Consider the following 54,372-nt stretch of genomic DNA (forward strand, 5'->3'; position numbering starts at 1 on the left):
AGCCAAGCGGGCTGATTGTACGTGGTTAGAATGACGGAAATGCGCATTTCGGCGCTCGGAGTCGGCAAATAAAATAAACAACCCGGATCGGCGCAGTTTCTTAAACTTACTGTGCGGCAAATGGTAGCAATACGGCCAGGCGAACTCCACAGCGCCTTTGCAAGAATGCATCAGAAAAACAGGACGAAAACGAAATTAACGGGGGACAGCGTCCACTTGAATTTCGTTGACCAATGTTTCATTAGTCAAATATTTCATTGCCGCATGCTGGGCCTTCTGTTTGCAATAAAAATTTGCGCAATGGCCGCGAAGCACCAAAGTATCGCCGGTGGTTTCCACCTGCAATTCGTGAATTGCCCCACTAGTTTGGCGACGGATGCTGCGTTTAATGCGAACGATACGCCGGCGCTGCTCATCGACCGCTGTGGCTGACACGATTTTAGCTACCGGCTCCGCGGAAGCAGCCTGCGGCGAGTTTTGTATCATGATCGTTCCTCCTACCTATTCGCGCACCCTTGCGCTTCAGGCAGCCTTGCTCCCAGAGAAACGTCCCTGTGTCTTGTGCGGAAGACCGCGTGCCAGACAAGATACGCAATTCCCGCTGTCCCGGTTTAACAAAGTGACACCGCGTTCCAACACGCCGAGGTAGGCAAATGAACTTCATCTGACAACTACGACGGTTCAAGTCACTGTAAAGCCGTCGCGCAGCGGGTGTCAACCCCGCTTGCATCGCCATTAAGAATATACAAATAAACCGTTTAATATTTTGCAAACATAGCGACCATTGCCCATTCAACATCTGCGACATGCATGCACATTCGCCATTGACAAAATTCGTATACGGTTCACTTAATCTTCCCGGACTTCCGTAGATGGGCAATCACTTCGTCGGCCAGCGTTTCGGCATCTTTTTTGCTAGCATCCAACCGAAGCTCAGGTTGTTGTGGCGCTTCGTAAGGGTCGTCGATGCCCGTGAAGCCCTTCAACTCGCCAGCCCGGGCTTTTTTATATAACCCTTTGGGATCGCGCTTTTCGCACACTTCGATGGGCGCATCGACAAATACATCAATGAAGTCTCCCGGCTTCAGCCGGGCCCGCACAGCATCGCGATCGCGCCGGTAGGGGCTAATAAAGGCTGTGAGCGCGATAATTCCCGCCGAACAAAACAGTTCCGCTACTGCGCCAATGCGACGAATATTTTCCTCTCGATCTTGTGCTGAAAATCCCAGCCCAAATCGCTTGCTGAACTCTTCTCCATGCCGCTCCTTTAGCAAAGCAGGCGAGGCATTCAGCCCGTGCCGTACGTTATCGCCATCCAATACGAAGCTTCGGTAGCCCATCGAGTGCAATTTGTGATCGACCAAATTGCTGATCGTGCTTTTGCCGCAAGCGCTTAGGCCTGTGAACCATACCACGCATCCTTGATGTTTGTTTAGCGCTTCGCGTTCCTCACGACCCACACTGTGTTCGTGCCAATGAACATGAACTTTTTCTTCGGACATGGCTGCGATAGCTCCTAGGGGCGATATAATTAGACATGCTCGCGAGAGTTGGATCATATCGGACGATGGAGAATGAGAAAAGGGGTTGGGCATCGAACGCATTCGAGTACAACAATGTTCGATTTTGCTGCCAAATTTCCGCTGGGGTTAACTTATCACGATTTTCTTAGCCGTCACGGCACCGAAGAGCAGCGTAGGCGTTGGGCCGCGGTGTTCGATAGGGTGCAATTGACGCCCGCTCAGCGCGAGGTTTTCGCCGGCTTCGTAAGGCCGATGAAAGTGCTGTGTGTGGTTGGCGTCTGGTGCGGCGATTGCGTGAACCAATGTCCTATTTTTCAGCGCTTTGCCGAAGCGGCGCCGCCGCTGGCCATTCGTTATTTCGATCGCGATGTCCACGCCGATTTACAATCGATGCTGCGCATCTGCGGTGGGAATCGGGTGCCGATGGTAGTATTTCTGAGTGAAGACGACGAATTTCTAGGTCTCTACGGCGATCGCACGCTAGCTAAGTACCAGCACATGGCCGTGGATCAACTCGGGCCGGCATGTCCCACGGGGATTGTGCCGCCGCACCAAGCTTTGCTAGATGCCGTGACGCAAGAGTGGTTGAACGAATTTGAGCGGACGCAACTTATGTTGCGTTTGTCGGCACGATTGCGGCAAAAGCACGGTGATTAATTGCGTTGAAAAATTCAGAGAAGATATATCGCCGACCACTGTGCTAGCACGGCCACCAACTGGGATGGTGTTCGGCGCTCTCCTTCGCTATCCTCGTCGCCCCATATCTCTTGGCGGCGTAAATAATGCGCCGATTCGTTACCGCCATCGTCAAGGAGGACGATTGTGGAATCACTCAAGCCAATCATGTTGTGCATCGTATTAGGAGGCGTGGGCTACGGCGTTTATGTGGCCCTCAATCATGCGCCGCCGCCAGAGCCGTCGCCGGCCGATTCTCCCTGGAATAAACCAGCCGACAACGGCTTGGGTAGCATGCACCAAAGCGAAGCAAATTCCATTGTTGGCGCCGGATCGCTGCCAACTGCGCCGACGGCAAACGCTTGGCAAAACCAAGCGCCGGCGAGCGGCAATGGCGCAACCGCCATGCAGCCCATCGCTGGGCCTCCCCCTGGTGCCACGACTTCCGCCAGCCCGCTCTCGCCGCTGGCGACCGCGCCGCTTTTAACTGTGCCTGCCGCCACCACACCACCACAAAGTGCAGTGCTCGCTCCGATCGCTGGTCCGCCGCCAGGCGCTAATGGCAATTCGTCCCCTGGCGCCGTACCGGCAGATCAGCCGCCTGGCATGGGTTCGTCTATCAGCAATGCATCGAATCCCGCCCTATCAAGCGCCGTCAACGTTTCGGCTTCCGACGCCGCAAACCAAACGCCGGGCTCAAACATCCCATCGCTAACTGCCCCCAGTAATGATGCCCAAACACATCACGATTACGATGCCTCCAAACGCACCGTCCTCACGTATTTGAATCACGGTCAACTGGTCGATGCTCTGCGCGAGCTTTCTCGCTGGTACGATCACCCCATCGTGCCGCCGGAAGATCAACCGCATGTCGTCGAATTGCTCAGCCAACTGGCGGGCACGGTAATCTATTCGCGCGATGCCTGGCTCGCACCACCTTACGAAGTGCGTGCCGGAGACACGTTGGAATCAATCGCCCAACAATACCAAGTGCCATGGCAGTTGCTGGCAAAGATTAACAGTCTGCAAGATTCCAGCAGTGTCATGCCCGGACAAAAACTCAAAGTGGTCCGCGGTCCGTTCCAAGCTCAATTGAACACGCAGCAGGGTTGGCTGGCCTTGTTTGTCGATGGCCTGTATGCCGGCCGATATCGAGTAGAAGTGTCCGGGCCGCTGACCAAGCCTAACGGCGATTATCCGGTGGCCAAATTCGCCGCTGGCCAGCTCGGGGCTAGCCCCAGCGGAGCGCCCTTCATCAGCCTGGGTGGCGATTTGCATCTGCGCGTGCCGGAAGATGCCTTGCCGCCGGGCGTCAGCGCAATTCGCATCAGTCGGCAAGATATGAACGATGTGTTCGACATACTTTCGGACCGTTCGCAAGTAACCATCCGCCGCTAAGCGCGGAAATGGCAGTTTCCTGATTTCTGAATGCAGATTGCCGAGTGGGGACTCCGCAACTTCTACTGCATTCGCTACGATAATGCGTAGCTTGGTCTCTTTTGTCGCGCACTCCAGTCTGAAATCTGTATATTTCACCGTTGATTTCTCCTTTCCGCTTTCTGCCTACTGCCTACCGCCTTCTGCACATCATGTACGACCGCCAGGCACTGATGGAACTGGTCCGCAACCGCGCGCTTCGGTTTGGCGACTTCACGCTCGCGTCAGGCAAAAAGGCAAAATACTATCTCGATGGCAAGCAGGTCACGCTTAGCTCTCGCGGCGCGCTACTCGTGGCCGAAGGGTTGCTCGATTTACTCATCGCGCAAGGCCCGCTTCCCACAGCGGTCGGAGGTATGGCGATTGGAGCCGATCCAATCACCGCCGCCATCATTACGGTGGCTGGCCTGCGAAACATTTCGCTCGCCGGCATTTTGGTGCGAAAGGAACCGAAGGGGCATGGCACTAACAAATATGTGGAAGGACCGGTCCAACCTGGTGACACGGTGGCAATTGTTGAAGATGTAGTCACCACTGGCGGTTCGTCGCTGGCGGCCATCGATCGTGTGGAGCAATTCGGCCTGAAGGTAACGTGCGTTGCCGCCATCATCGATCGCTTGGAAGGCGGGGCTAAAGCCTTTACCAGCCGTGGCATTCCGTTTTCAAGTTTGCTGACGATCCGGGACTTCGGCCTCGAGCCGCCGATGGAGTGAACAGTTCGACAATTTTTTCATCCGTAATCAGGATTCCCATTACTGTCATGACCCACTCCCAATCGCTTTCTGGCAAAAAGTTTCTGCTGTTCGTGGAAGACCTGTACGAAGATTTGGAGCTGTGGTATCCCAAGCTGCGGCTAGTGGAAGCCGGCGCGAAGACCACCGTGGCCGGAACGAAGGCCGGTCAAAAGTATGAGGGCAAAAATGGCTACCCATGCGTCGCCGATGCAGCCATTGCCGAAGTGCGGGCGGCAGATTTCGACGGCCTGATTGTGCCCGGCGGATTCATGCCCGACAAACTGCGGCGCGATCCCAAAGTGTTGCAGTTGGTGCGCGACTTTGCCGCGGCGAGCAAACTGGTGGCGGCAATTTGTCACGGCGGCTGGATTCCCATTTCGGCCGGCGTGTACCGTGGCGTGAGAGTGACCGGTTCGCTAGGCATTAAGGACGATTTGGTCAACGCCGGCGCCGTGTGGGAAGATGCGGCGGTGGTTGTCGATCGGCATTTCGTCTCCAGCCGCAAACCGGACGACTTACCCGACTTTTGCCGTGGCATTTTGCAGGTCATGTGCGGCGGAAAGTGAACCGCAGCGATGCTTAGTGTTATTCCCTTGCGTTGATTCGTCTATTTACGGCTGATTCCCAGCGCAGTGAAATTGCCGGTGCTGCTCGAATCGCCACTGCGCAGGGGGCGAATGGAAAGTTCATCCACCCACGCTTCACCTAGGCCGGTGAGTGCAAAGGTCACGGTGAGGTTGTCGGCGTGGCCGGCCGCGCGGTACATCACAAATTCGCGCCAGCCATCAGTCTGCATGATGCGCTGTGCCAGCGCTTCGCCGCCGAACGAATCGAGAATCATTAGCCCATCGACACTGCCGACGACAGGCCCACGCACGCGCACCTGTCCTCGAATGCATACAATGTCGCCGGCAGAAACGTGGACCGGAGCACTGGTAATCCACAGCGGCGGTGATTCCACCAGCATCGCGGCTACGGCTGCCGGCTTTTCCGGCTTCGCGGTTTGCACGCTGAGGTGCAAGCTGTGCAAACCGGCAAATGGAGCCAGCGGCGACAACTCCACGTCGGTGCGCAAATCGGCACGCGCATGTTGAAAGTGTTTCCAACCCGCCTGCAACATGGTCTGAAGATCTTCGAAATCGCCCCCACGCAGCAAATTTTCCCCAGGAGGTAATTGTGCAATCGAAGCGGCGAAGTTGATTTGCTCTGGCAGCGTGTTAAAGCTAACCGCCAGCGGACTGGATACGGGCGATTGCAACGGCTTCACACTTCGTTCCCAAATGTCACGCTGCCAATGCTCTAACGGGTAGGCCGCATTGCGGGCCGTTAAGTACGCCTGCGCGTATTGTCCCGCAGAAAGCAAGGCATCGGCCTGTTGCAAGCCGGTAGCGGCAGTGGCCAGCGGTGTTGTGGCGGCGGGAAGTTCCGGGTGGTTCCCTAAACGCTGATTGACTGCGGCCGTTTGTTCTAGCAAATAGGCGGTTAAACGACGCTGCAATTGGGCCGCGCGCGGAGCAAGTTCAGTCGTGCGACGCTGCATATTCGTGACAATGGTCGGATCGGCGGTAACAAGCACCACCGAGGTCAGCAAAAAATCTTCCAGCGCAATCGACGTGCCGCCGGAAACAATGCTTTTCCGCAGCGGCCGCAAGCCGGCGATCGTGAGTTCATAGGCGCGATAATCTTCCGGCACTCCAGGCACCACCAGCGTGGCGGCGCCGGACTTGGAAGGAGTAACGGCGTCGGGAAACAACGGATCGCGATTCGCTGACCGCAGGTACGTTTGGTCATGGGAAGAATCGGTCATGCCGTTGCCGGCCGCTTCACGCTCCAGCAGCGTACGAGGACTTTTCAAATTTGGATTGCCACCGAGATTTTTCGGTTTGATGCCGGCTAAGCCCGAGCCGCCGGTGCCCGAGGGCGTGCTGGCCGCAGGACCCAAAATCGTTCCCGTAGTATCAGGCGCTGGCACAAACTGCGAATGGTTGGGCACGCGCATGGTGACCACGAGTCTTGTGTTTTCGTAGTTTAAAACAATGGAACTGATGTTCGGATCGCTGGACGTGGCAAACGTAACATAACTGCCGGCTGCGCCCCACGGTTCGATCAAGTCCAGCTCCAGATTCAACAGCGCCAGTTCCGTGGCGCGCAATCGCGTGGCATTATCGGCGGCATCAAGTCGCGAGTTGGAAGCAAACTCAATGCCGCGGGCACCGGAGCAAAACGCTTGATATGCCAACAGACGCAGCGCGCCAGGCTCGACCATTGGCTCTTGCACCGGCGGCAGGCGCGATTGGCCAAGAAATGCCGCCGCTTGATCGATCGCCGCCGGCTGTACTTCGGTTTGTATGACCGCCCAGAGCGGCGTGCCGGGCCGGGCTAACCGTGGCCGCTGGCCAAGCCAAGTGGCGTAATCCTTCAATTCCAAGCTCGTGCCCAGGGGAAAACAGGTTTCAGCTAGCACGTCGGCCTGGCGACTATAAGCCAGCGCGTCTTCTTCTGGATTGCACACCAGCGGACGCCTTAATACATGATCGGCCAAACGTAGTTGCTTGGAAAGTGCTGCTGTGGCCGTCAGTTCGCGGGCCGCTAATCCGCTCCCCAAATGCCACGCCATCACTGGTGCGAAAGCGGCCGTGATGGGCGCCAGTGCATCGGCGCTGGCGGTGGATTGCGGATTTGTGTTCTGTGGATCGACAATTCCTTGTGAATTGGCAATCGGCGGTGGGCCAATCAAACGAATCCCGGTGCGCGTCGCTTCCGTCAGCATGCCGTCGGTTAGGGGCCCCATGCTGCGAACAACTGTGAAGCCTTCCTGCGCGAGCCATTCCAGCGGCTCGCCTTGCGATTGGATAATTCGCGGAAAAATCGGCTTCCCATCAACCATGAATAGCGAACCATTGATGATCACTTGGCGCGCGGTGGATGAATTGGGAACGTTGGGTGTGCTCGGCGCAGCAGCCGCGTTCAAAGGCGCCGCGGAGTCAACGGGCAACGCTTGCGCAAGTGGCGAAGGTGTGGGAATGTTGACTACTGCATTTGTATTCAGTGCTGGGCCGGCGTTGTTGGCTCCAATTTGCGTACTGGCTGTAGGCGCAGAATTCGCAAACGGCACAACGCCATTCACTGCCAGGTCGTCAATGTTAACCATCGTTTGGCCAGGGCCGCCGTATACGTTGAGCAACAGTTGATCGATGTATGCTTCGCGGGCATCCACTTGCGGACCTAGTTGCGCGCGCAGAGCGCGCACTTCACGGCTGAGTAACTGCGGCGTGTCACTGACGGAAAGTTGCTGCCAAAGGCCAACGGTCGAGTAACTGCTGCCCGCCAGTAGGGCCGTTACCGGCTGGCCGCTGCGTGGGTCGGGCGTGTGGGGTAAAACAACTCGGGCAAAAAACTGAACGCCCGGGCGATTGGCTTTAATCCACACACTAGGCATTAGCTCGGCGACCACTCGCGCCGGTTGTAGATCGTGCACGAAATATACATATGTGCCGGCGCCAGCATTAATCTGGAGCAGCTCGGATCTTTGGCCGCTGTGCGGATCGGAATTGATCCGAGCGTGATTTTCCAAGCGATACTGCACATCGGCATCGCTGGGGCGCCAGGTAATTTCGGCGCTTTCAAAATTATCGCCGATCGGCGCAGCCTGCGTTGTCTTAATTGCCGCTGCCAGCATGCAGCCGGCCAGAAATATGCCGCCAACCTGCTTGTGGGGCAGTGAGCAAATCAAGTTGCTAAATCTGCGGCGACCCATTGCACATCCGTGCGCAATCGCGGATTGAAGCAAAATTACAACGTACAAAATACGCGCCTTCTTGGCGCAACATGGCCTTGTATCACGATTTACGATTCGCATCCAGATTGTCTGGGGTGTTTGGTAAACCAGGGCAGGATGATTGCTACTGGATTTAAAAAGCTGTAACTTGTTTTTTAGCAGTAGTTTAACGCGAAGCGTGTTTGACGATCCGCAGCCTGGCACACCGTCTGCTTTAAAGCTGAATCAACCACCTAGGAGACCATCGCCCATGAGCCAGACGACACGCATTGTGAAAAGCACCTCCGACGAACTTCCCGCCGACCTTGTGGAGTTGGTGTCGGCGGTTTCGCAGTTGCCGGAGGAGCATCGCCAATTGCTTGTGCCCACGTTAAATCGTGTTGTGGAAAGCACAAAGCGCCGCCGTCGCATTTTGACGTTGGTACAAGATGCCCTGGGACAATTGCGGCTCGATATGAAGTATTTAATGTTCGATTTGGAAGCCACCCGCAGGGAACGGGACGATTACCGCCGCCAAGTCGAAGAAGCCCAAGAAGATACTTAATCTCTCTCGGCTTTGGCGCTACTTCTTTTGCCCCGGCTGGCAGCCGAAATGCAAGATTTTTGGTCTGCCCTATGACTCTTGCGGTCGGCAATTGGGTAACGCATGATCGCAGGGGAAATTTCCAACTCTAGGCGGCCATGCGACTTATGTCCGGGCATTTTTCGCCGGATTTCGGCCAGATTGTTGCGGCCTTTGACGCTCCAGGATAGGATAAAAGGTCGATAGCCGTCGGATGTTGCCGCCGCACTCAGTTTTTGTTGCCGGTGGTTTTTCGTGCGTCGGCTTTCGGAAACGTGGCATCGTGAATAAGAGAAGGGAAATGCCAATCCGCCGTCCAAGCATGGATGTGCGGGAAGGCACGCTCGGCTCGCGATTCGAATGCGGGATTTGCGGAACAGTTGTTCGCCGTGCTACCTAACGGCCAGCAGCCATTAGATTTGGCCGCAGCTCCAGTCGATCTGCGCGACGCGCGCTTGCGCCTTCACACGCCGCTACACGATTTCCATTGAAGGTTGGCAGGCGAAAATTTCCATTCGGCACATGGCAAATCGTTTTGTCGGTGCCGGCATCGTCTGTGACAACCATTCATGGAGAGGCGCCGACTATTCCCAGCGCTCCAAGGATTATTCGTTGACTTGCTGAAGGCTAGCCGAGTTCGCCATGCCTGAGTGGACCGCGGAACAAATTGGACAAGCGGCATTCGATCGCGATTTGATCGACGAGCACGAATTGCGCACCGTGCTAGCCGAGTCAGGCAGCTTAGAATGCGATCCAGAGCAAATTAAGCAATCGTTGGTGCGCCGCGAGCTGGTCACTAACTACCAACTCGAAAAGCTTCTCCGCGGCGATCGCAGCGGTTTCTTTTACGGCAAATACAAGGTCCTGTATCAAATCGGCAGCGGCACCTTCGCCCGGGTGTTTCGCGCGGTGCATCGCGAAACCGGCGAAGTACGTGCGGTGAAAGTATTGCGGGCCCGGCACTTCGCCATTCCCGAAATGCGCGAGCAGTTTTTGCGTGAAGGCGAAATGGGTTGCACGCTGCGGCATCCCAATATTGTGCCCATTTACGAAGCGGCCGCGACCGCCGGCGCCTGCTACATTGTCATGGAGTTTATCGAGGGACGGAATTTGCGAGAACATTTGCGGGTCCGCTCGCACTTGAAGCCCGAGGAGGCCATTCGGCTGACCGTCGACATTTGCCGTGGGCTCGATTACGCCTTCCAGCGCGGCATTTCGCACAAGGATTTGAAATCCTCCAACGTGCTGATCTCCAGCTTGGGACAAGCCAAACTGTTGGATTTCGGGTTGGCCGGGGCCGATCCCAATTCCAGCGATACCGAATTGGCCAAGTTGGAAAATCCACGCACCATTGATTATGCGGCCCTGGAACGTTGCACCAATGTGCGCAAAGACGACATGCGCAGCGACATCTTTTTCCTGGGCTGTATTTTGTACAACATGCTGTCGGGCAAGCCGGCGCTGGAAGAAACGCAGGATCGTTTGGCCCGGCTCAGCCGGAACCGGTTCGAGGCCATGGCGCCCATCGCCAAATTAATGCCCGAATTGCCTGGAGAAATTGTCGCCATTGTAAACAAGTCGGCGCAATTCTATCCTGACCAGCGCTATCAAACTCCGGCGGAAATGCTGCAAGATTTGTTGCGGGTGAGCCACCGCCGCGCCGCGGGCGCCAACGGCAAGGCACACGATGCCTCTGGCGGCTCGGGCAAGCAGCGTACGCTGATGATTGTCGAACCGAACTTCCAGGCGCAAGAATCGCTGCGAAATCATTTCAAGCAAAAAGGATTTCGTGTGCTCGTCACCGCTGATCCTTTGCGGCCGTCAAGCTTGTTTACCGACAACCACCAGCCGGCCGATTGCGTAATTTTCAGCACTTCGAACCTGGGAGAAGAAGCGCTGGAGGCGTTCAACCATTTTGGCGAGAAAGAAACGACCAAAACCGTGCCCGCCATTTTGTTGCTGGGGCCCAGGCATCAGGACATGGCGGCCCAAGCGCAAACGGCAGATCACCGGGCCACGGTGACCACACCGATCAAAATGAAGCACTTGCTGCGATTGTTCGACGAAATGATGCCGGCGGCTAAAGAGGCGCAAACTTAAGCCGGCGGCGTTTTTCTACCGCCATCGCCGGCACGCTGCCCGGGTTGCCGCCGCTTGCTGGTTATAAATTGACTCCCAGCCGGCGCATCATCATTTTCAAATCTTCCCAGGCGTCACTTTTGGCCGCCGGGTTCCGCAGCAAATAGGCCGGGTGATACGTGCAGACCACCGGAATGCCCTGGTAGTCGTGAAAGCTGCCCCGTAATTTGCCGATGGGTCGCTCTGTATTCAGCAGGGCGCGCGAGGCCACGGCTCCCAGGCAGCAAATGATTTCCGGCCGCACAATATCGAGCTGTCGCTCGAAGTAACCGCGACAATTCGCCACTTCGTCGGGCAGGGGATTGCGATTGTCGGGCGGACGGCATTTTAACACGTTCAGGATGTATACTTCTTCGCGCTGCAGTTTACAGGCAGTAATCATTTTGTTCAGCAACTGTCCGCCGCGGCCAACGAATGGCTCGCCCAAGCGATCTTCGTCGGCTCCCGGGGCTTCACCGAAAAAGCATATGCGGGCCGCATTATTGCCTACGCCAAATACCGTTTGCGTGCGATTAGCCACCAGCATTGGGCAGCGCGTGCAGGCAGCTACTTCGCGCTGAATGATTTCCAGCGCTGACGCCCGTTCCTGAGGCGGCAGCAGTTTGCGCTCCGCAGTCGGAGCATCAAAGAGCGATCGCTCCTCCGTCGGGGAAGCGATGGATTTTGCTGCGGAGGCCGCTGCTGATGAATTGGCCATTTTTTCTCCCTCTTCTTTGGGAAGATTTTCCATCCGAACTCCCTCTCCCTTTGGGAGAGGGCCGGGTCGTTCGGGACTCACTGTGACGAGCTGAGGATGCAGGGGAATTGGTAATTCAACCGACATTGGTACGCCGGCTACGGCGCCCGCCCGTTTCGCCTTCGGCAAATGCGTAATGCCGGCGCGCTGGAGACTTTCCAACCGCTGCGTTACGATACGGGCTGCCTTGGTTCGCAAATCGTCGGACATTTTGTTCACGGTTCTTTCAAGTTTGAGTTACGTAGCGTAAGTATATGCAGCAACTGCTAATTAGAAATGGGCTGTTCAAAACTTGATTCGCGTGTTCACACCCCATGGCGTTTGATCCGCTCGATTGGCTAGATGTTGAATTGAAGGCGCTGGATGCACAGCATTTGCGCCGCAGGCTGGTCGTGCGCGCCGGCACACAAAAAGCGATCGTTTCCCTCAACGGGCGCGAATTCATTAATTTCGGCGCGAACGATTATTTGGGCCTGGCCAGCGATCCACGGTTAATGGAAGCCGCTCAGCGCGCAGCCCAAAACGAGGGTTGGGGTGCGGGAGCCAGCCCGTTGGTTACAGGCCGCTGTGCCGCGCATGCCGAATTGGAGCAACGTCTGGCTGAATTTGAAGGTACCGAAGCGGCGCTGACGTTCACTTCGGGTTTTGCCGCAAACTGCGGAACCGTGGCCGCCGTAGTGGGCGCCCGCGATGCCATTTACGCTGACGCCAAAAATCACGCCAGTTTGATCGATGGCTGCCGATTATCTCGGGCCGAAGTGCACATTTATCGCCATGGCGATGTCGAACATTTAGCGGAGCTGTTGCGCAATTCGTCGCACTACCGTCGGCGGATGATTGTGACCGATTCACTGTTCAGCATGGATGGCGATTTTGCGCCGCTGGCGCAGTTGGCCGAACTCGCCGAAAAATATCAGGCCATGCTGATGGTTGACGAAGCGCACGCCACCGGTGTTTTCGGCGCGCACGGTCGGGGCGTGGCCGAACAATTGGGCGTGGAAGATGGTGTTCACATTCGCCTGGGCACGCTGAGCAAAGCGCTTGGTTCGGCCGGCGGATTTGTGGCCGGACGGCGAAGTTTGATCGAGTGGCTGGTGAATCGCGCCCGCTCGTACGTTTTCTCCACCGCTTTCCCGCCAGCGGTGGCCGCCGCCGCCACGGCCGCACTGCAAATTGTGCACGACGGACCTCAGCGGCGAAAGGAATTACTTGCCCGCGCCGCTGCGCTTCGCCAAAAACTAACCGCCCAAGGCTGGAACATTGGCTGCTCACAATCGCAAATCATTCCTATTTATATTGGTGAGCCCGATCGCACCATGCAGCTAGCGCAAGCATTGCGCGACCACAGGTTGCTGGTCCCCGGCATCCGTCCGCCATCGGTTCCCGTTGGGGAATCTCTGTTAAGAATTAGTTTGAGTTGGTCGCACACCGCGACCATGCTGGACCAGCTATTGGCCGCGCTAGCCAATTGCTGGGCGGCGGCGCGAGGCGTATAATCACCGGTTCGGTTTTTTGTGGCTGGCTTTGGTGTTAACAGGTTGCGCTGTTTGCCCTTGCCCCAACCCTCTCCCACAAGGGGAGAGGGAGTATCTGATGTTTTTGTGGCACAAGGAGATTCAACGTGGCAATTCGTGTGGGAATTAACGGTTTTGGACGCATCGGGCGGTTGGTGTTTCGGATTATGGCGGCTCGCAGCAGCGAGTTTGAAGTACACGCCATTAACGATTTGACCGACACCAAAACCTTGGCCACGCTGCTCAAGTACGACAGCACCCATCGCTGCTTCAACGGCACCGTGCAACACGATGACAATGCCATTGTGGTAAACGACCGCCGTATTGAAGTGCTCAAAGAGCGCGATCCGTCCAAATTGCCCTGGGGCAAGCTGGGCGTCGACGTGGTAGTGGAAAGCACCGGCATTTTCACCGCCCGGGCCGACGCGGCCAAAGGCAAAGCGGGGTATGACACGCACCTGGCGGCAGGCGCCAAAAAAGTAGTGCTTAGCGCGCCCGCCAAAGACAAGCCCGACTTAACCTGCGTAATTGGCGTAAATCATGTAGAACTTTCGCCGAGCGTCAAAATTGTTTCCAACGCCAGTTGCACGACGAACTGTCTGGCCCCGATGGCCAAAGTGCTGCACGACAAGTTCGGCATCGAAAAAGGCTTGATGACGACCGTTCACAGCTACACCAACGACCAGCGATTGTTGGACTTGCCGCATGATAATTTGTACCGTGCTCGGGCGGCAGCCGTGAACATTGTGCCGACCACCACCGGCGCGGCCAAAGCGGTGGGCGAAGTCATTCCGTCGCTCAAAGGCAAGCTGACCGGCATCGCCTTGCGCGTGCCCACTGCCGATGGCAGCGTGACCGACCTGACGGCGCTGATGAAAAAGAACGTAACCAAGCAGGAAATCAACGCAGCCATGAAGGAAGCCGCCGACATGCCGCTGGAAAAAGGCGGACTGCAGGGAATTTTGGAATACACCGAAGACCCGATCGTATCCAGCGACATTATCGGCAATCCGCACAGTTCCATTTTTGCCGCTGATTTAACCGAAGTGATCGACGGCAACTTGATCAAAGTCATCAGTTGGTACGACAACGAATGGGGCTATTCCAACCGCACTGCCGACTTGATCGCCCGGCTGGGAAAAATGCTATAAGTAATTTAGCTGACCGTTCGCCGCAACGACGAGAGAAACCGTCTTCGATGGGCACTTTTTTTGTTTCCAGTGTTGTTGAAAATCACGTGCATCGGAAGCGCGCGGCGAAAGTCGAGAAATTATTGGTCGATACAGGCAGCGAACATACTTGGGTCAGCGCGGAGGTTCTCCAGTCCATCGGAGTTAAGCCGGAGAAAAAGGACGTGCCCTTCACGATGGCCAACGGCCAGACCATTACGCGCAGCATTGGATTTGCCATTGTGCGAGTGGGCGAGTTTTTCACCATCGACGAAGTTGTGTTCGGCCAAAAAGGCGATTTGAACTTACTCGGCGCGAGAACCTTGGAAGGGATGAATGTTTCGGTCGATTCGCAGCGCAAAAAGCTGGTTGCAGCCGGGCCGATTCCAGCCGCCTAATTTCTGATTTGATCCCGCGCCTGGGAAAGATGCTCTAAAGCAGGTTACGCCAAGGCGCCTTACCGATACGGCGACCAGACGGGGCGGCGTGAAGCGTCGAGCAGCGGCTGTTTTTCCGGCTGATTTGTCGGCGGCTGATTTGTTGATGGTAGTGATTGGCTTGCTAAGGCGGGACCGGCCGCGCTGTCGTTGGCCTCGTAAACGCTGCCGTGACTGTCGGAGCCAGGCGTAGCGGCATGCAGTGCTTTGGCCGCATCGGCGAAGGCGTCGGCCAGAGTGACAGAGCGCGCCGCCGAGGATGCGCTGATTTTTTTCCAATCTCGCGGACTGCTTTCCGCGTTGCCGGTTTGCACATCGATGGGCAAATTCGCTTCCAGGCGTCGGCCTTCAAACGAAGTGAACCGGACAAACACGCGCAAATCGCTATGTTCCGGCGGATTGGGCCACGGCAATTCGAACTGCAGTGAGCCGCCATCATGATTGCGGCGCACGTGCTGTGGAATATCGTCAGCCTCAAAGTTCCAACGACCCACTCGAGCGGCAGGACCTTCCAATGCCGGATCAACCACCACAATCGACACATCGCCCGGGGCCAGCACCCGCTTGCCGTGCGAATCGCGCTGGAAAATGACGACGTTCAAATATCCGCCGCCGGCTTCGCCCGTGCTGTTTACTTCGCCGGTTAAACCTTCGTTCAGCTCGATGCTATCGACTTCGACATCGGGATTCAGCCGTTCCACCGAGCGCGGACTACGATTTTCCGGCGCGGGATGTGCCGACGATTTTTCTGCCGGGCCGGACGACGTGTAGACAGCCTGCACAACCTCGGAAATGGCCAGTTCCGATTCCGGTGATAAGCCACCGTCCAAATGATGAGGGGGCGAATTGGAGGCCCCGGGAGTGAACGGCTTGCCGGGCTGTACCTCGGGCAAGCCTTGTGGGGCAGGAGGGAGCTGTGGCGACTCATTGCCCCGTCCGCTGTTGGACGGCGAAAACGCCGGAGGCGGCCCCAAATCGGGCCCATTGGTGCCACGGTCGCGTAAAATTTCGGTCTGCCGGTTCAACGACCCCGTTCGGGCGTTGGCTTCGTCCAGCTCACGCTGCTTATCTTCCAGCTGCCAACGCAAGCGGTAAATGCAATCTTCCTCCAATCGCATCTCACGCTCCCAGATTTGCTGATTCGTCCGATTTTTATAATTGGAGAAGCAACCGCTGGCGCACGGCAACAATGCCAGCACCGCCAGGCAAAGGAAGCACAGCCAATGATTCTGCGAAAGGCCCGTTTTCATGGATCGCCTCATGCGAATGAACGGACACCGCCCGATTCCTTCGGACGGAGATCGAATAGTTTAGCCCGCGAACGCGGAATTTGGGAAATGGCCAATGACCAAGCCTCAATGACCAACGCCGTGTTTTCTGGTCATTGGTGCTTGGTCATTCGTCATTCAGTTTTCAAGCCGGTGGTTTCACTTCCATGTGCTCAATGACGTGATCGATGAGTTTGTATTCCAGCGCTTCCTGAGCCGACATGAAACGGTCGCGATCGGTATCTTGCTCGATTTTTTCCAGTGGATGGCCGGTGTGCTTCAGCAAAATGGCATTCAGCCGCCTTTTCACGTTCTTGAATTCTTTGGCGTGAATCATAATTTCTTCCGCCGTGCCTTCGGCTCCCGCCAGCGGCTGGTGAATCATCACGCGGGCATTGGGCAATGCCCGGCGTTTTCCTTTCGCTCCGGCGGTAAGCAATACCGCTCCCATGGACGCCGCCTGACCGATGCAATACGTGGCCACGTCGCACGTGACGAACTGCATCGTGTCATAAATGGCCAGCCCCGCCGACACGCTGCCGCCGGGCGAATTGATGTACAAGTGAATGTCGGCCTTGGGTTCTTCCGATTGCAAAAACAGCAACTGGGCAACAACGATGTTGCCGATTTCGTCGTTGATGGCCGTGCCCAGGAAAATAATGCGGTCCTTGAGCAGGCGACTGTAAATATCCATCGCCCGCTCTTCGCGGCCCGTTTTTTCGATGACGAAAGGAATTAAAGTCATTTCGCGTCATCCTCGTCGGTTTGCACGGGCGGTTTGGTCAGCACTTCGTCGACTAGGCCATATTCCTTAGCTTCGGGTGCGGTTAGGTAACGATCGCGATCGGTATCTTTGGCGATGCGCTCGATCGGCTGGCCGGTGTGCTTGGCCAAAATGCCATTGAGTGCTTCGCGAGTTTTGAGAATTTCGTCCGCCTGAATTTCAATATCCGAAACTTGACCGCCGACCTGGCCGTAAGGCTGGTGGATCATCACTTTGGCGTGCGCCAGTGCATAGCGTTTGCCTTTGCTGCCGCCGGCCAACAACACAGCCCCGCCGCTGGCTGCCAAGCCCACGCAATAAGTGGCCACGGGACACGACAGAATTTGCATGGTGTCGTAAACGGCCATGGTGGCGGTGACGCTTCCGCCCGGTGAGTTGATGTAAAAGTGAATATCTTTGCGGCGATTTTCGCTCTGCAAGTACAGCAACTTCATGACGACTTCGCTGGCGTTGCCATCGAAGATTTCGCCTTGCAGCAAAATAATGCGGTTTTCCAGCAGCAAATCGCCCAGCGTGAGCATGCGCTGCCGCTGATAGTCGCGGTAGTTAAGCTGCGGGCTGACGGCCGACAGAAATTGATTCGGCACTAACGGGTTAAATTCCATGCGTTCATCCTTGCTGGCACAATTACATTCACGAACCACATCATTCCCACCGCAATTCTAGGTTACTCGGGCCGTTTGTTTTGGCCGAATAATATCAATCCGCGGGAATTTTATACACGCTCCTTCGGTTCGTGTAGAGGCTCCGCCTCGCCGGCATGTTTGGCTTCCGGAATATCTTCCTCGGTTTCCTCGCCGCCGGCGGCTTCATCAATGGCTTCCGTTTCCAACGATTCTGGCTTATACGGCACATCCTTGAATTTTGCGTGCTTGAGCACCATTTCGATGGTTTTGCGCTCGATGATTTGGTTGCGCAAAATGTCCATCAGGCCCCGTTTTTCCAATTGGGCCCGCACCCGGCGAACGCTTTCGCCGCTTTGGGCGGCAATCAGACGAATTTCGTTTTCGTAATCTTGCGGCTGATCTTCGATTTTTTCTTCTTCCGCAATCCGTTCCAAGATGAAGTGCTCTTTCAGGGCCCGCGCCGTCGATACCATGCTATTTTGGCGCAGTTCGTTTTCGTGGGCGCGAATTTGGTCGTCGTTAAAGCCGCTGCGGCGCAGTTCCAACACGGCCCGTTCCAACTCACGCCGACCTTGCCGCTTAAGCAATTCCGGCGGCAACTCCCAATTGGCGCTGGCAACCAGGGCCTGCGTAATTTGCTGCCGGGCTCGTTGTTGCTGATGGTAATCCAACTGACGCTGCAAATCCTCGCGAACCGCTTTGCGCAGTTCGTCTTCTGATTTGAAGTTGCCCATTTCTTCCAGAAACGCCGGCGTAAGCTCCGGCAGTTCCAGCTTTTTTACATCCAATACTTCAAACACGGCGGAAATAGTTTTGCCGCGAAGCGCCTCGTTCTGGACGTTGTCGGACAGCTTGACTTGGGCTGTTTTGGTGTCGCCCGCCTTCGCGCCGGTCATCAGCTTGTCGAACTTTTCGACTTTCCCGTCGCGGAAACTGAGCGTGGGCCGAATACACAAGCTTTGCTCTTCAGATTTGGAAATTACGTTATCGCCGTCCTGGAACGTGATGTTCACCTGCACGTAATCGCCTGCCTTGGCGGCGGCGGCGTGCGGCACCAACCGGCCACGCTGCGTGAGCATGCGTTGCAGTTGGTTATCAACATCTTTATCGGTGAACTCGCGCGTAGGTCGTTCGACATCAAGCCCTTTCCATTGCGGCAGGTCGAAATCGGGCCGCACTTCAATGTTGAACTCGAAGGTCATGGGCCCTTCGTCGGGCACTTCAACGGCGGCTAAATTGACATCGGGCTCGCTAATAGCGGCCAGCTTTTGGTCGTCGCTGAGTTGCGACATGCTGTCCATCAGCAAATTGCTTTTTACCTGGTCCTTCACTTCCTTGCGAAAGCGATGCTCCACCAGCTTTCGCGGCGCGCGGCCTGCACGGAAGCCGGGTACTTGCGCCTCCGGCATTAACTCGCCAAACGCTTCGTCAAAATAGCGCTCCACGTCTTCGTGCGGAATTTTAACCGTCACGTGCCGCTGGCAGGCGCTAGGAGCGTCGATTTTCACTTCCAGATTCAGCCGCGGGCGCTCCGGCGCTTCCGGTGCTGCAGAATCTTGTGTTTCTATATCCGCCATGATTAATGGTGCGCAGAAAAACGTGCGCGAATTGTTGGTATAGGTGGTGTGCTGCTCAGCGAGGTGTGTTCAAGATTTACGTGTGGTCACCAGGAGCGGGCGATGAGATTCGAACTCACGACAACCACGTTGGCAACGTGGTGCTCTACCAACTGAGCTACGCCCGCAAATGCCGCCTGGAAAATGCCGACGGAAATGTTTCCGCCACTCCAGCTAGCAGTGGCCGAATGGCACAAAAACCACGGGATTATAGGACCGTCCAGAGTCGTGGCAAGGGCAATCGGCACGCGTTGTTAAATTAGGACGGGGAGGGTATTTCCGTCAAGCCCCCGGAAGCAAAATTGGCGGCCGATCCGAATGCGATTTGGCGATACTGGTATCTCCTTTTTGTTCGTTGCCTCTGGGTGTTTCGGACGGTTGCAGCAGCTATTCCCCCACCGTATAGTAGTTTTGAGAAGAGAAGCCGGTCCGATCATCATCTGAACGTGCTGCAAAGGTCATGTAGCATTGCTATCACGGAAGCAGTCGTCCGAGGGGCCCATGCAAGCAAAACTTGTTGTGGTTGAGCCAGACATTCAACCCGGTGAATACGATGTCACCTTGCCGCTAACCATTGGCCGGGGGCGTGAAGCGAAACTGAAATTAGTTCACGCCCTGGTCAGCCGGCAGCACTGTGAATTATTTTTCGACCATGGTCATTTGATGGTTCGCGATTTGGGTTCGCTAAACGGCACGTTCGTTGGCGGACGCCGAATTGAAACTGCGCCGCTGTTATCGGGCGAATTGCTGACCATCGGCTCGGTCATTTTGCGCGTCCACTATGGAGAGCAATTAGAAGCGTTGCCGGGCGCGGCGGCGTCTTTTTGCGATGGCCAAGTGATGGTGGCGGCCGTCGACACCATTTCGCTGGAAGACACTTCCCAGGCCGCGCGCCTGATCGACGATGACGACGATTTCGGCGATTCGTTCGACGCCGGTGATGGCGGCGGCACGGGCTTGTTCGATCCGCGAAACGACTGAACGCAAACAGGCCGCCGGCTAGGAAGCCATGCTGTTATTCAAGAAGAAATTTCTCGACGCCATTCGCCAGGGACGGAAAACGCAAACCGTCCGCCTGTGGAAATGGCGCAAAATGAAACCGGGCCAACGCAGTTACATTCCCGGGGCGGGTTATATCCAGATCGGCGACGTCGATGAAGTCGCTTTGCCCGCACTCACTGAGGAAGATGCCCGTTTGGACGGTTTTAGTTCCGCCGCGGCCCTGCGACAGGAAATCGAACAGCTTTACCCCCACCAATTAGCCGCCGGCTACCGGGCCTTTCGCATCCGCTTCATGCTGCTGCCTCAGGAAGTGCAGCAGCAAATGCGGCTGGAAAAGAAAAAGTCGAAGTCCGTCAAGATCACTCCTTCATCTGCGCCTTGACTCGCGCATGAGGAATATTGGGACTTTCCGGGTTCACCGTGATCGATTGCCGACTGGGCGAGACGACTAAGTCCAGGTCTTCCATCGGAACGGCGCCAAGCAGCACTTCGTCACCCAGGACCAAAGCGCCAACAAAACAGGTACGGTTTTCAAAGGCCACGCGCACGGGTCCCACATAGGGCACCTTTTCTTTCCGCCCGTCCGCAAAACCAACCTCCCGTTCCGATTCTGTATCCAGCGCAAGCTGCACCGCCAAATGCCGTGGAATGCACAGCATTAAAGCGCCGGTGTCGGCCAATGCTTTGGTACGGATTGGCTTCAACTCGGGCTGTCGCGGATTGCTCAGCTGGATTTCGGCAAAGACGTGTCTCATGCTTCTATTCATTATCTTTGTAAAAATAGCCGTTCTCAAAGCGTACTCGTCTACAAATGTACCAAGGTTTCATTTTTCCATGGGCCGGACAGAGCGATGTTTGGCTGAAGTATTGCTCCGATGATGCGCACTCACAAGCGGAAATTTTTCCGGACTGCTTAACGATTCAACAGCCAAATCAACATCCAATTCAGGCCAGTAGAGATGGTGCGGGTTGGGAAGTTCGACATTCGTTAACCGGCCAATGGTAGCATCGCGAAACCAAGGAAATTGGTCAAACGCAACGAAGTGCTCCACGTTTCGCAGCAGCAGCCAAAATCCATTCTTGGAAACGTTGGTAACTTCAACTGCTGAAGTGCTTTTCCCACGCTTTATGGATTTCATCTTTATGATCCTTGACCAATTTCAATGCTGTCTTTAGTTGCCGGGCGGTTAGCCGATAATTTTGGGCCAACTCGACGCGCGGCTCCAACCAAAACTTAGCTTCTCCATCGGGATGCTGAACGTGTACGTGTATTCGCCGCTCTTCACGAGAGAAAAAGTAGAACCGATACGAGCCGTACCGAAAGATCGTAGGACTCATGCCTACATCTTACTTCATAGAATCGGCCCAGAGCAATTGAATTCCGATGACCGGATCATCCCCCATGATGAACAAATCGAGTTGATGCCGCGCAGCTCCGGGCAAATTCCAAATTTCACTTCTGCGCAGGAACAGCCGCCGGCGAAGTTGTCATCGGCTCTTTCGCAGCTACCCAATCGCCGACGCTGGCCGGCCAATCGGCGCTGATCACCGTCGCTTTCTTATCCGGAACACAATACCGCACAACTTCGTGCCCCTTTGAATTGGAAATCGGCCGGACAAATGCCAGTTCCGTCGCCGTTCGCCACAGGGGAACGCTCGCCAATTTTATGCTGTTTTGGCTGTCGGGCTCCGCCACCGCCTGCACGACCTGGGCCTCGCCCGTGGCAATGTCGAGAATTGAGACACGACCATCGTCGAAAGGAATGGAAAGGTATCGGGCGTCGGGACTCAATTCAAAATACTGCGCCGCATTGCCCAATGTTTGCATAGCGCTACGTGGCACCACACGAGTCAGCGTCGATTGCTTGCCTGGGTCGAAGCAAAACACTGTGGGCTGCAAATCAAAGTCTTTCGCCGCAGCTGGCAAGGAAATTTCCACGGCGTCAAAGAAAATCCGTCCGTCTTTGGCTACCCGAACTCGCTGCAGTTGATTGTATAAGAAACCCGCTAAATCTTCGCGTCCTGGCAAATGCTCAGCGTCAATAAAATGGCCGCTCTCATCAGCGACTTGCTGTCGCACCAGAATTCCCACCATGATCTGCATTTGGTTTTCTTTCCAATCGGCTGGCGTGATGTAAATCACATATTTACCGTCCGGCGACCAATCGGGATATTCCGCGCCCCGCCCAACTTCACAACTTTTTCCTGACCCGTCCGTGGGCACGAGCAAAAGCTTCAACGGCTCTTGCTCATTTTCGCTCGGGCCTTGCTCGCTACTGGAAATCAACACTGCATCTCCCGTGGGCGAAACTCGCAAGCTTTGGACGCCATTTCCGGCATTGGGTCGACGATAAAGTAACGCTTCGGCGGTAGCGCCGGCGTGGCTGACGGCATAAATTTGAATCGCATCTTCCACAATCGCTAACTCAGCGAATGCTTTCTGGCCTTCGTGATCGAGTTTGGCGGTCAGTGTTGCGGTCGACTTTGTGCTGTCACGCAAATTCATCAGCGCCATCGTCAATTGCATGTTGGTCAACGCTAGTTGTTTCTTTGCATCGTCGATGAATATCGACCATCCGTGGCTGGCCGCCAATAATTCGGCGTGCACAGTGTCGACGTTTTTGCTGGCCGCCGCTGCTTCCTCCGGAAAGGCCTGGCTGGCCTCCGCCCAAGTTTTGAATTCGCGCTGGGTGCTGACCATCACGCGCTTGGAATCGGGCAGCCACGCCACGCATTTCACGTCGGGCACCAATAGCGATGACAGCTTTCCGGAAACATCACATAAGTGTAGACCGTCGTCTCCTAAGATTGCCGCCTGTGTGCCATCGGGCGACCACACCACTCGTTGGGCCACACAGCCGTCGACTAATATTGCCGCCAGCAAACAAGCGACACGAAGAGGATTGCGCATTTCAGCCTCCGGTTGGATGATACAGAATCATTAAATCTTTAAGTGCGTAATTCGATGGCTGCTCAGGACGATCGGCAATTTGTTGGACCATCGCCCGCCGCCATGCCAGCGAGCCAAAATTCCGCACGGCGGCAATGGGACGCTCTGCGGTGCCCAGTGCCGGTTTTTGATTGCCGCTGGCAGCGGCGGTTGCATTAGGCTGACGTTGTGTTTGGCTGCCTGCAAAAAATCCAAGCGTCAAGCAAGCGGCCAGTGCCGCAGCCCAAGTTGCCCCTTTCCGCATGCGTGTGCGCCGCTGTGCAGTTTGCAACCGACGGCGGGGAAAAACGGGGATCGCGGCGAGGGCCAGCGTGGAGTTTCGATTGAGAATCGCACGCCGGGCCAAACCGACAACGCTTTGCCACTGCACCAGTTGGGCGCCGGCGACAGCGTCTTTTTCCACGTAGGCTTCGACGAGCGCCATTACTTCCGGCGGCGCGACGTCCAATGCGTAATCGATCAATAGCGGCTCGATTTTTTGCAGATCCATATCAACCTCACTTTTTCAGCACATCTCGCAATAAGCGCAGGGCGTTGTGCAGCCGAGAGCGCACCGTGCCGACAGGAATTTCCAACACCGCCGCAATTTCGTCATAGGAAAGGTCGTCTCGCAAGCGCAGCTCCAAGGTTTCCCGCATGGGTTGTGGTAGTTGCGCAATGGCCGCGTGCATTTGTGCCAGCGCATCATCGTTTTCCATCGCAGGCGTGGCTGCCATGTCCGTTAGGGTTTGTTTTGGCGCGAGCTTGGCGCGCCGCAGCGCCGTCAAACCGACGTGCCGGGCAATGCCGAATAAAAACGCCCGCGGCGATTCGACTCGTTGCCAGGCATTGTTTCGGGCCAACAGCCGCAGGAAAGTTTCTTGCAGCAAATCCTCCACCGGCGCACACTTGCCAAAGTTGCGCTCTAAATAGCGCGACAGCGCGGGGGCATGGTCGCGATAGATGGCCTCGATTTCAGCCATTTGGCTGTCTGCCATGTGGAAGTTCCCTCTTCGAACACGGTCGCCTGCTACTTATACGTCGCGCAGAGCTTGAAAAAGTTCATTCTGCCCAGGCAAGCGGTCCGATGCGAGCGCGCTGCCAGCGAAGAAAGCTTCGCAATAATGCTAGATTGCCGGCCACTGTTTGATCGGCGGGCTTCATTTTTTTTCAATGGTCTTCGGCTCGTACGGGTGAGTGCGCTTGCGAAGCACCTCGGCTTTGAGAATTCGGTCCGGCTGCACCCCGGAAGCATGTTCTTTTTCCCAGGTGGGATCAATTCGTTGCAGTTTTGGCAGTACATCCAAGCCTTCTATCACACGCCCGAACACGGTATGTATGCCATCTAAAGTTGGCGCGGGTGCGAAGGTAATAAAAAACTGAGAACCACCGGAATCGGGCGCCGACGTGTGGGCCATGCTGAGCGTGCCCAGAAAATGGTCGCGATGGTTGGGCAGTTTGCATTCGTCGGCAATGGTGTAACCGGGGCCGCCGCTGCCAATGTAAGCTTGATTTTTCGCCGCGTCTTTACTCAACGGATCGCCGCCTTGGGCCATAAATCCGGGCAACACGCGGTGGAATTGGGTGCCGTCGTAAAGTTTTTTTTCCACCAAACTGATGAAATTCGCCACGGTGTTGGGGGCTTCGTTCTCAAACAGCTCCAGCACAATATCTCCCCGAGTCGTGTGCAATTTCACACGCGGCAAATCGTCGACCTTTGCTTCAGCCTGACGGAGTTTTTGTTCCTGCTGCCACAGCGGTCGGTAGTGTTCAATTTCTCCGGCCAATATTTGTACACCAGACTCGTTGGGGATTTTTCCGTCTCCCAGCGCTTCCAAATATTTTTTCGCGTCGTCCAAACGCATTGTGGCGAAAGCCGCCGTTGCCGCGATGCGATAAATACTTTTGTCGGGATAGTGATGTTCGATCAGCAGTTTCGCAAGCCGCAGAGCTTCCTCGTAATTGTCGGTGCGTAGCGCGCCGACCGCTACGTTGTACAAAAACTGCGTAAGCTCGGGGTCTTGATCGTTCGCCGCGTAAGCCTTTTCGGCAGCAATCTGCAACTTGGAGAGAATGGCCTCGGCTCGACTCGCCAGCATGGCATATTGCGGTTCCAGGGAATTCCGCTGTTCCGGCCCGCTAAATCGAATCTGCGATTGCATATCGGCAACCTCAACCAGCGAGGCCCGCCATTGATCCAGCAGCTTGCGGTAATCTGCACCGGCATCCGTTGAGGCGCCACTTTCCGCCGTGGCTTCGCCTTGCTTGGCACTTTCGGCTGTCTCCATATTGGCGCTCTTGGCCGCCGGCGCTTGCTTTTCAGTTTTGCCGGCTGCAGTGGCCGGCTTTCTATCGTTTTCGGCGGCGTGGAGCAGACATGCTCCGCACAGCAAAAGCACCGCTGCGAAAATAATCGTTTTGCTCCGCTGGCACACGTAAGTGAAAGGAGCTGCTTTCGGCATCATCGAAATCATCAGAATGTCAGAATTGCTTGAATTGTGTTCGGTGACCATGTGATGGCGGATCTTCTCCTTCTAGCGTACCATAACCTTAGCCCCATCTGCACGCGATTAGAGGTTCAATTCGTGCCGAACAAATCATCGAAATCCGCAGCACAGTCGCCGACAACCATGTCGCCGCCGCGAATTATTGGCGGCTCACTGCGCGGACGAAAATTGTTGTTCACCGGCGATCCGCGCACTCGACCCATGAAAGATCGGGTGCGCGAAGCGATGTTCAATCTTTTGGGCCACGCGGTGAAGGGAAAGCATGCCATCGATTTGTTTGCCGGCACCGGCGCACTGGGTTTGGAAGCCATTAGCCGCGGCGCCGTCAGCGCTACATTGGTGGAACGGCACTTTCCCACCGCCGACATTATCCGCCAAAATGCGGCCGTCTTGGGGGTGGAATCGCAATGCACCATTCTGCCGACCAACACGCTGTTGTGGCCCCAGCGCTGGCCGGAATTGCCCGCGGTGCCCTGGGTGGTATTTTGCTCCCCACCGTACGATTTTTATGTACAACAAAGCGGCGAAATGCTGGCCTTAATAACGGGGTTGATCCAGCGCGCCTCGCCACACAGCATTTTCTGCGTGGAGGCGGATGTCCGATTCGATTTCAGCCAACTGCCCGATGCCCAGCAGTGGGATGTGCGCAGTTACCCGCCCGCCGTGGTTGGAATTTGGGAAAAGCATGCGTAGCGAATGCTACCGTGCAATAAACGTTGCGGCGCTGTGCTTCGCACTACCACGAATGGATCCATGCGGCCAGCGGCTGCTCCACCAAGCACCACAAAAGCGAGCCGAAAAACACGATTGCTGTCGGCTGAATTCTCGCCATCACTCGTTTCGCCGGTGCTGCTGGTTTAATCAGCGACCAAATATTCGCCGCGCCGCCAATCACCAATACCGCTTGCCAACCCAAGAATGCGCCCACGGCATATAACGCCAGCGTGCTATTCCACAAGCCCAATTCGCGCGGACGCTGCAAACCCATTTGATTCAGAATTGCCAACCGCATTACCACCGCGGTCAGCATGCCCACGAAGGCCGTGGCCAAAGCCCGTATACTGATCCATTCTTCGCTCGCGGAGGCATGCCATAGCGGAAATGCCTGCACCTGCGGCCAAAACATGGCAATCAAAATTCCGCCCGCCGCAGGCCATGTAATTAACCGCCGCGGCAAGTTATTCCCATCGACATCGATCAGCAGCGCTGCCAGCAACGGGCAAAGCAGCAACAAATGAAACACATATTGCCAGACAAATTGTGCGGTCTGCCCGCCAGCTTCCGTTGCCTTGGACGCCGTGGCTTCCGATGGGCTGCTATCCTGCGCATCGGCTGCGCGATTGCTTTTTTGCCTGGCTGCCTGAATCGCAGCGGTATCGGCAGCCTCCCAAGCCAGCTGTTGCGGTCGCGCCCAGTCGGTCCAACCCAGCGTCAAGAACATCAAGCCGACGGCTAATTCCACGAGCGGATAGCGCGGAGAAATTGCCGCCCTACAATCGCGACACCTTCCGCGCAACCACAGCCAGCCGAAAATCGGCACGTTATCGTACCAACGAATCGGATGGCCGCACCGGGGACATTGTGAACCCGGCCGCTGCAAACTCAGACCCCGCGGCAAGCGGTAAATTACCACATTCAAAAAACTACCAATGATCGCGCCCAGCACGAACAGCCACGTTAGCAGGAACCACAATCGAATTTCCATGTCGTTCATTTTAACATCTTCGCCGCTAGCCAATTCCGTGCAGTGGGCCGCCGGCTGCAAAAAATTTATCCACTCGTCGAGATACTTCCAGATCGGGCAACAGCGGTGGCGCGTGGTGCGGTTTGAGTCGAGCATCGATCACCAAGGCTCCCGCGCAGCCCCAGTGTTTGTGCTCCACGAACGAGCCAATACCGTCGAGATCGGCCGCCGGATTGCTGCGCGTGAAGGTGACCCACAGGAAGTTCGCCAGCGAGGCGGCCGTGAATTGGCTATCGTCGACAATCACTATCAGCGGAAATTGATTGATCGCATCCTCACACGCCAGCGCGCTACAAAATTGGGCTACCGATGAATCATTTTCTCCCGTAGCTGCGGAATATTTGGGTCCTTCCACAGCTAACACGCCAGCTAAACAAATGTGCGGATTGCGGAAGCCGTTTGGCAAGCGTAAATCGCCGGGCAATTCCGTCGGCAATTCACGTTGCACAGGTCCAGCCGCCGCAATGACGACCTTCGAACCCTCGTTCAACCGCTCGCCCGAGTAATCCAGCGTATCGATGGTCGTGCAAGTTTGGAAATGCAAATCACGCCGCCAATCGACGCGCCGCAACAAATGCGCGAAAAAGGCCGCCACATTGTGAACGTCCAACTGCTCATCATCGCCGCCGTTGACAATCAGCAAATACTTGGCCAGCGACAACTGCCCTTGCCCCAAAATGGCGTTGGCTTGCGTGAGCAATTCCTGCGGGCGATCCGGCTTTGAATAGGGCGTGTAGCGTTCGCTGCCAATGGCCAACAATAATGGATGCACCCCCGACGCATCCACGGCATGCACAGCCCGCACGCCGGCAATTACCGTCGGAATGATCGGGCCGGTAAGTTCGTGAATCAACTGGCCAAACACGGTATCTTCCTGCGGCGGCCGGCCAACCACCGTGAACGGCCAAATGGCTCCGGTTCGATGGTACACTCGCTTCACGCACAATACCGGAAACTCGTGCGCCAGACTGTAATAGCCCAAGTGATCGCCAAACGGTCCCTCGGGCAATGTTCGCCGGGGATTGACTGTGCCACAGATGCAAAAATCGGCCTCGGCGTAGATCGGCAATTGTCGCGCTGTCGATTTTGATTCGATCAGCGGCACTCGTCGCCGCCCCAGCGCGCCGGCAAAAGCGATTTCCGGCATGCCTTCCGGCAGCGGCATGACCGCGGCCAACATCATGGCCGGCGCGCCGCCGACAAAAATGTTTGCCTTCAGCGGTTCTTTTCGGCGCACCGCCGCCGCATGATGCACGCCGATGCCGCGATGAATTTGATAATGCAGCCCGACTTCCTCATTCGGCCGATATTGGCCCCCGGAAAGCTGCACGCGATACATCCCTAAGTTCGAATGCCGCCAGCCGGAATGATCAGCGTCCTCCGTGTATACCAGGGGCAAAGTGATAAATGCTCCGCCATCCTCGGGCCAGCACTTCAATTGCGGCAGGCGATCGATCGTTGTTTCGTGATCTAATACCGGCCCGCTCCGCACGCGCTTGGGCAATAGCGTTAGTGCAGTTCTCGTCGCACCCAGCCATTGCGACGGCTGCCTGAGAACGGCGCGGGGATCGATTTTCATTTCGATCAGGCGTCGCACGTTGTCCAGCGAATCGCGGAATATATACCGGGCTCGTTCGAGGGTGCCGAATAAATTGCACACCATCGGGAACGCACAACCCTTCACTCGTGTGAACAGCACCGCCGGCCCGCCTGCTTGATTCACCCGGCGGTGAATTTCCGCCGCTTCCAAATTGGCGTCGACTTCGTCATCCACGCGCACTAACTGGCGCGTGGCGGCTAATTCGTCAACACATTCTCGAAGATTCCGATAACCCATATTGAACCCTACATGGCCCGACCGTGTCGGTCGCGCTGGCATCCATCCACTTGCGGTTTAGCCGCGAGCCACAAGGGGGGCGGGCGGTAAAACGTGCCCTCAAGTTTAGCCCCCGGGGCCTCTTGGAACAGCCGTCGATTCGCTAAAATTGCACGCATGAACATCAAACTTTGCAATTCGCCCTTGGCCCAAACGGCCGCCGATGCCGTCGTGCTGGGCATCTTCGCCAACGAAAAATCATCCGACCCCAAAGCGACCCGCGCCGTGGCCGAAGCCGACAAAGCCACGAACGGGCTGCTGTCCAAGCTGATGGAACGAGAGGAAATTGCCGGCAAAAAATTCGAGCTGACGCCGCTATTGGCTCCGCCGGGCATTGCCGCCGGGCAGTTGTTGATGATTGGCTTGGGCGATCGCGAAAAATTCAACGCCGGAATTGCTTTTCGCGCCGCCGCCGCTGCCGCCAAGCAACTGGCTGGCAAAAAACGCAACACCGTGGCGTTTTTTTTGGGCGACGCCAAGGTCGATCAAACCGAAGCCGCTGTGGCTGGCGCCGTCGTCGGCTGCCAGGGACAGGATTTATATCGGGCGGAAAAAAAGCGTCAGCCCTTCGATGAAATTTTGTGGTCCGGCAGCGATGAAAAAACGATTGCCAACGGCGCCGCTCTCGGCGAAAGCATGAATCTTACTCGCCGCTTGGTCAATGAGCCGCCGGACAACATCTATCCGGAAACGTTCGCTGCCCGCGCCGCCGAAGTGGCCCAAGCCGACGGACTGGAATGCGAAATCTGGGATCAATCGCGGCTGGAAAAAGAAAAGTGCGGATCGTTGTTGGCCGTGGGGCGGGGATCATCTCGGCCGTCACGGTTGGTGATTTTGCGGCATGCAGGCGCAAAACCGCAAGCGCCTAAATTGGCCCTGGTCGGCAAAGGCGTCACGTTCGATTCAGGTGGCCTGTCGCTCAAGCCAACCGATAGCATGCTGACCATGAAGTGCGATATGGCTGGCGCCGCCACGGTATTGGGGGCGATGCAAGCCATCGCCCGAATGAAGTTGCCGATCAACGTCGTCGGCCTGATGGGCCTGGTCGAAAACATGACCGGTCCGGCAGCATTCAAGCTGGGCGATGTCCTCACGGCCCGCAGCGGCCGGACGATTGAAGTTCATAATACCGATGCCGAAGGCCGACTGGTTTTGGCTGACGTGCTGAACGTGGCGCTGGATGAAAAGCCCTCCAAAATGATCGATCTGGCCACGCTCACCGGCGCTTGCATGGTGGCACTGGGAACCGAAACCGTCGGCGCGATGACCAACAATCAACTCTGGTGCGATGCGGTTTTGGAAGCCGCCCGGCGCGCCGGCGAACCCGCCTGGCAACTGCCGATGACACCCGAGATTTACGACGAACAAATCAAGAGCGATGTGGCCGATATTAAAAACGTCGGCGATGGCCGCTGGGGCGGGGCGATCACCGCCGCGAAATTTCTGGAGCAATTCGTCGGCGACGTGCCCTGGACGCATCTCGACATTGCCGGCCCGGCCTTTCTAGAAAAGCCCAAGCCCTGGTCCGACGGCGGCGCCACTGCCTGCATGCTCCGCACGCTGGTGGAAGTAGCGCGCAGCTGGAAGTAAACGCCACGGTGTGTTTGAAATCGAAGACTGCCAAACAGCGTTGTTTAAATGATGGTATACTTGTAATATGCTTGTATGCCCACGGTGCTTCACAACGGCCCGTATCGGTTCTTTTTTTACGCTGGCGACCGAGACGAGCCGCCGCATATTCACGTGGAACGCGACGCAGCTGAGGCTAAATTTTGGCTAGACCCTGTGCGAATCCAGTGGAGTTACGGCTTTGCTGCGCATGAAATCAATCGCATCGAAAAAATTGCCGTTGACCATCATCAATTTTTAATGGATCGCTGGAATGAGTACTTCGGTTGAATCGCAAGCGGCATGCGCCGTAAAAGTCAGCGTCGGGCCAGATTTGCTGACGGTTGAACTGTCGGACGGCCGCATTATTTCGGCGCCGCTGGCCTGGTTTCCGCGGCTTTCGCACGGCACCATTGCCGAGCGGAGCCATTGGCGATTAATTGGCAACGGCCACGGAATCCATTGGCCCGATCTCGACGAAGACCTAAGCGTGGAAGGATTGCTCGCCGGCAAACCATCGGGTGAAAGCCAAGCGTCGTTCAAAAAATGGCTTGATCATCGAACGTCGGGAAAATAATAACATTGCCCAGTTATTTATCCGCCGCTTTCCGCAGGGCGGCGATGTTGTCGGCGATGCTGGCTTCTTGGTTGAACACCGCAGTGCCGCACACGGCAATCGTCGCGCCGGCTTTTTCCGCCGCGGCGATGGTGCCGGTATGAATGCCGCCGTCAACTTCGATGTGAACGTGGGAAAGATTTCGCTCGGCCAGCATTTTTTTCAGCCGGGCGATTTTATCGACGCTGTCGGGTATAAATTCCTGCCCGCCAAAGCCCGGATTGACCGTCATCACCAGCACTAAATCGATGTCACCCAGAATTTCTTCCAACATCACCAGCGGCGTGGCCGGGTTCAAAGCCACTCCCGCTTGGGCGTCCAATTCGCGGATTTGCTGCAGCGTGCGGTGCAAATGGGGGCAGGTTTCCACATGCACGGTTACTAAATTTGCCCCGGCCTGTACAAAATCGGCGATGTAGCGCTCCGGTTGCTCGATCATCAGGTGCGTTTCAAGGATCGCCCCGGCCTTGGCGACGATGGGCTTAATCGCCTGCACCACCAGCGGCCCCATGGAAATGTTGGGCACAAAATGGCCGTCCATGATGTCGCAATGAATCCGCTTCACGCCACAGGCCAGCGCCTCGGAAACCTGCTCACCCAGGCGAGTAAAATCCGCGGCGAGTATGGAAGGGGCAAGTTCGATCATGGAACGAATGATTTAACCACAGAGGGCACAGAGGAACGCAGAGGAAGATTTTTATAAGGAAGCCAGGAAGTTAGGAATTCAAGAAAGAACATCGGCGAAAAATTGAACGCTGTTCGATCGCGATTATTAGAATACATTCATTCAAAATTTTTTAACTCTCCATTCCTGCTTCCCTGGCTTCCTTACAGGCTGTTTCAAAACTAGGAATCGGGTGGCTGGGGTCGACCGAAGGGAGCCCCCAGCAGCCTATTCACTGGGGGCTCGGCGGCACTCGACCCCCGCCACCCTTGAAGGAAGTCCAGTTTTGAAACAGCCTCTTATGAATTTTTCTTCTGCTCTCTCCGCGTCTCTGCGGTTCCTCTTTGGGTTACTTGCTCCCAGATTGGCGGTAGCGTGAAATCAACGTGTTCGTGGAGCTGTCGTGTTTGAGTGCGGCGGATTTGTTTTCCAACTCCGGAATAATTCGCATGGCCAGCATCTTGCCCAATTCTACACCCCATTGATCGAACGAGTTGATATGCCACACCGTCCCCTGCGTGAAAATTTTGTGTTCGTACAGGGCGATGATTTTTCCCAGCGACTCCGGGGTCAGTTTATTCAGAATAATCGTGTTTGTCGGATGGTTCCCTGCAAACACCCGGTGCGGCACCTGGTAATCGGGCACGCCGTCGGCGATGACTTCCTCCCGGGTTTTTCCGAACGCCAACGCCTCGGTCTGGGCGAACATGTTGGCCATGAGCAGTTCATGGTGCCGACCCAATGGATTGAGCGTTTGCTCAAAGCCGATGAAGTCGCAGGGAATGAGTTTGGTGCCTTGGTGAATCAACTGATAGTACGCATGCTGACCGTTCGTGCCCGGCGTGCCCCACACGATAGGCCCGGTTTGGTAGTTCACGCGGTTGCCGTCCAAGTCGACGCTTTTGCCGTCGCTCTCCATATCGAGCTGTTCCAAATACGCCGACAGCCGGCCCAAATAATGATCGTACGGCAGAATCGCCACCGATTGCGCGCCAAGGAAATTGTTGTACCAAATGCCGATGAGCCCCAGCAGCACCGGCAAATTTTTCTCAAAGGGCGCGGTGCGGAAATGCTCGTCCATGGCGTGAAAGCCGGAGAGCATTTCGTGAAAGCGCTCCGGGCCAATGGCGATCATCAGCGACAACCCGATGGCCGAATCGTACGAATATCGTCCGCCAACCCAATCCCAAAACTCGAACATGTTGGCCGTGTCGATGCCGAATTTGGCTACTTCTGTGGCGTTGGTGGAAACCGCCACGAAATGTTTGGCCACGGCTTTTTCGTCTTTCAATTTGGCCAGCGACCATTGCCGGGCCGTGTGCGCGTTGGTCATGGTTTCCAGCGTGGTAAACGTTTTCGACGAAATGATGAACAGCGTTTCTTCGGCGTCCAAATCGTGCGTGGCCTCGGCAAAATCGGTGCCGTCAACATTTGAGACAAAGCGGAACGTGCGGCTACGGTCGCTATAGAATCGCAGGGCATCGTAGGCCATGGCTGGACCTAAATCGCTCCCGCCAATGCCGATGTTGATGATGTTTTTTATCGGCTTACCCGTATGGCCGCGCCACTGGTTTGAGCGAACGCGGTTGGAAAAAGCCGCCATTTTGTCGAGCACCTTGTGCACCTCGGGCACGACATCTTGCCCATCGACCAAAAATTTCTCGCCTTTGGGCGCCCGCAAGGCGATGTGCAGCACGGCACGGCGTTCGGTGATGTTGATTTTTTCGCCGGCGAACATGGCCGCAATGCGCTCGCGCAAGCCGCTTTCGGCAGCCAGCTGCAACAGCAGCTTGAGCGTTTCATCGGTGATTAAATTTTTGGAGTAATCGAAATACACGCCGACAGCTTCTTGCGCCAGGCGCGTGCCGCGCTGCGGATCGTCGGCGAATAATTTTCGCAAATGCGTGGCCTTGACTTGCTCGACATGTTGCTGGAGCGCCTTCCACGCCGGACGCTGGGTGGTGGGCAGAAGGGTGGACGACATAAAAAATCTCCCGTCGGAAAATTGCGGGCTGCTGCGAAAATCAAGTTCCCAGCATAGCGATTCCACAGCCTTCCTGAACAGAGTCGCCGCGACCGGGGCTGGGACACTGGCAATTTGCGGACTTTTTGCCGTATAATTTCGAGCGGATTTCCGCGTTCGTTTTGACTAAAGGGGAGACTTTGCCATGTCGATCAATTCCCTACGATTGAAAACAACTCTGGAGCAATTGCATCAACAGTTGGCGGAAATCGACGCGCTTGATCCGGCTGCTCGCGCGGAATTGACCGCCGCTCTGCAGGAAATTCAACAAGCGCTGCAAAACAAGACGCTTCCGCCGGCCAAGCCGCTGATGCGGCGGTTGGGGGAAGCAGCGCGCCACTTTGAAGAAAATCATCCGGCACTAGCCGGATCGATTAAAAGCTTGATCGACACCCTCGGCCGCAGCGGAATTTGAGAGCAGGGGGAGTGTTTATTTATTCGCTGCTGCGGAATTGCCGGCTGCCGATTTAGCATCGGCTGGCTTCTTCTTCGCCGGAGTTCCCAGCGGATTGGAAAGCGTGACGGTAATTTCCTTCGCCACCGCCAATCCCTGTTGGTTGTAAGCCCCCGTGGCGTCCACCTTATCGCCAACTTGCGCTAAACGAAGATCAGAAACATTCACTTTGATGGTTGGGTTGGCAGCCAGCTCTACCGTGTACAAACCGCCGATCGTTTGCACGGTCAGCAAATTATTTTTAATGCTCTTGATGTGGCCAATGATGGGACCGGCGCTGGTTTCATTTCCTTCCTTCCGCCCGCCAGTTTCTGGCCGCTGCGCGCTTGTCGTTTGCGGAGAAATAATTTCCAGTTCGCTCACCGGGGCACTCGCTTTGCCTTTTTTGTCGAATTCGCTGCTGAACTTCACCAGCAAGTCGGGCTTGAGAAAGCTAGGGTCGGCCGTGCCCGTGACGCGAGTGACGCAATTTTTGTCCGGCTTGAGCGCCCAGTTGGTGCCGTTGGAATCGGTAACTTCCAAACCGACCGAGCCAATCGCCGAGATGGTGGCGGATCCGGAAAATGGCTGTGCGCCGCGGGGATTGTTAGCGTTATTATTATTGCGTGAGTTGGTGCGCGGCATGTACGGCATGGCGCCGGCGCCATATTGCGCCCAGGCCGATGGCACGCTGCCGATGCTAATTGCCAGCGCACTTGCAATCAGAATTAGCCACGTAAAACGGTCGCGGCTGAATAAATTGAAAGCTCGGCTCCCATGAAAAGCGAACATAATTGCCTCCTAAGTTCCGCCCGCGCCAACTAGCCCGTAATTCAATCTAAGCCCGCGAAACGGCAAAAGTCAATTATGGCAGACCATTGGTATTAGATCGCTGAAAAAACGTGAGAATTCCGGAGAGAAATCAGTCGCGGGCAAAGGTCTGGACTCGTACACCAGGAAACAGCCCGAGGTGACCAGTCGCAGTGAGCTTGCCCGTGATGCGGTACGAAATTGCGGGTTCCGGAATGAATTCATCGGGCAAGATTGCCACCAATGCAAGTTGTGGATCGACGACGAATTGGTAGCTGTTACCGGCTAGTTTTTCGACGCCTGCGTAAGGGAGTTGATGGAAATGGCCAATCAATTCAACGTTCGCATCGTGATGCATGCCATCGACATGAATTCGCTTGGCAAACTCGCGAGCGATATCAATGTCGTTCGGCATGGGCCATTTACTAGATCGATTGCAACGGTTAAGAAATTTCTGCTCATCCGAACAGCATGCTCACCGATTCATTCCGGTGGATGCGTTTGATGGCCTGCCCCAAAAGTGACCCGACGGAAACGATTTTAATTTTCGGCAACGTCTGCTGCGGCTTGAGCGGAATGGTGTCGGTAATGGCCACCGTGTCGATCGATGCCGAACTGAGCCGCTCGATGGCCGGACCCACCAGCACGCCGTGTGTGGCGGCGACGTGAATTTCGCGGGCGCCGTTTTCTTTGAGCACCTTGGCCGCGCCGCAAATGCTGCTGGCGGTGCTGATCATGTCGTCGAACATGAGTACAATTTTGTCTTTGACCGGCGCGCCGATGATGTTCTCCTGCTTCGTGGTGTCGGGGCTGGTGCGGCGTTTATCGACCACGGCCAGCGGCGCTCCCAAGCGGTTGGCATGCCCCAGGGCCCGCTTAATGCCCCCTTCGTCGGCGCTGACAATCACCAGGTCGTTTTTGGTCAAGCCTTGGTTGCGGAAGTATTCGTTGAGCGCCGGGGCGGCGTACAAGTGATCGACCGGCACGTCGAAAAAGCCCTGCAATTGCGCGGCGTGTAAATCCATCGCCAGCACCCGATCGGTTCCGGCTCGGGCAATCATGTTGGCCACCAGCTTGGCGGTAATCGGCACGCGGCCGGCATCTTTGCGGTCTTGCCGAGCGTACCCGAAATAAGGCAGCACCGCGGTAATGCGGTAGGCGCTGGCCCGCAGGAAGCTGTCGATCATAATCAACAGCTCCATCAGGTTTTCGTTCACCGGCGGGCACGTTGGTTGCACAATGAACACGTCACGGCCGCGCACGTCTTCATCAATTTTGCAAGAAATTTCGCCGTCGGGAAAATTGCCGATGCTGAGCTTTCCTAGCGGCAGCCCCAAATATTCGCTAATTTTTCCGGCCAGAACCGGATTCGCGCGGCCGCTGAAAATTTTAAGATCGTTCATCGCCGGCAGTAGTCAGTGGTCGGTAGTCAGCGGTCCGTTGTGAACAATCAGTCGTCCACGATCATTTGCGCTTGCCGTTTAACCGCGATGCGCAGCGGAGCGCGATTTCAATTCTCTTTCCACCGCCGCCAACTCATCGACGGTATTCACGCTGAGTGTTTCGCACGCCGACAAAGCACATAGCGCCCGCACGTCTTTTCCTTCCGCTTTCAGGATACCAGGGCAATCGGTGATGTAATACTCCCCCTGGGCATTCTGGTTGCGAGTTTGATCTAGCGCGTGCCATAACTCGCGGCTGTCGAACAGATAATAGCTCATATTCACTTCGGTCAGGGCAATTTGCTCGGGCGTGGCATCTTTTTCTTCGACAATCGCCAGAAAGTTGCCGCCCGCATCACGTACGACACGCCCCAACCCCTGCGGGTTCTGCTTGTCGGCCGTGCCCATCAGGCAGGCTGGTCGGGTGCGCTCGAAATCGGCAAACATGGCCCGCAAACTGGACGGCTGCACTAGCGGAGAATCGCCCGTGAGAATTAGAATTTGACCCGCATGATTGGAAAGCGCCGGCCGGCACACCATCACGGCGTGCCCGGTGCCCAACTGCGGCGATTGCTCCACGAACTCCACAACCATCTTCTCCCTATCCCCTTGGGAGAGGGCCGGGGTGTTGGCGCTTCCGCGTTGCCAATGCGCTAATTTTTCGCGCATCAAATCGGCCCGGTAGCCCACGACCACCACGACACGTCGCACGCCCACTTCGGTCAGCGCATCCAGCACGTATTCGATCATCGGCCGCTCGCAAACCGGGAACAACACCTTGGGCAGGTCGGATTTCATCCGCGTCCCTTTGCCGGCGGCAAGCACAATGGCGACAGGCGTGAGCATAACCGATGATGAATTTTCGATGGCGTAGAGCAATCCAACCAAAACGGCGGCACGAATATACCATCTACACTCTGCGGATGCAGCCGGCCCATTTGGCTGGTGCTAGCTGACCAAAACCGCGATGAATCGCTGGCCAGCAATTTGTGTTGCCATAATTTTCGCGCCGTGCTTGGCGAGAGTGCAAAAAAAACGGGCGTCTCCTTTTCGAAGACGCCCGTCCTTGGTGTTCGGCAAACCGACTGCACTGATGTGTTTTTGATTATGCTACTGCTGCGCGCCGTCGGCGCCAAATCATCAAGCCCAACACTCCCCCAATTCCCCCCAACACAATACTGGCCGGCTCAGGCACGGTGGTAATCGATATGTTCGGGAAAACATTGAATACGCCCGTGGGGTCAAGGCCAGCAGTTGATGCGCCTTGGCTGGAATAAATATACGATTCGGTGATTGGATAAAAACCGAAATAGTGATCGTTGCCCTGCAGAACGGTTGGCGAATCAGGACTCGTAAATGTGAATGCATTGCTCGTTTGACCAGGCGTAAGCGGATCGGTGCCTACCGTTTGATCGTAAAATTCAATGCTATAGCCGCCGTAAAAAGGATTCTGTTCGACGTAGTCGGTCCAACCGGTCGGCTTACCGGTGACGTTGGGCACTGATGGCAAAAAGTCGTCCCCTGGAATCCAAGCGAACCAAAATGTTTCAATGTTCCCCTGGCCGGCTGTGCCCGTGTTTTTCAAATTGATGGTGTAATTCCAATTGGCCCCATTCTGCGCGGCGGTGATGCTGGCGGAGCCAGAAACCTGCGCCCACGCCGGCGCGGCGGACATCAACATGAGTGCCAGCCCACAGCAAAAAATCTTCGGCTTGTTGTTCATTAACATTGCCTCTCCCAACAAATGAAAGCAACCTTGGAAATAAAGCTTTCGGAACGCTGTTCCTTCGCTTAAACGGCGCATATACATCATTTGTTATGTTGTACTTGCCTAATTCGCCCACGTCAAGCAGATTTTCGCCCGTAATTGCGAGTGGCTTTTTTGGGCAGAAATGGGCCTAAATATCGGCTCGGCATGGCGGATTAAGGCCCCTGTTGGGCATTAATCAGCCGAGTCAGTAGAGCGCTGGCGTCATCCCAATGGCCTTGGCGGGCGGCGGCCACAATCGATTCCAAGGCTTCATTTTCCTCGTTGGAGACCTGCCCTTGCTGACGATGCTCGGCCAGGTGCTTGGCGGCGGCCTCTAGCCAATCGGTTTTTTTCGCGCCGATCGCGGTTTTCAACTCGCCGACCAATTTCACGTTCGCTTTGGAAATTGCCGGCTCATCGCAATCACAACCAACAATTCCACCAGCGTAAAACCACGCCGCGCAGCGACAGGCGCATTCATAGGTATTCTCCTTTATAAAGCCGCGACCGCCGGTCGCGCAGCGTAGCAGGACCGGACATCCAATTCAGAAATAAGAATTAGCCGCGATGGTTCCCAACGCGCATCAGCACCAAGCAACAAAACCGCCCTCAAGCGATTGGCGGAGCGCGCGGCTGAGAAGAAGAGAACAGCGCCGGGCAATGGACAGATGCAATTCGTCCCGGCAACAGAATTTCGCACACCGCCAGTCCGATACCCGACGGTGCGGAAGCGATAAAATGCTGCCCCATCGATTGATGCTGGCAAATGGGGCAGTGATCGCAATCGTGCTGATGCCTGGCAGGAGATTCGACGGTTCGTGATCCTGCCGCCTGGTTCACCTGCCCGTTTAGCGCCGACTGGACTGCGATGACTTGCGCAGGCTGCCTTCCCTGATCGCAATCAATCATCCAAAAATTCGTGCAACCCTTGCCCGGCCAGCGCAATGACGCCGTAGCAAGCCAGCAACACTCGGGCGGTTTGACGGTAAAACATCTGACGATTGAAGGCGAAGGTCGCGAAAGAAATGCCGCCGCCAGCAAACGGCCGGCTTTTGCAATCCCGTTGCAATAAGAATACCCACCGGCTCTTGAACAATCAATGTGTCTAGACCCCGGTGAGGATCGTTGACAGGCCCCCTTGGCAAACGGTTAAATAACATGTTTCCCCGCATATTATTGCCGCCTACTGCTTACTGCTATGGTCGAACAGCAACATCAACACGCCATCGAAAAAGCCGACGTGCTGATCGAAGCTCTGGGCTGGATTCGACGCTTCCGCGACAAGGTCACGGTCATCAAGCTGGGCGGCAGCGTCATGGAAGACCAGAATGCGCTGCGGCATTTGCTGGTGGACATTGTGTTCATGGAAAGCGTCGGTATGCGGCCGGTGGTGGTGCACGGCGGCGGGGCGGCCATCAGCCGCGCCATGGATGCCGCCGGGTTGAAGCCGAAATTCATCCAGGGCCGCCGATACACCGACGATGCTACGCTGAAAATTGTCGAAGAAGTGCTGGCCTACCAAACCTGCGAGCAAATTGCCCACTCGATTGAAGAATTCGGCGGCCGGGCGATGCCGCTCAATTTTCGCACCACGAACGTTTTGTTTGGCGAGCGCATCACACTGAAGGACGACGCCGGCCATGACATCGATTTAGGCCACGTCGGCACGGTCACTCGGGCAGATCGCACGACCATCGAAAACCTGTGCTACGCCGGACAAGTTCCCGTAATTCCCTCGATGTGCTTAGGCCCCGGCGGCGAAAAACTGAACGTGAATGCCGACACCGCCGCCACCGCCATCGCCACGGCCTTAGGCGCGGAGAAGTTAATTTTTTTGAGCGACGTAAATGGTGTGCGCCGCAAAAAGGACGATCCCGGCACGCTCATTCATTCGCTCACCGCCGAGCAAGCCCGGGAAATGATCCGCGAGGGAGCCATCGAAAGCGGCATGATTCCGAAAGTCGAGGGCTGCCTGGCAATCCTGGATAAAGGCGTCCGTAAAATTCACATCATCGACGGCCAACTCCGCCACTCGCTACTGTTGGAAATTTACACCAACAAAGGTGTCGGCACCGAAATGATCCGCGACGAGTGACAGACGGAAGTAGTAGGCAGCAAGCTGTAGGCGGTGGACGGAAGGCGGCGTGCAAAGTGCAAAATAATCGAACGAAACTCGGTGCATGCGAACTTCAATTGAAATTAAATGTCATGATCTTTTCCTAGCCCCAAACCCTTAACTTCTAGCCCCTAACTCGCCATGACCGCCACCGCCACACAAACTTCGGCCGAAACGATTGAGCAGTTCCAAAAATACGTGGTGCCCAATTACGTCCGGTATCCGGTGTCGCTGGTGCGTGGCGAGGGATCGTATGTGTGGGATGCGGAGGGAAATCGCTATTTGGATTTCTTTCCCGGCTGGGGATGCAATTTGCTGGGGCATTGCCCGCCGGCGGTGGTCGAGGCGGTGCAAGACCAGGTGGCCACGCTCATTCACGTTCCCAACACCTGGCACACGCCGTGGCAAGGACAATGGGCGCAGGCCCTTTCGGAGCGCAGCTTTGGCGGGCAGGCATTTTTCTGCAACTCCGGCACCGAAGCCAACGAAGCCGCCATTAAATTGGCTCGCCTCCACACGCCGAAGGAGCGCTACAAAATTATCACCTTCACCGGCGGCTTCCATGGCCGCACCTTGGGCGCCACCGCCGCCACCGCCCAGCCGAAATATCACGAAGGCTTGGGCCCGCTGATGGCCGGCTTTGTGTATGCTCCCTTCGGCGATTTGAATGCCGTGAAAAATTTGATCGATCACGAAACCGCCGCCATTTTAGTCGAGCCGGTGCAAGGTGAAGGAGGCATTAACATTCCGCCAGCCGATTTTCTTCCCGGCCTGCGCGAATTGTGCGACGAAAACCAGTTGCTCCTGATGTTCGACGAAGTGCAAACCGGCTGTGGCCGCACCGGAGCGTGGTTTGCCTATCAACATTTTGGCGTTACGCCCGATGTCATGACGCTGGCCAAAGCAGTCTGCGGCGGCATTGCCGGCGGCGCACTTTTGACCAAACCGGAAATTGCTCCCAGCCTGCGTCCGGGAATGCATGCCGCCACCTTCGGTGGCAACCCTATCGCCGCCCGAGCCGGAGTGGCGTACATCGAAGCCGTCGAAAACGAGAACTTGCTGGAGCACGCCCAGCAAATCAGCAAAATTTTCCAGTCGCGGCTGGAGCAATTGCAGCACGAGTGCAATTTGATTCGCCAGGTGCGAATTCTGGGCCTGATGATCGGCGTGGAGCTTACCGTCGACGGCGCTCCAATTGTCAAAGGCTGTCTCGACAAACGCCTTCTCGTCAATTGCACCCATGGCACTGTGCTGCGGTTGCTGCCGGCCTTGAATATGAGCGAAGAACAAGTTCACGAAGGCTGCGATATTTTAGCCGCCGTGGTTAAACAGCATTCAAAGAGTTAACCGACCAAGCCGCCAGTGCGCTGCGAACAAGGCGGGCAAACAATCGATTACATCCCATGCGACATTTACTTTGCGTCACTGATTTGACCACCGCCGAAATCGAGCGCATCTTTGCGATCACGGCCGATTTGAAATCGAAGTACAGCCAGGGCATCCGCGAAGCCATTTTGCCGGGCCGCGTGATTGGCATGCTGTTCGAAAAGCCCTCGCTCCGCACCCGGGTAAGCTTTGAAGCCGGCATGGTGCAACTCGGCGGCGGCAGCTTGTTTTTGGGCCAAGACGTGGGGTTCGGTTCGCGCGAGAGCATGGCCGATTTTTCCCGCGTCCTCAGCCAGTACGTCGACGGCGTAGTTATTCGCTCCAAGCGGCACGAGACCGTGGCCGAAGTCGCCCAGCACAGCACCTGCCCGGTGATTAACGGCTTGACCGATTACGCGCATCCTTGCCAAGCGCTGGCCGATTTATACACGCTGCGCGAACTGGTCGGCAAATTGAACGGCCTCACGCTGGCCTACGTGGGCGATGCCAACAACGTAGCCCGCAGTTTGGTGGAAGGTTGCGGCCGGCTGGGAATGAAAATTATCGTGGCCACGCCGAAGGAGTATCACTTCAGTGCGGACGATGTAGCCCGGTTCCAGCGCGAAATTCCACAACTCGATTTGACGCTGACCAATGATCCGGTCGCCGCGGTGAAAAGCGCTGTGGCCGTGTACACCGACGTGTGGGCCAGCATGGGGCAAGAAACCGAAAGCGCCAAACGCCGCAAAGCTTTTGCCGCATACCAAGTGAATGCCGCACTAATGAAGCAGGCCCCGGCCGAGGCATACTTCATGCACTGCTTGCCAGCCCACCGCGGCGAAGAAGTGACCGACGAAGTCATCGACAGCTCCCACAGTGTTGTCGTGCAGCAAGCCAGCAATCGCCTGCACGTGCAGAAGGGAATTTTAGCGTGGCTGCTCACGGCCAGAGGTTAGAGAAGAGGGGGTAGAGAGTAGAGGATAGAGATAAACAAATGAATTCGATCTCTTCTAAATTTTTTCTGGCGAAGAAGTGGCTGGGATGAAAGTCGATAATTACCGAGACTTGATTGTTTGGCAACGCAGTGTGGACGTTGCCCATGCGATTCGTCAATCAACTCTGGCATTTCCTAAACATGAAACTTTTGGATTAGCATCACAAATTCAACGCGCGGCTGTTTCCATCCCTGCCAACATTGCCGAAGGACATGAACGCGAATCAACGAAGGAGTACCTCTATCATCTTTCTGTTGCACAAGGATCTCGCGCAGAATTGGAAACTCATTTAACGCTGGCCGAAATGTCAGGATACTTGGAAGCAACAGAAGTCGACCAATTTCTCAAGCGACTCGACGAAATTGGGAAGATGATTCGGGCAATACAAAAGTCTCTCAAGAAAAAAATCTCGCTAATTCCATAACCCCCTACTCTCTACTCCCTACTCTCTATTCTCTTCCATGCGGCATGACGGACGAAAAAAGGATGAGCTCCGCCCGGTGAAAATCACGCGCCGGTTCACGCGCACGGCGCCGGGCAGCGTGTTGTTTCAGGCCGGCGGCACCACCGTGTTGTGTACCGCATCGGTCGATTCTAAAGTGCCCGAGTGGATGGCGGGCAAAGGCCGCGGCTGGCTCACCGCCGAGTACAACATGCTCCCCGGCAGCACCAGTCCGCGAAAAAAACGGGAGCGCGACGGCAAAACCGACGGCCGCACCACGGAAATTCAACGGCTGATTGGTCGCAGTTTACGGGCCATCATCGATTTAGATGCCATTGGCGAGCGGACCGTGGCCATCGATTGCGATGTGCTGGAAGCCGATGGCGGTACGCGCACCGCCAGCATCACCGGCGCGTATATTGCGCTGGTCGACGCGCTGGCAACACTGTCGGAGCCGGGCTGTCCTCAGCCTGGTGGATTTCCGGCAGGCACATCGCCTGTGCGAAAAATTCTCTCCGCCAGCGTGGCCGCCGTCAGCGTGGGCATGGTCGAAGGCCAACCGATGTTGGATCTGGATTACTCCGAAGATGTCGATGCCGCTGTCGACATGAACGTCGTCATGACCGGCGATGGCCGCTTCATTGAAGTGCAAGGCACCGGCGAAGAAGCCACCTTTAGCGAGGACGAATTGCAAGCCTTGCTGCGGCTGGCCAAAAGCGGTATTGAACAACTGACGATATTGCAAAGCGCGGCATTGCGATAAAATCAAAACTTGTAAGAGGTGACTGCCGTAGCCGCGTCTCTCCGAGACGCGGAAGCGAGTTTCGGAGAAACTCGCCTACGTGAAGACAATTGCAATTACCCCCTCAGCTATACATTCCCTGCACGCCGGTCGCTTCGAACGCGTTTTGGAAATGCTCGATCGTGGGCCGTTTGGCTTGGTGCGGCCACGTGACCGCCACCACGTCAAAGCGCGCGGGATATTCCAGCAATCCATGCCGTTTCAGGTAAAACAGTGCCGCCCGAGTGAGCCGCCACTGTTTGCGCGAATCGACCGCTTCCTGTGGCAGGCCGAAGTGTGCCGTGCGCCGGGTTTTCACTTCCACAAACACCACTGTGCGGTTCTCGACAGCCACCAAATCTAGCTCGCCGCCGCGCAGCCGCAGGCCCCGGGCGACAATTTTGTAGCCTTGGCGTTTGAGATGCTTTTCCACCGCCCGTTCGCCCAAATAACCCAGCGGTTTCGGCTGCCAGAATTTTACCCAGCGCGACCGAATTGTCGCCGGCCAGCTCATGGCGAAACCTCAAGCCTGGAGATTAACCACATAGACGCGGAGGCACAGAAAGGAATAGATTCGATAAGGAAAGCAAGAAGGCAGGAATGAGCCAACAAGTTCATTGACTTGCATTTGCTTTATTCTTGAATCCTTGGTTTCCTTATTAAAACTGCCCTATCGGCGTCTCCGCGATTCACTAGAAACTTAAACCGCAGCCGGTTCGCGCTTGGTTCCTTCCTTTTCCTTCCGCTTGGGCTCGGTGCCTGCCGATTCCTCGCCGGGAACCAGCACTTCGCCTTTCTCGCCGCGGCGCTGGCGGAGCCGAACGGCTTTGCCCACCCGATCGCGCAGGAAGTACAATTTCGCCCGGCGCACCACGCCGCTGCGCTTGACTTCAATTTTGGCAATCTTCGGCGAGTGCAGCGGAAACTTCCGCTCCACGCCTTCTCCTTGCACAATGCGGCGGACCGTGAACATTTCGCGGCTGCCGGAGCCGCTGCGGGCAATCACCACGCCGTTGAAAACTTGGACCCGCTCTTTTTCGCCTTCCAAAATCCGGGTATGCACGTCGATGGTGTCGCCAATGGCGAATTTAGCAACATCAGCCTTGAGGCTGCTTTTTTCAACGAGTTCAAGTATTTGCTGGCTCATATTCAGTTGCAGTCGATTTGATGTGTGGGGTCACCCGAGCGATAATCCGTGCCGTAAAGGGCGAACTAGTAGTGTAACTGGTTTTTCGGCGATCCCCAAGGGGGACTGCGACGAGATTGATGCGCGGCCGCACGATCGCAGTAAACGGTTGGCAGCCAATAACTAAGACGGTGAGTTTTTCGATTCCCGCAACTTTTCCGGCGCCGAATGCGGTGTTCCGTCGAGTAAATCTCGCCGCCGCCGGCCGGTAATTTGTAAAGCTTGCTCGGCCCGCCACCGGGCGATGGCTTCGTGATCGCCGCTGATCAACACTTCCGGTACGGTTAGGCCGCGATATTCCCGAGGCCGTGTAAAATGGCCCCCCTCTAATAATCGCAGATTGCCCGGAGTCGAACCTTCCGTGACGCCCGGGGTGGCTGAGGTCGAGCGAAGCAAGCCCCCAGCGGAAGTTGCTTGAACAGAAGGCGACTGCACCGAAAACGAATCACACCGGGCGCTATCTTCATCTCCCAGCACTCCCGGCACCAGGCGAATGACCGTGTCGATCAGCACCATGGCCGGCACTTCGCCGCCGCCGAGAATGTAATCGCCAATGGAAATTTCATCGGGCTGCAAAATCTGCCGCACCCGATCGTCGAACCCTTCGTACCGCCCGCACAAGAGCAGCAGCCGCTGGTGATCGGCCAGTTCTTCCACCACGGCTTGCGTTAATTTTCGTCCCGTCGGCGTGAGCATGATGAGATGCCCGGGCTCGGCTGCGTTTCCGGCCGAAGCTGAACCATTCGGCGGCATCTTTTGAACCGCTTCGACCGATTCCACCACCGGCTCTACTTTCAGCAGCATTCCTGGGCCGCCGCCGTAGGGCCGATCGTCCACCACTTTGTGCTTTCCCTGGGCCCAATCACGAATGTTGTGCAAATTCACCTGCACCAGCCCGCGCTCAATGGCCAGCTTGAGCAAGCTCTGGCTGAGATAACCGGAAAAGATTTCCGGAAACAGCGTGAGAACATCGAATCGCATGGCGGATGCCGATTGCAGAATACTAGCTGAAGAATGGAGATTGAGTTATGTATTCGGCGTTGATCCAGAATCGCCTATATCTTTGTGAACGTGCTGCCAGTCGATATATTGCTTGAATATAGGCCATTGCAGCATTCGGCTTCGCAAAGCGTTGCATTCAGCAACTAGCCATCCCATTGCAGCAGCTGCAATTGCGATGATTGCGGGGTGGAATCTGTAAATCACGCCAAAAACAACGATAATACAAAACACAAGTCCCAAAAACCACAAAAGATGGACTCGTGATTTTACAGCATTCATCGAATCATTACGTTCGAGTGCGCGCCACCTCAGCAGCAAGCTTCGGGTGTTTTGGTCCATGCACGCTTACCCCCTGCGGCAAGAACTGTGGATGCTTATTTGAAGATTTGACCGTCCCAAGCACTCAATTTGCAATCTGCATTAAATAATCAGTATTCTGCAATTGCCGCAACTTACTCCGCCGCCGGCGCCGTCGCTTCCACGCCGCCGGATGATTCCCCAGCGGGCGCGCTTTCGGCTGGAGCTTCTTCGGCTTTCTTTGGCTTGGCGATTTCGGCCGGAGGACCGGCATCGGGCACGGTCTTGGGGGCTTTGTATTGGGCGACAGCGGCTTCCTGTTCCTTCAAGTGCGTGCCGGCTGGGCCGTATTTTTTAATGAGAATGCTGACCCGATCCGACGGCGTAGCGCCCACGCCCAGCCAATACTGCACCCGATCGTGCTTGAGCGTGCAACGGGCATCGGTCAGCGGAATCATCGGATCGTAACTGCCGATTTCCTCAATTACCCGGCCATCGCGCGGGGCGCGGGAATCGGTAGCACAAATGCGAAAATAGGAGCGATGCTTTCGCCCCAAGCGTTTCATGCGAAGTTTAACTGCCACAGGAATCTCCGTTTTGGTGAAACAAGTTTGCGTTTAGCCGGAGGGCCACGCCCTCCGGAGGAATTGTTAATAATGGAACGTCTGTACTTTGTGCTCCGGAGGCTATGAGCCTCCGGCTAAATTGTTGCCTTGGCACGCTCTTTCGTTTCGACAAGCTTTTTAATTGCGTGCGTCTCGTTTCTTTTTTCGCAGCTCTTTTTCGCGCTGCTTTTTCATTTTGCGTTTTTCGTCGGCGCTCAGGCGTTTGCCCGTGCCCACTTTGCCCCGCGACAAGCGGTTGCCCGGGTCGAGAAATCCTCCTTGCTGCAACTGTTGCATTTTACGCATTCTGTCGCGCATGCCCAGCCCCGACATCTCTTTCATCAGCGAGGCCATGCCGTCAAATTGCTTGACCAGCTCGTTCACTTCGTGCGGTTCTACACCGCTGCCAGTGGCAATTCGGCGGCGGCGGCTTTGATCGATAACGCCCGGATTGCGGCGTTCGTCGGCCGTCATGGAGTCGATCATGCCGTTTAAGCGGTGAATTTCGGCTTCGTCGAATTGGCCCATCAAATCGTTGAGCGCCCCCATGCCGGGCATCATGCCGATCATTTTTTTCATCAAGCCCGGCCGTGCAAGCTGGCTCATTTGGGCGCGAAAATCATCGAGCGTGAATTCGCCTTGCCGCATCCGCTCTTCGGTTTCGGCCATTTTCTCCTGGTCGAATTCGCGCTGTGCGGTTTCGACCAGCGACAGCACATCGCCCATGCCCAAAATGCGGCTGGCCATGCGGTCGGGATGAAATTCCTCCAGGTTGTCCAAATGCTCGCCGGTGCCAATGAACTTGATGGGCACGCCGGTGACTTGCTTGACCGACAACGCCGCTCCGCCGCGCGCGTCGCCGTCGAGCTTGGTCATCACCAGGCCATCCAGCTCCAGCGCTTCGTTGAAGGCTTTAGCGCTGTTGACCGCATCCTGGCCGGTCATGCCGTCGACCACCAGCAGCACGGTATCGGGCTCCACGCGCTTGTCGATGCGCTTGAGCTGCTCCATCAACTCTTCGTCAATGTGAAGCCGGCCGGCGGTATCGAGAATGACGACCGCAATGCCTTCCTCTGTGGCTTTGCGAACGGCGTTGTGACACACGACCACCGGATCGGGCGCGCCGCGCTCGCTGTATACGGCCAACCCCAGTTGCTCCCCAATGACGTGCAATTGATCGATGGCCGCGGGGCGCTGCAAGTCGGCGGCCACCAACATCACTTTGCGGCCGCGCTGCTGAATCAGCCGGCCCAGCTTGCCGCAGGTGGTGGTTTTGCCGGAACCTTGCAGGCCACACAGCATCAGGATGTTGGTTCCCTCGTGCATGTGCAGCGAGTGATCGACCGGGCCCATCAGGTTGATCAGCTCGCGATGCACAATGCTGACGAGTTGCTCGGTGGGGCGGAGCGATTGCAGCACCTTCTCCCCCACCGCATCGGCACTGACGCGGTTCATGAACTCCTGGGCGACGTCGTAATTGACGTCGGCCTCCAAAAGCGCCGTGCGAACCAGCTCCAGCCCATCGCGCATGTTCGCTTCGCTCAGCTTGGCTTTTCCACGCAAGCTGCGCATCGCTTCGGACAGGCCGTTTTGAATGGATTCGAACATGGGATTGCGAGAAACTTAACGCTGCGAAAAAATAAGAGCCGAAAATACTGCCGCCGCCGCTATCCGGAGACAGAACCTCGCATTTTACCGCATGTTAAGCCCGTTTGGCAATTGGATTTTGCCGCAAGGTCGTGATGCACTTTGCTTCCGCAGGGTGGCTGGGGTCGAACGAAGTGAGTCCCCAGTAGCAGAAATTCCGGGGGCTCGGCGGCACTCGACCCCGGCCACCCAAACTGTTTCCATCAAATTGGCCCACTACCTGATTTGCCCACGGATTAGACTTTGGCGGCCTCCTCTGCTACCGTTTTTATGCCGCCTTTGCAAAAGCGATTCCGAGAAAACACTCACGAAAGAATTGTGGATGGAAGTGCCCCAGCGGCGGGCCATTGTTTCCATTCACGACGAAGTGGCGCGGCTGGTGGCCGAGAGCGGCGTGCACGAAGGATTAGCACTGATTAACGCCATGCACATTACGGCGTCGGTGTTTATCAACGATAACGAAACCGGCCTGCACCATGATTACGAAGCGTGGCTGGAGCGGCTGGCGCCGTTTGACGCTTCGGCGGCGAAATATCGGCACAACGCCACCGGGGAAGACAATGCCGATGCCCATCTCAAACGCCAGGTAATGGGACGCGAAGTGGTCGTGGCGATCACTGCGGGCAAGCTGCACCTGGGGCCGTGGGAACACATTTTCTACTACGAATTCGATGGCCGTCGCCGCAAACGGGTGCTAGTGAAAATCATCGGCGAGTAATTGGAGCCAGCTCCGCCGGCGTTGGTCACACAGCGAACGAGTTGGCAGTTCGGCGAGCAAAAATTGCCGCCAGCCTGCTATTCTTGAACCCCCCCCAGCCCGTGGCACGAAATTCGCAATAACTGAATTCACACGCAGGCAACCACACACACTCTACGGGGACCAGTCATGAACGGGACCACACCTTCTCAGCACGGCCATCACCAAGTTTCGGCCGCGATTTTTGTCGGTTCGTTAATCATTGGGGCGGCCATGATTTTAGCGGCCGAGCTTACCAAGCCGCCGCGGTATGAATATCACGCCGCACCGGCGAATACCGCGAATGTCGTCTTCGACCGCGATAGTGGCCGAGCGGCCGAATTGACCATGGGGGGCGAAAACCCGTTCGAGAAAAATAACCGCGCCGAATCGAAGTAACAGAGACGAAGTGATAACACCATTCCGCTGCTTCACTTCGCTTCACTTCACGGGCACAGCGACCATTGGCGCAGGAGGCGTTAACGGCAGCGCTGGCGGAGCGTAGGGAGGCGTCAGTCCGGCAATCGACAAAGTGGTTACGGACAAAGCGCCGCCGCCGTTCTTCGCCAAATCGATCACGCGAATCAATTGGTTGTCAGTGTCGGCAACGTACAATTTGCCTCCGGCGTAGCTCAAACCGGCGGGCTGAGAAAACGACGCCCCGGCAGCTCCTTTGGGGCTGTCGGACGAGGAATCGCCGTGCCCCACTTGTCCGCCACCGGCCAGCGATTTGCACTCGCCGGTTTTCAAATCGATTTGCTTGATTTTGTTGTTGTACGTGTCGGCCACATAAATACGCCCTTCGTGGCAAGCCACGTCGAGGCAATGCTGCAGCCGGGCGGTGCCGTTGGGTCCGTCGACATCGCCAAAGGTGAACAACCGGCCGGCTACGATTTCGGCCGTGCCAACCAGCGTGGCAACTTCCTTGGTCGGATCGAACGGAACCGCGCGGACGCTGCTGCCTTCGCTGTCGGCCACAATCAGCCACGCGCCGTTGGAGGTAAGTCCGCTGGGCTGCGCAAACGAGGCGCCGCTGCCATAGGGCCGCGCCGGCAATAGCGGCCCGTCGACAATATCTTCCCGACCGTTGCCGGCGTAGGGGCCAATTTCCGATTCATCCAGCGGCATTTTCCAAATTTGATGTGCCCCGGCCATGGCAATGTACAAATCTTTCTCGTGAATCCACAGCGCCCAGGGACTGTTGAGCGCCGTCTTCAGCGGCGGGCCGACAAACCGTTCCGGAAGCCTACCGGTTTCCTGATCCACCCCTGGCCAGCCGAATTTTGTTTCCTCGCCGGTGCCGGCAATGGTTGTGACGCGCTTGGTTTTCAAATCGACTTTGCGGAGCAAATGGTTTTCGGTGTCGGCCACGTACAGCCGGTCGTCGAGCAGCGTCATGCCTTGCGGATGATGAAATTGCGCGGTGCGAAAATCACCGTCGAGCTTGCCAATATCGCCGCTGCCGATGGTTTGCAGCAATTTACCGCTCAATGAAGCCACCACAATGCGATTGTGATTGCTGTCAGCAATGAACAGCCGCTGGCCATGCTCGTCTGCCAGAATTTTTCCTGGATATAACAGCGGCGTATTAGCCGCTTTGTCTTTTTCCAGCGCGAAATGCACGGGCCGTTCGTCCAGCACGCCTTGCTGGCGATAATACGGCAGCAATTTTTTCATGAAGGCGTCTAGCGTGGCAAAATCGATTTCGCCTCCTTGCTCGGCCACTAAATTTCCTTGCGGGTCAATCATCCGCAAGCTGGGCCAACTGTCGGTATGATAGGCGTTCCAAATTTTATAATCGGCGTCGTTGACTACCGGATGCTCGATGTCGTTTCGCAGAATCGCCTGGCGAATATTTTCCAAATCGTGCTCGGCGTCGAACTTGCCCGAATGCACGCCCACCACGACCACGTTATTCGGATACGCTCGTTCCAACTTTTTCAACTCGGGCAAAACGTGCATGCAATTGATGCAGCAGTAGGTCCAGAAATCCAACAGCACAAACTTGCCGTGCAAACTGTTGAGATTGACCGGCGTGGCGGTGTTCAGCCATTGCACGCCTCCGTCCAGCGGCGGCGCCGCCGCTGCATTGGGAAACGGATTTTCCAGCGTTACCGCCGGCAGTTCAGGCTGCCCGGGCGCCGCAGGCTGGCCCGCAGCCGCGGCAGAAGCCGGCGTGGCGGCAGAGGCCGGTGCAGCAGGCTGGGCCGGTTTGCCCACTCCGGCGGGAAGGGCTGGCCGGCCGGGCTGCGCGGGAACAGCCGGCGCTTGCGCCAGTTGCAACTCGGCGGCTTCGCTAATGCTGATGGTCGAACGGCTGCATCCGCACAGCGTCATCAACCCTCCGCAAGCCACAACACCCATCCACACCCATCGCGAACCGCATTTTGTTTTCATAGCGGTAACCTGTACGGCTTATAACGCCTGGTCCCAAGCGGCGACAACTTAAAATCATATCCCATTCGGCCCACCGAGGCGCGAGCCATCTGTGTTTGGTCGTCGCCTAATTTGGCCGCTCAGCGATGTAGCGACGGCTGTCCTCAGCCGTTTTTGTTCGAGAAAACCGCCGGCGTCTAAGGACAGACGCCGCTACATTTCTTCAAATTAGGCAACGACCCTGTGTTTCTACGCAGGAAGCGAAAAGTTTGCCGATTTGCTATCGTCGGGCGAGATGTCTTAAACCGCTAAAACTTTGACGACGCGGCACTTAACGATCCAGAATGGTTTTTGATTTGGCTGGGTTTGATCCGAATTTATCGGAATAGTTCGTGTTCTTATCTGCGTTAGGCGTCGCCGGCCGTATTTGGATGCAACTTTTTGTTTAGACAGTAGTTACGAATAATAGACTGGCGTAAATTGTGCACCTGCAGGCTGCGGGACCGGCCATAATCCGGCTCGATTTTTGCCTCAAAATTCGCCACATTGAGACGGCTAACCTGGGAGATACCGTTCGTGCCACGAAAAGTTGTGTTCTTGCTGCTGTTACTGGCCTGGGCTCCCGCTGCGCACGCCGAAGATTGGGCGCGCAAAATGTTCACCGAAACGAACCATGACTTTGGCACGGTCGCCCGGGGAAGCAAGGCGGAATACCGCTTCAAGTTCACGAATCCCTACGTCGAGCCGGCGCATATTGCCGCTGTCCGCAGCAGTTGCGGCTGCACATCTGCCGAAGCCACCAAAGCCGACCTGAAAAGCTGGGAAACCGGCGAGGTAGTTGCCACGCTGAACACCAATTCGTTTTTGGGCATCCACTCGGCCACCATCACAGTCACCTTCGACAAGCCGTACTTTGCCGAAATGCAATTGCAGGTCACCGGCAACATTCTCAGCGACGTCGTACTGCAACCCGGCGGCGTCGATTTGGGCACCATCGACGTGGGCCAAGGCGTCGAGAAAAAAATCATCCTCACCCGCACCAACGCTCCCAGCAATTGGTCCATTTCCGACGTGCAAAGCGCGAACACCAATTTCGAAGTGGAAGTGAACGAAATGCGACGGCTGCCTACGACGGTCATTTACGAACTCGTCGTGCGGCTTAAGCCCACCAGCCCGCCAGGCTACATCAACGACCAGTTGTTTTTGGTGACCAACGATGTGGAAGCCTCGAAAATTCCCGTCGACGTGGTAGGCCGCGTGGCAGCTGAAGTAAGCGTCAGCCCCTCGGCGCTGATGTTGGGCTCGCTCACGCCCGGACAAACCGTGACCAAAAACGTGGTGGTTCGCGGCAAGCGGCCGTTCAAAGTGCTCGATGTTGCCGGCGGCGACGACATTACGTGCAAGCTGCCCGAAGATGCCCGGGAAGTGCAAATTATTCCGCTGACCTTCACCGCTCCGCAACAGCCCGGCACCATTAAGCGGCAGATCAAAATCAAGACCGACCTGGGCGATAACGCCGTGCCGGAAATTACCTGCCAGGCCACGGTGGTGGGCGCGATGGCGCCGCCAGCCGCGGCCCCGGTTTCCAGCACGAACTTGAACACCGTCACGCGCGAAATTGGGCCGAACATGTTGCGATTGCGCAGCAATTGACGTGCGGGGAAATGTGGCAGCGAAACGGCGGCTGTTTGTGGCCGCTTTCTTAGCTGTGCGAATTCGGCCGGCTCGATCGCAACGCATCAATCGTTACCAGCGGCTTGGCATCGGGTATGTTTTTACTGTTCGATGCGCAACTGCCGCAGCCGCTGGCGCACCCGGCAGATTTCTTCGCGGCAAAATAGCGCCACCCCCGTCGTAGCAAATATCCGACTGCCGCCGCGACAATGAATAGCGCAATGATGTTTTGCATGTTCTTGTTTTACCCCATCACCTGCTCACCGGCACTCGCTCCGCTACCGCGTCGCGGCTAAACTCATCACCGCGAATCATTCCGCATTCCCCATTCCCCATTCCCCATTCGAAATTCACCCGCTCATCTGCTCATCCTGCCAACCACGTGCCAATTTGATATGTCGCCAGCGCGCCCAGGTACGCCAGCACCGTCATGTAGGTAAACGTGAACACCGGCCAGCGCCAACTGTTGGTTTCGCGCTTGATAATCACCAGCGTGGCCGCACACTGCGCACATAGCGCGAAAAATACCATTAAGCCCAAGGCCATGGGCACGGTGAACACCGGACGCACGCTGCTATCCCAAGTGGCGTTTCGCAGTTGGGTTTGCAATTGCGTTTGTCCTTCCGATTGCTCCAGGTCGACGTTTCCTAAATTGTAAATGACGCCCAACGTCCCCAGCACCACTTCGCGCGCCGGGAAGGAAGCAATGGCCGCACAGCCGACGCGCCAATCCCAACCCAGCGGCCGC

General features: G+C 56.3%; 58 protein-coding genes, 1 tRNA gene and 1 pseudogene. 24 read left to right on the top strand and 36 right to left on the bottom strand.

From position 1 onward, the window contains the following. Positions 1–195: 195 nt before the first annotated feature. Positions 196–486, bottom strand: coding sequence for a hypothetical protein (locus VFE46_16905; protein ID HZZ29679.1), 291 nt, complete (start codon positions 484–486; stop codon positions 196–198). Positions 487–845: 359 nt separating this feature from the next. Continuing rightward, positions 846–1,502, bottom strand: coding sequence for an adenylyl-sulfate kinase (gene cysC, locus VFE46_16910; GenBank protein ID HZZ29680.1), 657 nt, complete (start codon positions 1,500–1,502; stop codon positions 846–848). A 114-nt stretch (positions 1,503–1,616) separates the two neighbouring features. Here cysC and VFE46_16915 point away from each other — a divergent pair, with 114 nt between their 5' ends. From VFE46_16915 to VFE46_16930, 4 genes are all read left to right on the top strand, one after another. After that, positions 1,617–2,180: a thioredoxin family protein gene (locus tag VFE46_16915; GenBank protein ID HZZ29681.1), complete on the top strand. Its 564-nt coding sequence runs from the start codon at positions 1,617–1,619 to the stop codon at positions 2,178–2,180. 165 nt (positions 2,181–2,345) lie between these two features. Beyond that, complete coding sequence (locus VFE46_16920) at positions 2,346–3,596, top strand: LysM peptidoglycan-binding domain-containing protein (GenBank protein ID HZZ29682.1); 1,251 nt, start codon at positions 2,346–2,348, stop codon at positions 3,594–3,596. Between the two features lie 191 nt (positions 3,597–3,787). Continuing rightward, on the top strand, positions 3,788–4,348 hold the full coding sequence (pyrE, locus tag VFE46_16925) for an orotate phosphoribosyltransferase (GenBank protein HZZ29683.1): 561 nt from the start codon (positions 3,788–3,790) through the stop codon (positions 4,346–4,348). Positions 4,349–4,395: 47 nt separating this feature from the next. Continuing rightward, positions 4,396–4,935 (top strand): type 1 glutamine amidotransferase domain-containing protein, encoded by a 540-nt coding sequence (locus tag VFE46_16930; GenBank protein ID HZZ29684.1) that lies wholly within the window; start codon positions 4,396–4,398, stop codon positions 4,933–4,935. Positions 4,936–4,976: 41 nt separating this feature from the next. Here VFE46_16930 and VFE46_16935 read toward each other — a convergent pair whose 3' ends face one another. Beyond that, entirely contained in the window at positions 4,977–8,126 is a 3,150-nt protein-coding gene (locus VFE46_16935; GenBank protein ID HZZ29685.1) for a hypothetical protein, read from the bottom strand. 271 nt (positions 8,127–8,397) lie between these two features. Here VFE46_16935 and VFE46_16940 point away from each other — a divergent pair, with 271 nt between their 5' ends. Both VFE46_16940 and VFE46_16945 read left to right on the top strand, forming a co-directional pair. Beyond that, entirely contained in the window at positions 8,398–8,691 is a 294-nt protein-coding gene (locus VFE46_16940) for a transcriptional regulator (GenBank protein HZZ29686.1), read from the top strand. 660 nt (positions 8,692–9,351) lie between these two features. Beyond that, positions 9,352–10,809: a serine/threonine-protein kinase gene (locus VFE46_16945; protein ID HZZ29687.1), complete on the top strand. Its 1,458-nt coding sequence runs from the start codon at positions 9,352–9,354 to the stop codon at positions 10,807–10,809. A gap of 61 nt (positions 10,810–10,870) precedes the next feature. Here VFE46_16945 and VFE46_16950 read toward each other — a convergent pair whose 3' ends face one another. Further along, positions 10,871–11,794, bottom strand: coding sequence for a uracil-DNA glycosylase (locus tag VFE46_16950; GenBank protein HZZ29688.1), 924 nt, complete (start codon positions 11,792–11,794; stop codon positions 10,871–10,873). Between the two features lie 104 nt (positions 11,795–11,898). Between VFE46_16950 and bioF the strand changes: the two genes are divergently transcribed. The 3 genes from bioF to VFE46_16965 all read left to right on the top strand — a co-directional run bounded on the left by bioF (position 11,899) and on the right by VFE46_16965 (position 14,665). Beyond that, entirely contained in the window at positions 11,899–13,080 is a 1,182-nt protein-coding gene (gene bioF, locus VFE46_16955; protein HZZ29689.1) for an 8-amino-7-oxononanoate synthase, read from the top strand. A 125-nt stretch (positions 13,081–13,205) separates the two neighbouring features. After that, on the top strand, positions 13,206–14,249 hold the full coding sequence (gap, locus tag VFE46_16960) for a type I glyceraldehyde-3-phosphate dehydrogenase (protein ID HZZ29690.1): 1,044 nt from the start codon (positions 13,206–13,208) through the stop codon (positions 14,247–14,249). A gap of 47 nt (positions 14,250–14,296) precedes the next feature. Continuing rightward, a complete protein-coding gene (locus VFE46_16965) occupies positions 14,297–14,665 on the top strand; it encodes a retroviral-like aspartic protease family protein (protein ID HZZ29691.1) in 369 nt (122 codons plus the stop codon). A 59-nt stretch (positions 14,666–14,724) separates the two neighbouring features. Here the strand turns inward: VFE46_16965 and VFE46_16970 are convergent, their stop codons facing one another. The 5 genes from VFE46_16970 to VFE46_16990 all read right to left on the bottom strand — a co-directional run bounded on the left by VFE46_16970 (position 14,725) and on the right by VFE46_16990 (position 19,126). Next, positions 14,725–15,954, bottom strand: a complete 1,230-nt coding sequence (locus tag VFE46_16970; GenBank protein HZZ29692.1) for a hypothetical protein — start codon at positions 15,952–15,954, stop codon at positions 14,725–14,727. Positions 15,955–16,117: 163 nt separating this feature from the next. Beyond that, a complete protein-coding gene (locus VFE46_16975) occupies positions 16,118–16,717 on the bottom strand; it encodes an ATP-dependent Clp protease proteolytic subunit (GenBank protein HZZ29693.1) in 600 nt (199 codons plus the stop codon). Next, positions 16,714–17,361, bottom strand: coding sequence for an ATP-dependent Clp protease proteolytic subunit (locus VFE46_16980; GenBank protein HZZ29694.1), 648 nt, complete (start codon positions 17,359–17,361; stop codon positions 16,714–16,716). The genes VFE46_16975 and VFE46_16980 overlap by 4 nt, the downstream gene beginning before the upstream one ends. Before the next feature lie 110 nt (positions 17,362–17,471). Next, complete coding sequence (gene tig, locus VFE46_16985; protein HZZ29695.1) at positions 17,472–18,959, bottom strand: trigger factor; 1,488 nt, start codon at positions 18,957–18,959, stop codon at positions 17,472–17,474. 94 nt (positions 18,960–19,053) lie between these two features. Further along, positions 19,054–19,126 (bottom strand) — tRNA-Gly (locus VFE46_16990). Between the two features lie 373 nt (positions 19,127–19,499). Here VFE46_16990 and VFE46_16995 point away from each other — a divergent pair. Both VFE46_16995 and VFE46_17000 read left to right on the top strand, forming a co-directional pair. Continuing rightward, the gene (locus VFE46_16995) at positions 19,500–19,979 is read left to right on the top strand and encodes an FHA domain-containing protein (GenBank protein HZZ29696.1); all 480 of its coding nucleotides are present in this window, start codon (positions 19,500–19,502) and stop codon (positions 19,977–19,979) included. Positions 19,980–20,007: 28 nt separating this feature from the next. After that, complete coding sequence (locus tag VFE46_17000) at positions 20,008–20,382, top strand: ASCH domain-containing protein (GenBank protein HZZ29697.1); 375 nt, start codon at positions 20,008–20,010, stop codon at positions 20,380–20,382. On the opposite strand, the gene VFE46_17005 is transcribed toward VFE46_17000, so the two are convergent. The 7 genes from VFE46_17005 to VFE46_17035 form a co-directional block, all read right to left on the bottom strand. Continuing rightward, positions 20,360–20,755, bottom strand: coding sequence for a clan AA aspartic protease (locus VFE46_17005; protein ID HZZ29698.1), 396 nt, complete (start codon positions 20,753–20,755; stop codon positions 20,360–20,362). The two genes, VFE46_17000 and VFE46_17005, sit on opposite strands and share 23 nt — an antisense overlap. A gap of 69 nt (positions 20,756–20,824) precedes the next feature. Beyond that, positions 20,825–21,139 (bottom strand): DUF2442 domain-containing protein, encoded by a 315-nt coding sequence (locus VFE46_17010; GenBank protein HZZ29699.1) that lies wholly within the window; start codon positions 21,137–21,139, stop codon positions 20,825–20,827. Continuing rightward, on the bottom strand, positions 21,099–21,338 hold the full coding sequence (locus tag VFE46_17015) for a DUF4160 domain-containing protein (protein ID HZZ29700.1): 240 nt from the start codon (positions 21,336–21,338) through the stop codon (positions 21,099–21,101). The genes VFE46_17010 and VFE46_17015 overlap by 41 nt, the downstream gene beginning before the upstream one ends. A 115-nt stretch (positions 21,339–21,453) precedes the next feature. Next, positions 21,454–22,911, bottom strand: a complete 1,458-nt coding sequence (locus VFE46_17020; GenBank protein HZZ29701.1) for a hypothetical protein — start codon at positions 22,909–22,911, stop codon at positions 21,454–21,456. A 1-nt stretch (position 22,912) separates the two neighbouring features. After that, entirely contained in the window at positions 22,913–23,440 is a 528-nt protein-coding gene (locus VFE46_17025) for a hypothetical protein (GenBank protein ID HZZ29702.1), read from the bottom strand. Between the two features lie 7 nt (positions 23,441–23,447). Then, positions 23,448–23,927, bottom strand: coding sequence for an RNA polymerase sigma factor (locus VFE46_17030; protein ID HZZ29703.1), 480 nt, complete (start codon positions 23,925–23,927; stop codon positions 23,448–23,450). 162 nt (positions 23,928–24,089) lie between these two features. Next, on the bottom strand, positions 24,090–25,442 hold the full coding sequence (locus tag VFE46_17035; GenBank protein ID HZZ29704.1) for a peptidylprolyl isomerase: 1,353 nt from the start codon (positions 25,440–25,442) through the stop codon (positions 24,090–24,092). 72 nt (positions 25,443–25,514) lie between these two features. Between VFE46_17035 and VFE46_17040 the strand changes: the two genes are divergently transcribed. Next, the gene (locus VFE46_17040; GenBank protein ID HZZ29705.1) at positions 25,515–26,129 is read left to right on the top strand and encodes an RsmD family RNA methyltransferase; all 615 of its coding nucleotides are present in this window, start codon (positions 25,515–25,517) and stop codon (positions 26,127–26,129) included. A gap of 43 nt (positions 26,130–26,172) precedes the next feature. Here the strand turns inward: VFE46_17040 and VFE46_17045 are convergent, their stop codons facing one another. Together VFE46_17045 and VFE46_17050 are read right to left on the bottom strand one after the other, a co-directional pair. Continuing rightward, positions 26,173–27,276: a prepilin peptidase gene (locus VFE46_17045; protein HZZ29706.1), complete on the bottom strand. Its 1,104-nt coding sequence runs from the start codon at positions 27,274–27,276 to the stop codon at positions 26,173–26,175. After that, the gene (locus tag VFE46_17050) at positions 27,167–29,017 is read right to left on the bottom strand and encodes a UbiD family decarboxylase (protein ID HZZ29707.1); all 1,851 of its coding nucleotides are present in this window, start codon (positions 29,015–29,017) and stop codon (positions 27,167–27,169) included. The genes VFE46_17045 and VFE46_17050 overlap by 110 nt, the downstream gene beginning before the upstream one ends. A 156-nt stretch (positions 29,018–29,173) precedes the next feature. Between VFE46_17050 and VFE46_17055 the strand changes: the two genes are divergently transcribed. The 3 genes from VFE46_17055 to VFE46_17065 all read left to right on the top strand — a co-directional run bounded on the left by VFE46_17055 (position 29,174) and on the right by VFE46_17065 (position 31,241). Then, entirely contained in the window at positions 29,174–30,646 is a 1,473-nt protein-coding gene (locus VFE46_17055; GenBank protein HZZ29708.1) for a leucyl aminopeptidase, read from the top strand. Positions 30,647–30,721: 75 nt separating this feature from the next. Continuing rightward, positions 30,722–30,955 carry a DUF4160 domain-containing protein gene (locus tag VFE46_17060; GenBank protein HZZ29709.1) on the top strand — a complete coding sequence of 78 codons (234 nt, stop codon included), beginning with the start codon at positions 30,722–30,724 and terminating at the stop codon, positions 30,953–30,955. Continuing rightward, on the top strand, positions 30,939–31,241 hold the full coding sequence (locus tag VFE46_17065) for a DUF2442 domain-containing protein (GenBank protein ID HZZ29710.1): 303 nt from the start codon (positions 30,939–30,941) through the stop codon (positions 31,239–31,241). Before VFE46_17060 ends, VFE46_17065 begins: the two co-directional genes overlap by 17 nt. Positions 31,242–31,254: 13 nt before the next feature. Here VFE46_17065 and rpe read toward each other — a convergent pair whose 3' ends face one another. Next, positions 31,255–31,926 (bottom strand): ribulose-phosphate 3-epimerase, encoded by a 672-nt coding sequence (gene rpe, locus VFE46_17070; GenBank protein HZZ29711.1) that lies wholly within the window; start codon positions 31,924–31,926, stop codon positions 31,255–31,257. A 367-nt stretch (positions 31,927–32,293) separates the two neighbouring features. After that, complete coding sequence (gene pgi / locus VFE46_17075) at positions 32,294–33,928, bottom strand: glucose-6-phosphate isomerase (GenBank protein HZZ29712.1); 1,635 nt, start codon at positions 33,926–33,928, stop codon at positions 32,294–32,296. Between the two features lie 184 nt (positions 33,929–34,112). Between pgi and VFE46_17080 the strand changes: the two genes are divergently transcribed. Then, positions 34,113–34,382: a DUF4404 family protein gene (locus VFE46_17080; protein HZZ29713.1), complete on the top strand. Its 270-nt coding sequence runs from the start codon at positions 34,113–34,115 to the stop codon at positions 34,380–34,382. Between the two features lie 15 nt (positions 34,383–34,397). On the opposite strand, the gene VFE46_17085 is transcribed toward VFE46_17080, so the two are convergent. The 7 genes from VFE46_17085 to VFE46_17115 form a co-directional block, all read right to left on the bottom strand. Then, on the bottom strand, positions 34,398–35,192 hold the full coding sequence (locus VFE46_17085) for a hypothetical protein (GenBank protein HZZ29714.1): 795 nt from the start codon (positions 35,190–35,192) through the stop codon (positions 34,398–34,400). Between the two features lie 130 nt (positions 35,193–35,322). Next, the gene (locus tag VFE46_17090; GenBank protein HZZ29715.1) at positions 35,323–35,625 is read right to left on the bottom strand and encodes a hypothetical protein; all 303 of its coding nucleotides are present in this window, start codon (positions 35,623–35,625) and stop codon (positions 35,323–35,325) included. Positions 35,626–35,668: 43 nt separating this feature from the next. Further along, complete coding sequence (locus tag VFE46_17095) at positions 35,669–36,613, bottom strand: ribose-phosphate pyrophosphokinase (GenBank protein HZZ29716.1); 945 nt, start codon at positions 36,611–36,613, stop codon at positions 35,669–35,671. Between the two features lie 78 nt (positions 36,614–36,691). Beyond that, a complete protein-coding gene (locus VFE46_17100) occupies positions 36,692–37,498 on the bottom strand; it encodes an NTP transferase domain-containing protein (protein ID HZZ29717.1) in 807 nt (268 codons plus the stop codon). Between the two features lie 259 nt (positions 37,499–37,757). Then, positions 37,758–38,375, bottom strand: a complete 618-nt coding sequence (locus VFE46_17105) for a PEP-CTERM sorting domain-containing protein (protein ID HZZ29718.1) — start codon at positions 38,373–38,375, stop codon at positions 37,758–37,760. Positions 38,376–38,575: 200 nt separating this feature from the next. Then, positions 38,576–38,794: a hypothetical protein gene (locus VFE46_17110; GenBank protein ID HZZ29719.1), complete on the bottom strand. Its 219-nt coding sequence runs from the start codon at positions 38,792–38,794 to the stop codon at positions 38,576–38,578. Beyond that, complete coding sequence (locus tag VFE46_17115) at positions 38,791–38,883, bottom strand: prepilin-type N-terminal cleavage/methylation domain-containing protein (protein HZZ29720.1); 93 nt, start codon at positions 38,881–38,883, stop codon at positions 38,791–38,793. Before VFE46_17115 ends, VFE46_17110 begins: the two co-directional genes overlap by 4 nt. A gap of 717 nt (positions 38,884–39,600) precedes the next feature. Between VFE46_17115 and argB the strand changes: the two genes are divergently transcribed. The 5 genes from argB (at position 39,601) to rph (ending at position 44,083) form a co-directional block, all read left to right on the top strand. After that, entirely contained in the window at positions 39,601–40,497 is an 897-nt protein-coding gene (argB, locus tag VFE46_17120) for an acetylglutamate kinase (GenBank protein ID HZZ29721.1), read from the top strand. A 162-nt stretch (positions 40,498–40,659) separates the two neighbouring features. Further along, a complete protein-coding gene (locus VFE46_17125) occupies positions 40,660–41,865 on the top strand; it encodes an aspartate aminotransferase family protein (protein ID HZZ29722.1) in 1,206 nt (401 codons plus the stop codon). Between the two features lie 56 nt (positions 41,866–41,921). Next, positions 41,922–42,839, top strand: coding sequence for an ornithine carbamoyltransferase (gene argF / locus VFE46_17130; protein HZZ29723.1), 918 nt, complete (start codon positions 41,922–41,924; stop codon positions 42,837–42,839). An 85-nt stretch (positions 42,840–42,924) separates the two neighbouring features. Continuing rightward, complete coding sequence (locus VFE46_17135; GenBank protein HZZ29724.1) at positions 42,925–43,302, top strand: four helix bundle protein; 378 nt, start codon at positions 42,925–42,927, stop codon at positions 43,300–43,302. Between the two features lie 37 nt (positions 43,303–43,339). Continuing rightward, a complete protein-coding gene (rph, locus tag VFE46_17140) occupies positions 43,340–44,083 on the top strand; it encodes a ribonuclease PH (GenBank protein HZZ29725.1) in 744 nt (247 codons plus the stop codon). Positions 44,084–44,186: 103 nt separating this feature from the next. On the opposite strand, the gene VFE46_17145 is transcribed toward rph, so the two are convergent. The 6 genes and pseudogenes from VFE46_17145 to ffh all read right to left on the bottom strand — a co-directional run bounded on the left by VFE46_17145 (position 44,187) and on the right by ffh (position 48,799). Further along, positions 44,187–44,615: a YraN family protein gene (locus VFE46_17145; GenBank protein HZZ29726.1), complete on the bottom strand. Its 429-nt coding sequence runs from the start codon at positions 44,613–44,615 to the stop codon at positions 44,187–44,189. A 288-nt stretch (positions 44,616–44,903) separates the two neighbouring features. Continuing rightward, positions 44,904–45,248, bottom strand: a pseudogene (gene rplS, locus VFE46_17150) (50S ribosomal protein L19). Positions 45,249–45,410: 162 nt separating this feature from the next. Next, complete coding sequence (gene trmD, locus VFE46_17155) at positions 45,411–46,268, bottom strand: tRNA (guanosine(37)-N1)-methyltransferase TrmD (protein ID HZZ29727.1); 858 nt, start codon at positions 46,266–46,268, stop codon at positions 45,411–45,413. Positions 46,269–46,313: 45 nt separating this feature from the next. Further along, positions 46,314–46,568 carry a hypothetical protein gene (locus VFE46_17160; GenBank protein ID HZZ29728.1) on the bottom strand — a complete coding sequence of 85 codons (255 nt, stop codon included), beginning with the start codon at positions 46,566–46,568 and terminating at the stop codon, positions 46,314–46,316. Between the two features lie 173 nt (positions 46,569–46,741). After that, complete coding sequence (gene rpsP, locus VFE46_17165; protein HZZ29729.1) at positions 46,742–47,152, bottom strand: 30S ribosomal protein S16; 411 nt, start codon at positions 47,150–47,152, stop codon at positions 46,742–46,744. A gap of 177 nt (positions 47,153–47,329) precedes the next feature. Further along, on the bottom strand, positions 47,330–48,799 hold the full coding sequence (ffh, locus tag VFE46_17170; protein ID HZZ29730.1) for a signal recognition particle protein: 1,470 nt from the start codon (positions 48,797–48,799) through the stop codon (positions 47,330–47,332). 361 nt (positions 48,800–49,160) lie between these two features. Here ffh and VFE46_17175 point away from each other — a divergent pair, with 361 nt between their 5' ends. After that, positions 49,161–49,556, top strand: coding sequence for a secondary thiamine-phosphate synthase enzyme YjbQ (locus VFE46_17175; protein ID HZZ29731.1), 396 nt, complete (start codon positions 49,161–49,163; stop codon positions 49,554–49,556). 168 nt (positions 49,557–49,724) lie between these two features. After that, positions 49,725–49,973, top strand: a complete 249-nt coding sequence (locus VFE46_17180) for a hypothetical protein (protein ID HZZ29732.1) — start codon at positions 49,725–49,727, stop codon at positions 49,971–49,973. 42 nt (positions 49,974–50,015) lie between these two features. Here VFE46_17180 and VFE46_17185 read toward each other — a convergent pair whose 3' ends face one another. Further along, a complete protein-coding gene (locus VFE46_17185) occupies positions 50,016–51,971 on the bottom strand; it encodes a thioredoxin-like domain-containing protein (GenBank protein ID HZZ29733.1) in 1,956 nt (651 codons plus the stop codon). A gap of 555 nt (positions 51,972–52,526) precedes the next feature. Between VFE46_17185 and VFE46_17190 the strand changes: the two genes are divergently transcribed. After that, complete coding sequence (locus VFE46_17190) at positions 52,527–53,603, top strand: DUF1573 domain-containing protein (GenBank protein ID HZZ29734.1); 1,077 nt, start codon at positions 52,527–52,529, stop codon at positions 53,601–53,603. A 49-nt stretch (positions 53,604–53,652) separates the two neighbouring features. Here VFE46_17190 and VFE46_17195 read toward each other — a convergent pair whose 3' ends face one another. Beyond that, positions 53,653–53,859: a FeoB-associated Cys-rich membrane protein gene (locus tag VFE46_17195; GenBank protein ID HZZ29735.1), complete on the bottom strand. Its 207-nt coding sequence runs from the start codon at positions 53,857–53,859 to the stop codon at positions 53,653–53,655. Between the two features lie 131 nt (positions 53,860–53,990). Then, positions 53,991–54,372: ferrous iron transport protein B (locus VFE46_17200; GenBank protein ID HZZ29736.1), on the bottom strand; the 382-nt coding region annotated here is incomplete at its 5' end.

The organism is Pirellulales bacterium, from assembly GCA_035656635.1.
In the GTDB taxonomy this organism is placed as follows: domain Bacteria; phylum Planctomycetota; class Planctomycetia; order Pirellulales; family JADZDJ01; genus DATJYL01.

What these genes read in the sequence shown, in the direction of transcription:
- VFE46_17180 (HZZ29732.1), top strand. Translation starts at nt 49,725, where the DNA reads ATGAACGGGACCACACCTTCTCAGCACGGCCATCACCAAGTTTCGGCC.
- trmD (HZZ29727.1), bottom strand. Translation starts at nt 46,268, where the DNA reads ATGCGATTCGATGTTCTCACGCTGTTTCCGGAAATCTTTTCCGGTTAT.
- VFE46_17045 (HZZ29706.1), bottom strand. Translation starts at nt 27,276, where the DNA reads ATGCTCGACTCAAACCGCACCACGCGCCACCGCTGTTGCCCGATCTGG.
- VFE46_17160 (HZZ29728.1), bottom strand. Translation starts at nt 46,568, where the DNA reads ATGAATGCTGTAAAATCACGAGTCCATCTTTTGTGGTTTTTGGGACTT.
- tig (HZZ29695.1), bottom strand. Translation starts at nt 18,959, where the DNA reads ATGGCGGATATAGAAACACAAGATTCTGCAGCACCGGAAGCGCCGGAG.
- VFE46_16935 (HZZ29685.1), bottom strand. Translation starts at nt 8,126, where the DNA reads ATGGGTCGCCGCAGATTTAGCAACTTGATTTGCTCACTGCCCCACAAG.
- VFE46_17195 (HZZ29735.1), bottom strand. Translation starts at nt 53,859, where the DNA reads ATGCAAAACATCATTGCGCTATTCATTGTCGCGGCGGCAGTCGGATAT.
- rpe (HZZ29711.1), bottom strand. Translation starts at nt 31,926, where the DNA reads ATGATCGAACTTGCCCCTTCCATACTCGCCGCGGATTTTACTCGCCTG.
- cysC (HZZ29680.1), bottom strand. Translation starts at nt 1,502, where the DNA reads ATGTCCGAAGAAAAAGTTCATGTTCATTGGCACGAACACAGTGTGGGT.
- VFE46_17035 (HZZ29704.1), bottom strand. Translation starts at nt 25,442, where the DNA reads ATGGTCACCGAACACAATTCAAGCAATTCTGACATTCTGATGATTTCG.
- VFE46_16970 (HZZ29692.1), bottom strand. Translation starts at nt 15,954, where the DNA reads ATGAAAACGGGCCTTTCGCAGAATCATTGGCTGTGCTTCCTTTGCCTG.
- bioF (HZZ29689.1), top strand. Translation starts at nt 11,899, where the DNA reads ATGGCGTTTGATCCGCTCGATTGGCTAGATGTTGAATTGAAGGCGCTG.
- VFE46_17050 (HZZ29707.1), bottom strand. Translation starts at nt 29,017, where the DNA reads ATGGGTTATCGGAATCTTCGAGAATGTGTTGACGAATTAGCCGCCACG.
- VFE46_16965 (HZZ29691.1), top strand. Translation starts at nt 14,297, where the DNA reads ATGGGCACTTTTTTTGTTTCCAGTGTTGTTGAAAATCACGTGCATCGG.
- VFE46_16940 (HZZ29686.1), top strand. Translation starts at nt 8,398, where the DNA reads ATGAGCCAGACGACACGCATTGTGAAAAGCACCTCCGACGAACTTCCC.
- VFE46_17125 (HZZ29722.1), top strand. Translation starts at nt 40,660, where the DNA reads ATGACCGCCACCGCCACACAAACTTCGGCCGAAACGATTGAGCAGTTC.
- VFE46_17085 (HZZ29714.1), bottom strand. Translation starts at nt 35,192, where the DNA reads ATGTTCGCTTTTCATGGGAGCCGAGCTTTCAATTTATTCAGCCGCGAC.
- VFE46_16950 (HZZ29688.1), bottom strand. Translation starts at nt 11,794, where the DNA reads ATGTCCGACGATTTGCGAACCAAGGCAGCCCGTATCGTAACGCAGCGG.
- argB (HZZ29721.1), top strand. Translation starts at nt 39,601, where the DNA reads ATGGTCGAACAGCAACATCAACACGCCATCGAAAAAGCCGACGTGCTG.
- VFE46_16905 (HZZ29679.1), bottom strand. Translation starts at nt 486, where the DNA reads ATGATACAAAACTCGCCGCAGGCTGCTTCCGCGGAGCCGGTAGCTAAA.
- VFE46_17135 (HZZ29724.1), top strand. Translation starts at nt 42,925, where the DNA reads ATGAAAGTCGATAATTACCGAGACTTGATTGTTTGGCAACGCAGTGTG.
- VFE46_17010 (HZZ29699.1), bottom strand. Translation starts at nt 21,139, where the DNA reads ATGAAATCCATAAAGCGTGGGAAAAGCACTTCAGCAGTTGAAGTTACC.
- rpsP (HZZ29729.1), bottom strand. Translation starts at nt 47,152, where the DNA reads ATGAAACGCTTGGGGCGAAAGCATCGCTCCTATTTTCGCATTTGTGCT.
- rph (HZZ29725.1), top strand. Translation starts at nt 43,340, where the DNA reads ATGCGGCATGACGGACGAAAAAAGGATGAGCTCCGCCCGGTGAAAATC.
- VFE46_17090 (HZZ29715.1), bottom strand. Translation starts at nt 35,625, where the DNA reads ATGCCGAACGACATTGATATCGCTCGCGAGTTTGCCAAGCGAATTCAT.
- VFE46_17115 (HZZ29720.1), bottom strand. Translation starts at nt 38,883, where the DNA reads ATGAATGCGCCTGTCGCTGCGCGGCGTGGTTTTACGCTGGTGGAATTG.
- pyrE (HZZ29683.1), top strand. Translation starts at nt 3,788, where the DNA reads ATGTACGACCGCCAGGCACTGATGGAACTGGTCCGCAACCGCGCGCTT.
- VFE46_17145 (HZZ29726.1), bottom strand. Translation starts at nt 44,615, where the DNA reads ATGAGCTGGCCGGCGACAATTCGGTCGCGCTGGGTAAAATTCTGGCAG.
- VFE46_16980 (HZZ29694.1), bottom strand. Translation starts at nt 17,361, where the DNA reads ATGGAATTTAACCCGTTAGTGCCGAATCAATTTCTGTCGGCCGTCAGC.
- VFE46_17000 (HZZ29697.1), top strand. Translation starts at nt 20,008, where the DNA reads ATGCTGTTATTCAAGAAGAAATTTCTCGACGCCATTCGCCAGGGACGG.
- VFE46_17095 (HZZ29716.1), bottom strand. Translation starts at nt 36,613, where the DNA reads ATGAACGATCTTAAAATTTTCAGCGGCCGCGCGAATCCGGTTCTGGCC.
- VFE46_17005 (HZZ29698.1), bottom strand. Translation starts at nt 20,755, where the DNA reads ATGAGACACGTCTTTGCCGAAATCCAGCTGAGCAATCCGCGACAGCCC.
- VFE46_16995 (HZZ29696.1), top strand. Translation starts at nt 19,500, where the DNA reads ATGCAAGCAAAACTTGTTGTGGTTGAGCCAGACATTCAACCCGGTGAA.
- VFE46_16945 (HZZ29687.1), top strand. Translation starts at nt 9,352, where the DNA reads ATGCCTGAGTGGACCGCGGAACAAATTGGACAAGCGGCATTCGATCGC.
- VFE46_17015 (HZZ29700.1), bottom strand. Translation starts at nt 21,338, where the DNA reads ATGAGTCCTACGATCTTTCGGTACGGCTCGTATCGGTTCTACTTTTTC.
- VFE46_17080 (HZZ29713.1), top strand. Translation starts at nt 34,113, where the DNA reads ATGTCGATCAATTCCCTACGATTGAAAACAACTCTGGAGCAATTGCAT.
- VFE46_17105 (HZZ29718.1), bottom strand. Translation starts at nt 38,375, where the DNA reads ATGAACAACAAGCCGAAGATTTTTTGCTGTGGGCTGGCACTCATGTTG.
- VFE46_17055 (HZZ29708.1), top strand. Translation starts at nt 29,174, where the DNA reads ATGAACATCAAACTTTGCAATTCGCCCTTGGCCCAAACGGCCGCCGAT.
- VFE46_17060 (HZZ29709.1), top strand. Translation starts at nt 30,722, where the DNA reads ATGCCCACGGTGCTTCACAACGGCCCGTATCGGTTCTTTTTTTACGCT.
- VFE46_17185 (HZZ29733.1), bottom strand. Translation starts at nt 51,971, where the DNA reads ATGAAAACAAAATGCGGTTCGCGATGGGTGTGGATGGGTGTTGTGGCT.
- VFE46_17020 (HZZ29701.1), bottom strand. Translation starts at nt 22,911, where the DNA reads ATGCGCAATCCTCTTCGTGTCGCTTGTTTGCTGGCGGCAATATTAGTC.
- VFE46_16930 (HZZ29684.1), top strand. Translation starts at nt 4,396, where the DNA reads ATGACCCACTCCCAATCGCTTTCTGGCAAAAAGTTTCTGCTGTTCGTG.
- pgi (HZZ29712.1), bottom strand. Translation starts at nt 33,928, where the DNA reads ATGTCGTCCACCCTTCTGCCCACCACCCAGCGTCCGGCGTGGAAGGCG.
- VFE46_17065 (HZZ29710.1), top strand. Translation starts at nt 30,939, where the DNA reads ATGAGTACTTCGGTTGAATCGCAAGCGGCATGCGCCGTAAAAGTCAGC.
- VFE46_17025 (HZZ29702.1), bottom strand. Translation starts at nt 23,440, where the DNA reads ATGGATCTGCAAAAAATCGAGCCGCTATTGATCGATTACGCATTGGAC.
- VFE46_17030 (HZZ29703.1), bottom strand. Translation starts at nt 23,927, where the DNA reads ATGGCAGACAGCCAAATGGCTGAAATCGAGGCCATCTATCGCGACCAT.
- VFE46_16975 (HZZ29693.1), bottom strand. Translation starts at nt 16,717, where the DNA reads ATGACTTTAATTCCTTTCGTCATCGAAAAAACGGGCCGCGAAGAGCGG.
- VFE46_17175 (HZZ29731.1), top strand. Translation starts at nt 49,161, where the DNA reads ATGGAAGTGCCCCAGCGGCGGGCCATTGTTTCCATTCACGACGAAGTG.
- VFE46_17100 (HZZ29717.1), bottom strand. Translation starts at nt 37,498, where the DNA reads ATGCTCACGCCTGTCGCCATTGTGCTTGCCGCCGGCAAAGGGACGCGG.
- argF (HZZ29723.1), top strand. Translation starts at nt 41,922, where the DNA reads ATGCGACATTTACTTTGCGTCACTGATTTGACCACCGCCGAAATCGAG.
- VFE46_16915 (HZZ29681.1), top strand. Translation starts at nt 1,617, where the DNA reads ATGTTCGATTTTGCTGCCAAATTTCCGCTGGGGTTAACTTATCACGAT.
- ffh (HZZ29730.1), bottom strand. Translation starts at nt 48,799, where the DNA reads ATGTTCGAATCCATTCAAAACGGCCTGTCCGAAGCGATGCGCAGCTTG.